At 55.3% G+C, this 57,359-nt stretch carries 54 protein-coding genes and 1 pseudogene (1 of these 55 running past the window's edge); 37 read left to right on the forward strand and 18 right to left on the reverse strand.

Translation table 11 applies throughout. The features are described 5' to 3' along the window. Together ACOVRA_RS09135 and ACOVRA_RS09140 are read right to left on the reverse strand one after the other, a co-directional pair. A pseudogene (locus ACOVRA_RS09135) lies at positions 1-224 on the reverse strand (succinate--CoA ligase subunit alpha); the annotation flags it as partial. 137 nt (positions 225-361) lie between these two features. Further along, complete coding sequence (locus ACOVRA_RS09140) at positions 362-1,348, reverse strand: NAD(P)H-quinone oxidoreductase (RefSeq protein ID WP_421720020.1); 987 nt, start codon at positions 1,346-1,348, stop codon at positions 362-364. 41 nt (positions 1,349-1,389) lie between these two features. Between ACOVRA_RS09140 and ACOVRA_RS09145 the strand changes: the two genes are divergently transcribed. Together ACOVRA_RS09145 and ACOVRA_RS09150 are read left to right on the forward strand one after the other, a co-directional pair. Then, the gene (locus tag ACOVRA_RS09145; RefSeq protein WP_290803605.1) at positions 1,390-1,572 is read left to right on the forward strand and encodes a DUF1192 domain-containing protein; all 183 of its coding nucleotides are present in this window, start codon (positions 1,390-1,392) and stop codon (positions 1,570-1,572) included. 216 nt (positions 1,573-1,788) lie between these two features. After that, a complete protein-coding gene (locus ACOVRA_RS09150) occupies positions 1,789-2,313 on the forward strand; it encodes a DUF1465 family protein (RefSeq protein WP_290803609.1) in 525 nt (174 codons plus the stop codon). Here ACOVRA_RS09150 and ACOVRA_RS09155 read toward each other — a convergent pair. Then, positions 2,286-4,616, reverse strand: a complete 2,331-nt coding sequence (locus ACOVRA_RS09155; RefSeq protein ID WP_421720021.1) for an ATP-binding protein — start codon at positions 4,614-4,616, stop codon at positions 2,286-2,288. The two genes, ACOVRA_RS09150 and ACOVRA_RS09155, sit on opposite strands and share 28 nt — an antisense overlap. Before the next feature lie 56 nt (positions 4,617-4,672). After that, entirely contained in the window at positions 4,673-4,897 is a 225-nt protein-coding gene (gene rpmE, locus ACOVRA_RS09160; protein ID WP_290803614.1) for a 50S ribosomal protein L31, read from the reverse strand. Between the two features lie 193 nt (positions 4,898-5,090). Here rpmE and ACOVRA_RS09165 point away from each other — a divergent pair, with 193 nt between their 5' ends. The 4 genes from ACOVRA_RS09165 to ACOVRA_RS09180 are packed head-to-tail and all read left to right on the forward strand — an operon-like array spanning position 5,091 to position 9,228. Further along, the gene (locus ACOVRA_RS09165; protein WP_421720022.1) at positions 5,091-6,941 is read left to right on the forward strand and encodes an ABC transporter transmembrane domain-containing protein; all 1,851 of its coding nucleotides are present in this window, start codon (positions 5,091-5,093) and stop codon (positions 6,939-6,941) included. Between the two features lie 11 nt (positions 6,942-6,952). Continuing rightward, on the forward strand, positions 6,953-8,164 hold the full coding sequence (locus ACOVRA_RS09170; protein ID WP_421720023.1) for an SMP-30/gluconolactonase/LRE family protein: 1,212 nt from the start codon (positions 6,953-6,955) through the stop codon (positions 8,162-8,164). A 6-nt stretch (positions 8,165-8,170) separates the two neighbouring features. Beyond that, positions 8,171-8,869 carry a ligase-associated DNA damage response endonuclease PdeM gene (gene pdeM / locus ACOVRA_RS09175; RefSeq protein WP_421720024.1) on the forward strand — a complete coding sequence of 233 codons (699 nt, stop codon included), beginning with the start codon at positions 8,171-8,173 and terminating at the stop codon, positions 8,867-8,869. A gap of 47 nt (positions 8,870-8,916) precedes the next feature. Continuing rightward, positions 8,917-9,228 (forward strand): hypothetical protein, encoded by a 312-nt coding sequence (locus tag ACOVRA_RS09180; protein WP_421720025.1) that lies wholly within the window; start codon positions 8,917-8,919, stop codon positions 9,226-9,228. On the opposite strand, the gene ACOVRA_RS09185 is transcribed toward ACOVRA_RS09180, so the two are convergent. The 4 genes from ACOVRA_RS09185 to sucC form a co-directional block, all read right to left on the reverse strand. Beyond that, positions 9,225-9,554: a helix-turn-helix domain-containing protein gene (locus ACOVRA_RS09185; protein ID WP_421720026.1), complete on the reverse strand. Its 330-nt coding sequence runs from the start codon at positions 9,552-9,554 to the stop codon at positions 9,225-9,227. The two genes, ACOVRA_RS09180 and ACOVRA_RS09185, sit on opposite strands and share 4 nt — an antisense overlap. A 5-nt stretch (positions 9,555-9,559) precedes the next feature. Next, positions 9,560-10,018, reverse strand: coding sequence for a hypothetical protein (locus tag ACOVRA_RS09190; RefSeq protein WP_290803630.1), 459 nt, complete (start codon positions 10,016-10,018; stop codon positions 9,560-9,562). Between the two features lie 52 nt (positions 10,019-10,070). After that, on the reverse strand, positions 10,071-10,829 hold the full coding sequence (locus ACOVRA_RS09195) for a glycosyltransferase family 2 protein (RefSeq protein WP_421720027.1): 759 nt from the start codon (positions 10,827-10,829) through the stop codon (positions 10,071-10,073). Between the two features lie 110 nt (positions 10,830-10,939). Continuing rightward, positions 10,940-12,142: an ADP-forming succinate--CoA ligase subunit beta gene (gene sucC, locus ACOVRA_RS09200; protein WP_298230405.1), complete on the reverse strand. Its 1,203-nt coding sequence runs from the start codon at positions 12,140-12,142 to the stop codon at positions 10,940-10,942. Between the two features lie 222 nt (positions 12,143-12,364). Here sucC and ACOVRA_RS09205 point away from each other — a divergent pair, with 222 nt between their 5' ends. The 13 genes from ACOVRA_RS09205 to astB all read left to right on the forward strand — a co-directional run bounded on the left by ACOVRA_RS09205 (position 12,365) and on the right by astB (position 27,418). Beyond that, positions 12,365-13,864 carry a glycosyltransferase family 2 protein gene (locus tag ACOVRA_RS09205; protein WP_421720028.1) on the forward strand — a complete coding sequence of 500 codons (1,500 nt, stop codon included), beginning with the start codon at positions 12,365-12,367 and terminating at the stop codon, positions 13,862-13,864. Further along, complete coding sequence (locus ACOVRA_RS09210; RefSeq protein WP_421720029.1) at positions 13,843-14,061, forward strand: hypothetical protein; 219 nt, start codon at positions 13,843-13,845, stop codon at positions 14,059-14,061. Before ACOVRA_RS09205 ends, ACOVRA_RS09210 begins: the two co-directional genes overlap by 22 nt. A gap of 111 nt (positions 14,062-14,172) precedes the next feature. Next, the gene (locus tag ACOVRA_RS09215; RefSeq protein WP_421720030.1) at positions 14,173-15,363 is read left to right on the forward strand and encodes an acyl-CoA dehydrogenase family protein; all 1,191 of its coding nucleotides are present in this window, start codon (positions 14,173-14,175) and stop codon (positions 15,361-15,363) included. A 9-nt stretch (positions 15,364-15,372) separates the two neighbouring features. Further along, positions 15,373-16,485: an acyl-CoA dehydrogenase family protein gene (locus ACOVRA_RS09220; RefSeq protein ID WP_421720031.1), complete on the forward strand. Its 1,113-nt coding sequence runs from the start codon at positions 15,373-15,375 to the stop codon at positions 16,483-16,485. Positions 16,486-16,582: 97 nt separating this feature from the next. Continuing rightward, positions 16,583-17,707, forward strand: a complete 1,125-nt coding sequence (locus ACOVRA_RS09225) for an FIST signal transduction protein (RefSeq protein WP_421720032.1) — start codon at positions 16,583-16,585, stop codon at positions 17,705-17,707. Beyond that, positions 17,707-19,410 (forward strand): ATP-binding protein, encoded by a 1,704-nt coding sequence (locus tag ACOVRA_RS09230; RefSeq protein WP_421720033.1) that lies wholly within the window; start codon positions 17,707-17,709, stop codon positions 19,408-19,410. Before ACOVRA_RS09225 ends, ACOVRA_RS09230 begins: the two co-directional genes overlap by 1 nt. A gap of 94 nt (positions 19,411-19,504) precedes the next feature. Further along, positions 19,505-22,264 carry a M14 family metallopeptidase gene (locus tag ACOVRA_RS09235; RefSeq protein ID WP_421720034.1) on the forward strand — a complete coding sequence of 920 codons (2,760 nt, stop codon included), beginning with the start codon at positions 19,505-19,507 and terminating at the stop codon, positions 22,262-22,264. 416 nt (positions 22,265-22,680) lie between these two features. Further along, entirely contained in the window at positions 22,681-23,046 is a 366-nt protein-coding gene (locus ACOVRA_RS09240; RefSeq protein WP_290803652.1) for a GntR family transcriptional regulator, read from the forward strand. Further along, positions 23,043-23,891, forward strand: coding sequence for an ABC transporter ATP-binding protein (locus tag ACOVRA_RS09245; protein WP_421720035.1), 849 nt, complete (start codon positions 23,043-23,045; stop codon positions 23,889-23,891). The genes ACOVRA_RS09240 and ACOVRA_RS09245 overlap by 4 nt, the downstream gene beginning before the upstream one ends. A gap of 6 nt (positions 23,892-23,897) precedes the next feature. Continuing rightward, positions 23,898-24,191, forward strand: coding sequence for a hypothetical protein (locus ACOVRA_RS09250; protein WP_421720036.1), 294 nt, complete (start codon positions 23,898-23,900; stop codon positions 24,189-24,191). Then, on the forward strand, positions 24,188-25,246 hold the full coding sequence (locus ACOVRA_RS09255) for a hypothetical protein (protein WP_421720037.1): 1,059 nt from the start codon (positions 24,188-24,190) through the stop codon (positions 25,244-25,246). Before ACOVRA_RS09250 ends, ACOVRA_RS09255 begins: the two co-directional genes overlap by 4 nt. Before the next feature lie 81 nt (positions 25,247-25,327). Beyond that, entirely contained in the window at positions 25,328-26,029 is a 702-nt protein-coding gene (locus ACOVRA_RS09260; protein WP_421720038.1) for a DUF4386 domain-containing protein, read from the forward strand. Positions 26,030-26,059: 30 nt separating this feature from the next. After that, entirely contained in the window at positions 26,060-27,418 is a 1,359-nt protein-coding gene (gene astB / locus ACOVRA_RS09265) for an N-succinylarginine dihydrolase (protein ID WP_421720039.1), read from the forward strand. 8 nt (positions 27,419-27,426) lie between these two features. Here astB and ACOVRA_RS09270 read toward each other — a convergent pair whose 3' ends face one another. Beyond that, the gene (locus ACOVRA_RS09270) at positions 27,427-29,040 is read right to left on the reverse strand and encodes an AbgT family transporter (protein WP_421720040.1); all 1,614 of its coding nucleotides are present in this window, start codon (positions 29,038-29,040) and stop codon (positions 27,427-27,429) included. Positions 29,041-29,163: 123 nt separating this feature from the next. Between ACOVRA_RS09270 and thiE the strand changes: the two genes are divergently transcribed. From thiE to ACOVRA_RS09300, 6 genes are all read left to right on the forward strand, one after another. Beyond that, a complete protein-coding gene (gene thiE, locus ACOVRA_RS09275) occupies positions 29,164-29,805 on the forward strand; it encodes a thiamine phosphate synthase (RefSeq protein ID WP_421720041.1) in 642 nt (213 codons plus the stop codon). Then, positions 29,796-30,725, forward strand: coding sequence for a tetratricopeptide repeat protein (locus ACOVRA_RS09280; RefSeq protein WP_421720042.1), 930 nt, complete (start codon positions 29,796-29,798; stop codon positions 30,723-30,725). The genes thiE and ACOVRA_RS09280 overlap by 10 nt, the downstream gene beginning before the upstream one ends. 65 nt (positions 30,726-30,790) lie before the next feature. Continuing rightward, a complete protein-coding gene (locus ACOVRA_RS09285; RefSeq protein ID WP_421720043.1) occupies positions 30,791-33,223 on the forward strand; it encodes a DUF4175 family protein in 2,433 nt (810 codons plus the stop codon). A 54-nt stretch (positions 33,224-33,277) separates the two neighbouring features. Next, positions 33,278-33,868, forward strand: coding sequence for a TetR/AcrR family transcriptional regulator (locus ACOVRA_RS09290; RefSeq protein ID WP_421720044.1), 591 nt, complete (start codon positions 33,278-33,280; stop codon positions 33,866-33,868). Positions 33,869-33,877: 9 nt separating this feature from the next. Further along, entirely contained in the window at positions 33,878-34,345 is a 468-nt protein-coding gene (locus ACOVRA_RS09295) for a hypothetical protein (RefSeq protein WP_421720045.1), read from the forward strand. A 15-nt stretch (positions 34,346-34,360) separates the two neighbouring features. Then, positions 34,361-35,107 (forward strand): hypothetical protein, encoded by a 747-nt coding sequence (locus ACOVRA_RS09300; protein ID WP_421720046.1) that lies wholly within the window; start codon positions 34,361-34,363, stop codon positions 35,105-35,107. Positions 35,108-35,167: 60 nt separating this feature from the next. On the opposite strand, the gene ACOVRA_RS09305 is transcribed toward ACOVRA_RS09300, so the two are convergent. From ACOVRA_RS09305 to gap, 4 genes are read right to left on the reverse strand one after another with little or no spacing between them, the layout of a single operon-like run. Continuing rightward, complete coding sequence (locus tag ACOVRA_RS09305) at positions 35,168-36,187, reverse strand: class I fructose-bisphosphate aldolase (protein WP_421720047.1); 1,020 nt, start codon at positions 36,185-36,187, stop codon at positions 35,168-35,170. 27 nt (positions 36,188-36,214) lie between these two features. Next, positions 36,215-37,411, reverse strand: coding sequence for a phosphoglycerate kinase (locus ACOVRA_RS09310; RefSeq protein ID WP_421720048.1), 1,197 nt, complete (start codon positions 37,409-37,411; stop codon positions 36,215-36,217). Between the two features lie 2 nt (positions 37,412-37,413). After that, a complete protein-coding gene (locus ACOVRA_RS09315; protein ID WP_421720049.1) occupies positions 37,414-37,719 on the reverse strand; it encodes a hypothetical protein in 306 nt (101 codons plus the stop codon). Continuing rightward, entirely contained in the window at positions 37,719-38,726 is a 1,008-nt protein-coding gene (gene gap, locus ACOVRA_RS09320; RefSeq protein WP_421720050.1) for a type I glyceraldehyde-3-phosphate dehydrogenase, read from the reverse strand. The genes ACOVRA_RS09315 and gap overlap by 1 nt, the downstream gene beginning before the upstream one ends. 189 nt (positions 38,727-38,915) lie before the next feature. Between gap and ACOVRA_RS09325 the strand changes: the two genes are divergently transcribed. The 4 genes from ACOVRA_RS09325 (at position 38,916) to ACOVRA_RS09340 (ending at position 42,895) form a co-directional block, all read left to right on the forward strand. Next, the gene (locus ACOVRA_RS09325) at positions 38,916-39,245 is read left to right on the forward strand and encodes a hypothetical protein (protein ID WP_421720051.1); all 330 of its coding nucleotides are present in this window, start codon (positions 38,916-38,918) and stop codon (positions 39,243-39,245) included. A gap of 25 nt (positions 39,246-39,270) precedes the next feature. Continuing rightward, positions 39,271-40,398, forward strand: coding sequence for a GDSL-type esterase/lipase family protein (locus ACOVRA_RS09330; protein WP_421720052.1), 1,128 nt, complete (start codon positions 39,271-39,273; stop codon positions 40,396-40,398). Positions 40,399-40,479: 81 nt separating this feature from the next. Continuing rightward, a complete protein-coding gene (gene galE, locus ACOVRA_RS09335; protein ID WP_421720053.1) occupies positions 40,480-41,466 on the forward strand; it encodes a UDP-glucose 4-epimerase GalE in 987 nt (328 codons plus the stop codon). 121 nt (positions 41,467-41,587) lie between these two features. After that, a complete protein-coding gene (locus ACOVRA_RS09340) occupies positions 41,588-42,895 on the forward strand; it encodes a DUF2793 domain-containing protein (RefSeq protein WP_421720054.1) in 1,308 nt (435 codons plus the stop codon). Positions 42,896-42,989: 94 nt separating this feature from the next. Here ACOVRA_RS09340 and ACOVRA_RS09345 read toward each other — a convergent pair whose 3' ends face one another. Beyond that, positions 42,990-43,580 carry an acyltransferase gene (locus ACOVRA_RS09345; protein WP_421720127.1) on the reverse strand — a complete coding sequence of 197 codons (591 nt, stop codon included), beginning with the start codon at positions 43,578-43,580 and terminating at the stop codon, positions 42,990-42,992. A 157-nt stretch (positions 43,581-43,737) separates the two neighbouring features. Between ACOVRA_RS09345 and ACOVRA_RS09350 the strand changes: the two genes are divergently transcribed. Beyond that, positions 43,738-44,958: a glycosyltransferase gene (locus ACOVRA_RS09350; RefSeq protein ID WP_421720128.1), complete on the forward strand. Its 1,221-nt coding sequence runs from the start codon at positions 43,738-43,740 to the stop codon at positions 44,956-44,958. On the opposite strand, the gene ACOVRA_RS09355 is transcribed toward ACOVRA_RS09350, so the two are convergent. Then, positions 44,908-45,963 (reverse strand): hypothetical protein, encoded by a 1,056-nt coding sequence (locus ACOVRA_RS09355; RefSeq protein ID WP_421720055.1) that lies wholly within the window; start codon positions 45,961-45,963, stop codon positions 44,908-44,910. The two genes, ACOVRA_RS09350 and ACOVRA_RS09355, sit on opposite strands and share 51 nt — an antisense overlap. Before the next feature lie 290 nt (positions 45,964-46,253). On the opposite strand from ACOVRA_RS09355, the gene ACOVRA_RS09360 reads away from it, so the two are divergent. The 4 genes from ACOVRA_RS09360 (at position 46,254) to ACOVRA_RS09375 (ending at position 50,973) form a co-directional block, all read left to right on the forward strand. Next, complete coding sequence (locus ACOVRA_RS09360; RefSeq protein ID WP_421720056.1) at positions 46,254-47,198, forward strand: Gfo/Idh/MocA family protein; 945 nt, start codon at positions 46,254-46,256, stop codon at positions 47,196-47,198. Positions 47,199-47,291: 93 nt separating this feature from the next. Further along, a complete protein-coding gene (locus ACOVRA_RS09365) occupies positions 47,292-48,476 on the forward strand; it encodes a DegT/DnrJ/EryC1/StrS family aminotransferase (RefSeq protein WP_421720057.1) in 1,185 nt (394 codons plus the stop codon). Further along, on the forward strand, positions 48,473-49,831 hold the full coding sequence (locus ACOVRA_RS09370) for a nucleotide sugar dehydrogenase (RefSeq protein ID WP_421720058.1): 1,359 nt from the start codon (positions 48,473-48,475) through the stop codon (positions 49,829-49,831). The genes ACOVRA_RS09365 and ACOVRA_RS09370 overlap by 4 nt, the downstream gene beginning before the upstream one ends. Positions 49,832-50,010: 179 nt before the next feature. Further along, entirely contained in the window at positions 50,011-50,973 is a 963-nt protein-coding gene (locus tag ACOVRA_RS09375) for a UDP-3-O-(3-hydroxymyristoyl)glucosamine N-acyltransferase (protein ID WP_421720059.1), read from the forward strand. A gap of 75 nt (positions 50,974-51,048) precedes the next feature. Here the strand turns inward: ACOVRA_RS09375 and ACOVRA_RS09380 are convergent, their stop codons facing one another. Next, on the reverse strand, positions 51,049-51,816 hold the full coding sequence (locus ACOVRA_RS09380; RefSeq protein ID WP_421720060.1) for a methyltransferase domain-containing protein: 768 nt from the start codon (positions 51,814-51,816) through the stop codon (positions 51,049-51,051). 103 nt (positions 51,817-51,919) lie between these two features. Here ACOVRA_RS09380 and ACOVRA_RS09385 point away from each other — a divergent pair, with 103 nt between their 5' ends. Together ACOVRA_RS09385 and ACOVRA_RS09390 are read left to right on the forward strand one after the other, a co-directional pair. Further along, entirely contained in the window at positions 51,920-52,972 is a 1,053-nt protein-coding gene (locus ACOVRA_RS09385) for a glycosyltransferase (protein WP_421720061.1), read from the forward strand. Then, the gene (locus ACOVRA_RS09390; RefSeq protein ID WP_421720062.1) at positions 52,969-53,769 is read left to right on the forward strand and encodes a hypothetical protein; all 801 of its coding nucleotides are present in this window, start codon (positions 52,969-52,971) and stop codon (positions 53,767-53,769) included. Before ACOVRA_RS09385 ends, ACOVRA_RS09390 begins: the two co-directional genes overlap by 4 nt. A 210-nt stretch (positions 53,770-53,979) precedes the next feature. Here the strand turns inward: ACOVRA_RS09390 and ACOVRA_RS09395 are convergent, their stop codons facing one another. Further along, positions 53,980-54,516, reverse strand: coding sequence for a DapH/DapD/GlmU-related protein (locus ACOVRA_RS09395; RefSeq protein WP_421720063.1), 537 nt, complete (start codon positions 54,514-54,516; stop codon positions 53,980-53,982). A 213-nt stretch (positions 54,517-54,729) separates the two neighbouring features. Between ACOVRA_RS09395 and asnB the strand changes: the two genes are divergently transcribed. Beyond that, positions 54,730-56,628, forward strand: coding sequence for an asparagine synthase (glutamine-hydrolyzing) (asnB, locus tag ACOVRA_RS09400; protein ID WP_421720064.1), 1,899 nt, complete (start codon positions 54,730-54,732; stop codon positions 56,626-56,628). A gap of 11 nt (positions 56,629-56,639) precedes the next feature. Here asnB and wecB read toward each other — a convergent pair whose 3' ends face one another. Further along, on the reverse strand, positions 56,640-57,359 hold the 3' portion of the coding sequence (wecB, locus tag ACOVRA_RS09405) for a non-hydrolyzing UDP-N-acetylglucosamine 2-epimerase (RefSeq protein WP_421720065.1). 345 nt of this gene lie beyond the right edge of the window; the window shows 720 of its 1,065 coding nt (coding positions 346-1,065); the start codon falls outside the window, past its right edge; its stop codon occupies positions 56,640-56,642.

Here is a 57,359-nt window from a genome sequence, read left to right on the forward strand (position 1 = left end):
GGCGGCACATAGATGACGGTGGCGTCTGCGCCGGCCACATCCTTGGCTTCTTGAACCGAATTGAAAACAGGAAGACCCAGATGGGATTGCCCACCTTTGCCTGGACTGACCCCACCCGTCATGCGCGTGCCATAGGCAATCGCTTGTTCGGAGTGGAAGGTACCATTCTTCCCGGTGAAGCCCTGGCAGATTACCTTGGTTTCTTTATTGATCAGGATCGACATGAGGCCCTCGGCTTACAGCTAATATGTTGGCCGCCGTGTTAGCGCAGCCCGCTCCACTTGCAAACCGAAAGAGGCGGTAATCGCCAAATGAATCTCACCTCGCCCCGGGGCAGCCGGGGTAATGTGATCTGAATAGGCTAATCTGAGACCTTCAGCATGATTTTCCCGGCATGTGTATTGGCCTGCATTTTGGCTTGCGCGGCTTCAGCCTCTTCCAGATCAAACACCGAATCCACCACGGGACGCACGAGACCTTTGGTCACCCAAGGCCAGACATGCGCCTCAACCGCGCGCGCTAGCCGCGCCTTCTCTGCGACTGGTCGTGCCCGCAGGGTTGAGCCAGTCAAGGTGAGGCGCTTGAGCATCATGGCCATCAGGTTTAGTTCAACCTGCGGCCCCTGCAGGAAGGCGATTTGGACGCAGCGCCCGTCCATTTTCAAGCAATCGAGGTTTTGCTGAACATAGGGTCCACCAACCATATCGAGGACCACATCCACCCCGCCATCGGCTTTGATGATTTCTGAAAAGCTCTGCGCGCGATAATCAATGGCAACATCGGCACCCAGCTTAGCGCAAAGACCCGCCTTTTCTGGTCCGCCTGCCGTGGCAAAGACTTTAGCGCCATGGGCCTTGGCCATTTGAATCGCAGTGGTGCCGATCCCTGACGCACCACCATGGACTAGAAAAGCTTCGCCCGGCTGAAGGGCTGCGCGCTCAAACACATTCGCCCAGACTGTCAGGACTGTTTCTGGCAGTGCTGCCGCCTCAAGCATGCTGAGGCCGTCGGGAATGGCCATGCAAGAGCCTTCATCGGCCCACGCATAATCGGCATAGCCACCACCGGGCAGAAGCGCACATACTTTGTCGCCCAGCTTCCAAAGCGAAACATCGGGGCCAATCGCCACAATCTCGCCCGAACATTCCAGCCCCATCGTGTCAGGCGCACCCTTTGGCGGCGGATAGGCCCCCATGCGTTGGATCAAATCAGGTCGGTTTATCCCCGCATAGGCGACTTTGATCAGGACTTGGCCGGGGCCAGCAATGGCGCGATCAATCTGCTCAACCCGCAACGGGGTGCCGGGGGATGCAACAATCGCACGCATTTTTTCAGGAAGGGCTGTCAAAATTGAGACTCCGGCGCCAAAATGGGATCAGGAGGCCACTCATGCTCGACGATGACCCATTCGCCAAGTCAAAACCCCAGTCGGTTCGCCTAGAAGATCTCTCCATTCGGGAGCTTCAAGAGCGCATTTCTGACCTCGAGGCGGAAATTCGGCAGATAAACGACCTAATTAAGGCGAAAGAAGGCAGCAAAAAGGCAGCGGATTCCTTTTTTAAGACAAGCTAACCGCAAAAGCGGCACGGCCCTTGCTGTAACACATTCGGGAAGCATGGTGCTTCTTCCACTCAAACGATGGCTCTGGGCTGGAGCTTTTGTTTGGTCGAGTGGGAATAATCGGGATTGAAATGGAAATTGCTCTAAAATGGAGCTCTCCAGATCAAGCACTTGGCCCGCAAGACTTTGCGGGTTAAAGACTGAGATTGAAGAAGGGCGGAATGCCGCATGTTGACGGAAGTTTCAAAACAGACCTTGGGTCAAAAATCAGCGTTTGATCGGATCGCAGAGTTTGCGAGCTCGGACATCTTTGAACGCATGTTCCGTGAAGGCATGGACCTGGTTGAGGAAACAGCGGCCTACCTGGACGGCGATGGCCGGCAAGAAGCTCGTGGGTTGGAACGGGCTGCAGCTTTGGCCTATGCCTCGGAAAGCATGCGCTTGACAACCCGTCTGATGCAATCGGCGTCTTGGCTGCTGGTACATCGTGCGGTCCGCGAGGGTGAAATGACCCCGCGTGATGCCCATGATCCAAAGTATCGTCTGGGCGCGCGGACGGTCTGCAGCGCAGAAAAACAACCATTGGCGGAACTGCCAATGCGCTTACTGGACCTTCTAGAACGCTCTAAGCGGCTTTATGAACGGGTTGACCGCATGGAAGTCAGCCTCTTTGAAGCCAGCGAAACCCCACCGGAAAATCCAGTCAACGCACAATTGATGCGTCTTCAAGCGGCGCTGGGCGCGTCGAACTGATAGAAGCCGGCCTCGCTTTGCAACTCGCAAAGCGAGATGGCCGCTTCAATCGCCCCTAACAAACTTGGCAAATGAATCGGCTTAGGGGCGTGGGCGTCGGCCCCCGCTTCGATTTGCGCATCAATCTGATGCTGCAAGGCGTTTGCGGTCAGCGCGACGATTGGTGTCCGCGGGCGGTGTTCGCGTATTTCTTGCGCCCGGATCGCCCGAATAGCCGAGGCACCATCCATCACCGGCATCTGCATATCCATCAGAATGGCGTCAAAGCGGTCGCTTTGCCAAGCCTCCAAGGCTTCTTGGCCATTTTGGGTAAAGACCAGTTCCATCTCAAAGCTCGACAACACAGCCTTCAAAACCAATTGATTGGTTTGATTGTCCTCGGCGACCAACAGCTTCAAGGCGGAGGCTGGCTGTAAGCCCTGCGGCGACGTACCATCGGCGTCCAGCTCTCGCCCACTTTCAACCAGATCCTCCGGCTCGTCCAAAGGCGCTGATACCGCTTGGAGTGGCAGGATACAGGTAAAGGTTGAGCCAACACCGACTTCGCTGTCGACCGACAATTCGCCACCCATGGCCTCTGTCATGGCTTTTGCGATGGACAGGCCGAGACCTGTGCCGCCGTAGAGGCGCGTGTGCGACGAGTCCGCTTGGGTGAACTTCTCAAACAATTGTGCCAGGCGATCGGGTGGAATGCCAATGCCGGTATCGGAGACCGAAATCGTCAATTCGCGCTTAGGACCCAAGTTTAATGAGATGGTGACAAGACCTTGGTCGGTAAATTTGATTGCGTTCGACACCAAGTTGAAAACAATCTGGCGCAATCGCGCGGGGTCCCCCAAGCGCCAGTCCGACGCATCGGCCGCCACTTCGACTTCCAATTGAATGTCCTTAGCCGACGCCCGCGCATCAAATAAATCTCGCGCTGAATAAACCAATCTCTGCGGCGAGAAGGGAATGGATTCGAGCTCAATCTTGCCTGCTTCAATCTTCGACATGTCGAGAATGTCGTTCAACAAGAGCAGGAGCATGTCGCTGGAATCGATCATGACAGACAGCATTTTGCGCTGCTCGTCCTTCATTTGGGTCTTCATCAGGGCTTGCGCCATCCCGATCACGCCATTCATCGGCGTGCGGATTTCGTGGCTCATCATCGCCAAGAATTCTGACTTGGCCTGCGCTGCGTGCTCGGCCCGGATGCGGGCCACGGCATTTTCCTTGAACACGCTCAAGGCCCGGGCCATGCCGCCAATCTCATCAGCCCGCTTTTGATAGGGCGGTTCGATACTGAAATCGCCTTGGGCGACTTTGCGCATGGCCTTGGTCAATTGCCCAAGCGGTTGGACCACGCCGTCGCGGATAACCGTCAACACACCCAAGAGCGCGACCAGAAAAAGCCCGATGGCGGCTACCAAGACATGCCTCTGCTGGGCTTCCAGCCGTGCGATCCGGACTTCGAGGCCATGGATCAGTTCTTGATTGGCAGCCAAAGACGTCCGGACGACAGCATTTCGCGCAATTTGCGCATTCGTCTGCGCAGCTTTGGGGTCTGGATCGTCGATCAGGCTGGCGATCTCTTGCAACATGGTGAGCTTGAGGTCTGCAAGCCCAAGCTCTCGCGTCCGGGCTTGGTCTGAAGCGCGCACAGCATCATCAATGGACACTTCAAAGGCAAATGTCTTGGCATCGAGGTTGCCTTGATGCTTGGCGACCAAACGCCAGAATGTATTCTCAGGGGTGAGGCCGGGCAGATTGATATAGCTCTTGGCAGAACCGAAATAGCCAATCTGTTCAATCAAAGGCGTCGCATGGATCGCCACCGCCTGCATCAGATAAAAAGTGGAAAGTTCGGTATCGAGAATGAGGTTTGAGGATTCTACCACGCGGGTGAAATGTTGCTGGCTTGACCCTAAAGCATCGCGCACGCGCGTCGGTTCATAGATCTTCATGCTCTGGAGATCACCGACAGCTGCCTTGAGCGCTGCAAAATCATCTTGAAATTGAAGGCCGTGGGGGGCCTGCGCTCGTGCTTCCAGGACCTTATTGAGCGCTGGCTGCAAGGTCTGAGGGATCGGCCTTTTATCAGCCAGTGCTGAGGCAGCATTGGCCATCGTAGCATGCAAAACCAACAAGGGCTCAAGATAACGCGCGCCGTTTAACTCTAACTTTGAGAAAGCAATTTCTTCATTTTGCTTATGGATCAATTGCCACGTTAGGAAAAACACGGGCAAAGCAAAAAGAATGAACGCGAGTGCAAGACGGCGAGCAATAGAACGAGATACAAACGAAAAAAGCGCTCGGAACATACCGAGCGCTTTAAACCATCTGCGTAACTATCCAGTTAAATCAACCGGACAAATACTTATTTCTTGATGAAACCAGCAAACTTATCTTTGAAGCGTGCAACGCGGCCGCCACGATCGAGAAGCGTGTTGGTCGAGCCGGTCCAAGCAGGGTGCACGGTTGGATCAATGTCCAGCGACAGGGACTTGCCCTCGCCACCGATGGTGGAGCGGGTCTTATAAGTGGTCCCATTGGTCATCACGATGGTGATGAAATCATAATTAGGATGTGTATCGGCTTTCATCTTCGTGTCCTGCGCGCAGGCCCCGGAAGGGCGCGCGATGTTGAGAGCGGCTTTGAACCAAATAGAGCGGCGCGGTTAGAGGAAAATCGCCGCAGAGTCTAGTGTTGCGCGCAGGTCGTGCGCAGAGACCGCGCCATCATTTTAACTGCTGACAATATTTCACGTGCGGCCTGCGCGTGCTAACTCCCTGCGCATGACCGATACCCCTGCCAGCCGCGTCGTTGAGGATCGCCCCAGTCGCGGAGCCGTACAAGCCGAATTAACTGCCGATGCCGCTGCGAAGCGTGGCCGTAGCTCTGATCTGCGCCCTCTGACGCGACTCATTCCCTACATTCAGCGGCGGCCAAAGGATGTGGCGGCGGCGGCCATATTCCTTATTCTGGCAGCGGCAGCGACCTTGGCCCTGCCTGTCGCCGCGCGTGCTCTGGTCGACCGTGGCTTTGCCACGGCAACGCCGCAAGCGGTCAATCAATGGTTTCTGTTGTTGGTGGCCGTCGCTTTGTGCATGGCCGTATTTTCTGCCTCACGCTTTTACTTCGTGACTAAACTGGGCGAGCGGGTCGTGGCTGACTTGCGTGCAGACGTTTATGATCGCCTGATCGGGCTTTCACCCTCGTACTTTGCGCGCGTCCGCACCGGTGAGGCTTTGTCACGCTTAACGGTTGACGCGACACTGATCGAATCGCTCGTTGGGTCTTCGGCATCGATTGCCATCCGCAATTTGGTCATGTTGGCGGGTGGCTTGTCCATGATGGTGGTGACCAGCCTGAAGCTAACCTTCATGGTTTTGCTGATTATCCCCTTGGTTTTGGTCCCCTTGTTCACCATTGGACGGCGGGTTCGCGCACTCTCAACATCTGCACAGGACCGCGTCGCAGAAGCGGCGGCGGAAGCCTCCGAAAGCCTCGACGCGGTTGAGACCGTGCAAGCCTTTGGCCGCGAAGATTATGCGCGCTCGCGCTTTCGCCAGGCGATTGAGACCAGCTTTGCCGCAGCCCGGCGTCGGATTGCCGCCCGCAGTCTGATGACAGCCGTGGCGATTGCGATCGTGTTTTGCGGGATTTCCTTCGTGCTGTGGGAAGGTACGCGCTCAGTATTGGCGAACTCCATGACGCCGGGTGCCTTGACCCAATTTGTCATTCTCTCTGTGCTGACAGGCTCTGGCGTCGGGGCCTTGGCAGAAGTTTGGGGCGACGTGCAAAAAGCGGCGGGGGCAACCCAGCGGCTATCTGAAATCTTGGATGAAGTGCCCGAAATCGCAGCCCCGGCCCAAGTGGTCAGCTTCCCTGCAGAAGCACCGGGCCATGTTTCCTTCAAGGACGTCGCCTTTGCCTATCCCAGCGATGGCGAGCGCAGCGCACTTAAAGGCATCAGCTTTGAGGTGAAACCCGGCCAGACGGTTGCCATAGTCGGCCCTTCAGGCGCGGGCAAGTCGACCTTGTTCAAGTTGTTGCTGCGTTATTACGACCCTGCGGCTGGCGCGATTGAGGTTGACGGCATCGACGCCCGCGACACCGACCCCATCGCGTGGCGGCACCGCTTTGCCTATGTCTCACAAAATCCGGACCTGTTCACCGGCACGGCTATGGACAATATTTTATTTGGCAATGAGGGTGCGACCTCAGACATGGCCCAAGATGCCGCGCGCCGGGCAGAGGCAGAGCCCTTCATCCTCGCGCGTTTGGGTGGCTATGACAAAGCCATTGGCGACCGGGGCCGCGCCCTCTCGGGTGGTGAGCGGCAACGCTTGGCCATTGCGCGGGCCTTGGTGCGCGATGCGCCCGTCTTGTTGTTGGATGAAGCAACCAGCGCGCTGGATGCCGAGAACGAACGCTTAGTCCAAAAGGCCTTTGATGAAGCCATGGCTAATCGCACGACCTTAGTGATTGCCCACCGTCTGGCCACCGTTCAGCGCGCGGACTGGATCATCGTGCTGGACGACGGAAAAGTCGCCGAACAAGGCACCCACAGCGAGTTGGTGGCGCAAGGCGGCCTTTATGCCCATCTCGCAAAGCTACAATTTGAAACCCAAACTCAGGCGTGAAAGTCAGGTTGATGAAACCCTCTCAGATCATTCTTCTAACCGGTGTCGCGATTGTCGGTATCCTGTCTTATACGTGGTTCCGGACTGCGGCGCGTGCAGGCGAATTCACCACTTTGGTCCCGGTATTTGATGGCACCTGCACAGACATCGCTGGCATGCCCGGCGCCGAAGATATGGCGATTGATCGGACAAATGGGCGCATCTTTGTATCCTCAGACGACCGTCGCGCGACGGCGCAAGGCAAACCAGTTCGTGGCGCGATCTACAGCTTGCCTGTCGACGGCCTCGCCAGCCCACCGCCTTTGAAAGATCTAACCGGTGGCCAGCCTGCTGCTTTCCACCCCCATGGCACCTCCTTGTTCCGGGCAGCCGACGGCAAAGTCACTTTAATGGTGGTGAACCACCCCAAGGGCGCCATGGACTATAGCGGCACCACGGTCGAGGTTTTTGACGCCCAAGCCGACGGCAGCCTGAAATTGCGCCGCACCGTCGCGGTGCCGGGCCTAACCCGTATCAATGATATCGTGGCAACGGGGGCCAATAGCTTTTACGCAACCAGCGAAAGCGACCTTGAACGCGGTTCCTTGGCTGAAAGCTTAAGCTTTGTTTCCGGCGATGATCGCACGGGTGCGATTTGGTATTTTGATGGCAATGCTGGCAAAAAGCTCGACAGCGGGCTCGGCTTTGCCAATTCTCTGGCGCTCTCCAACGATGGCAAGACGCTTTACGCCAGCGCGACCATGAGCCGCAGCATCTTCCTCTATGATCGTGATCCCACAAATGGGGCAATCAAACGGCGTGACGCAGCCTTGGTTGGCACTGGCATTGATAATCTCGACGTTGATCCTGACGGCATTGTGTGGATGGCAGCGCACCCCAAAATGCTCAGCTTCATTCAACATGCAGGCAATGCGGCCAAGCCTTCGCCCAGCCAGATCTTGATCCTGGAGCCGTCGCCCACGGGCAAGGGCGGCAAGATTGATCAGGTCTATCTGAGGGACGGTACAGACGGCTTCTCCGGCGCGTCTGTCGCCATCCGGTCTGGCACGAACATGGTGCTGGGCAGCGTGTTTGAGAAGTCCGTGCGGGTTTGCCAATTGCCCAAAGTCTGGCGTCAGTCTGAGAGCCATCCTGCCCAGCGCCTATTGGACACCGAGCGCGATGAGTTGCAAAAAGAGGCTGAGAAGGCTGCCAAAGCGGGCGCGACTGAACCAGCCAAATAGAGGCTGATGATGCGGGGGCACGCCTTTCAGCTTCACGAAACCCCCGTCGTGGCCTTGGCAGAGGCCGCGCTCTTTCTGCCGCGGACGCAGACTTTAATCGTCTCTGACCTGCACTTTGAAAAGGGCTCTGCCTTTGCTGTCAAAGGGGTGATGCTACCGCCTTTTGATACGGCAGAGACACTGCGTCGCCTTGAAGCCCTATTTGAGCAGCTTGCGCCAAAAGTCTTAATTGCCTTGGGCGACAGCTTCCATGATCTGGGTGCCGGGGGCCGACTGGCCGAGACGGACCGGGCTAAGCTGGAAACCTTGGTCGGCCAGACTGAGACCATCTGGATTGAAGGCAATCACGACCCAGAGCCACCCGCTTGGCTGGTCGGCAGGCGCGCCGCTGAACTAGCCCATGACGGTCTGTTGTTTCGCCATGAGCCGACTGGCCACGTACCGGGTGAAGTAGCGGGGCATTTACACCCTTGCGCGCGGGTGACCGGCAAGCGCGGCGGCAGCATCCGGCGGCGCTGTTTCGTGACGGATGGGCGCAGCCTGATCATGCCTGCTTTCGGCGCCTTCACAGGCGGGCTGAACCTGTTTGATCCTGCCTTTGACGGCCTGTTCCAAGGCCCTGTTCATGCGCTGATGCCCAGTGGCACGGGCACGACTGGTAAAGTCCATGCGATTGCGGCCAAGAATCTAACACCGTCGCACTAGGCGTTTTCGGCCCCTAGCCATGGCACATGATCTGCGACGGGCAGACCATGAACGCCCTCTCGCCTTATGCAGCTTTCGCTTCTGTGCCATATCGGCACAAAGTCACCGCTGTGCCCGCGATAGAGCCGATCCCCGACGACCTAAGAGGGTCAAGTCAGGACTATTCTAGCCGTGCGCGTTTTGACAAAACCGCCTCTGAGCGTGGCCGCTATGACGCCAATAGTGCCGCGGCTGGCTTTTCCATTCATGTTCTGGTTGAAGCTGGCCTGACAGGGGATGATCCATTCGCCGCTTTGCGCGGGGCAAAGGCCTATCAAGCCCGCATGCGTCAGACCCGCCGCGTGCAACTGGTCGTCTAGCGGCTTCTAAGCGCCACTTCCAAAGCTGCAACTTGGGCCTCAAGGGCTGCAACACGGTTTTGCAATTGATCTATCTGCGCTTCGGAGCTGACGGGCTTGGCCGCAACGGGCGTGGAGATGCCGCATCGGTTGGCAATCTCACCCGGCGAAGCATGGAGCAGGGCAGCTAAAGCGGCGACTTCGCGCGCGCTGACTTCCTTTTGATCCTTAAACACCCACGCGAGTTCTTCCTGCGTCCAACCGACAGCGCGCGCTAGGTCTTCTTTTTGCAGATTGAGCGCGGCCAAACGCTTACTGAACCAGCCTGCATCAAAAAATAGGGCCAAATTGCTTAGTCTCCATAGGGATCATATTTACTGGACCCGCGAGCGCCACTGGACGCGCTGGCAATATTGAAAATCACCCCGCCAATCATGTCGAGCCAGCACATCAGGGTCAAAAGAAAGAAGGTTGAGGTCGCAAAGGCTTCAAACAATAACAATGCCCCGGCGCAGGAGAGGGCGAGCAAAACTGCCAAGGTGTGATGGATGATGGCGAAACGGCTAACACCCACGCCGCGCGTCAATTCAAAGAACAGGATGATCAAACCCATCATCAACAGCAAATCGCCACCAGACAGCGCCCAAGGTGCGCCAGAAGGCATGGTGAGCACGAACACGCCTTTCTCAATCGATTGGGTGAAGACATCGGGTCCACGCGTTGAGGCCGTCACCCCACCGAATAGCGCATAGATCAGGACGGGGATCGTCAAGATCGGCACCATCTCAAAGATACGTCTCAACACCAGCATGGCTGCGAATCACCCAAATTTTTATGCCCTGCGGCGCAGAGTGAACCTACACTCAAGTTTCGTCCACATGGCCGAAGTCGCGGCGGCGGGTTCTGAGCCAAATCACACCGCCCAAATCCGTCAAAGCAGCCAGCAAACGGCCAATATTGGTGTATTTAGAAGCGCCGGTTGAGCGGTGGCGATGATTGACGACCGCAAACTCCGCTACCGCCCCTTCGCGCTGCACCAGAGCGGGCATATAGCGGTGCATGTGATCGAAATAAGGGAGACGCAGGAAAAGCTCGCGCCGAACCACTTTAATCCCGCACCCAGAATCATCGGCCCCATCGCGCAGCAAAGCTTGGCGGACATTATTAGCCAAGCGGGAGGCTATTTTCTTGGCTTGGCTATCTTGCCGCTTCACCCGCCGCCCGCCGACAAAGCTGAGACCTTGGGGTGCATCGGGCCGATTGAGTTGCTGGAGAAGGGCTGGAAGGTCCGCTGGATCATTCTGGCCGTCGCCATCAAGGGTGCCAATCACGGGGGCCCGCGCCGCTAAGACGCCATTCATAATCGCCCGGCTCTGCCCGGCATTCTGACGGTTAGCGAGGACGCGGAGCGCGGGATAGGTGGCCTTCAGCGCCACCAACTTTGCGTGGGTATCGTCCTTGGACGCATCATCAACGAAAATCATTTCATAGGCCCAGCCATCCAGAGCCGTCGCGATTTCCTGCACCAAACTGGCCACAGCCCCACTCTCATTATGGACCGGCACCACAACAGAAATGTCGAGCGGTTCTAGGCGGGGCATTGATGGATTCGGTGTGGACATGGCGACCCTTTAACCTGAGCCTCTAGAAAGTGCCAGTTGGCGCTGGCATAGAAAAAGGGCCCGCATCGACGATGGGGCCCTCAACTTCTCTTGTTTCGAATTTGGTGACCCTAAGCCGCCTTGCGAACCGCCGCGACGATCTTTTGGGCTGCATCGGCCAAATCGTCGGCTGGAACGACTGCTAGACCGCTGTCGCGTAGGATTTGCTTGCCCAATTCGACATTGGTGCCTTCCAGACGCACGACCAAAGGAACCTTCAGGCCCACGTCGGTAATGGCCGCAACCACACCTTCAGCGATCACGTCACAGCGCATGATACCGCCGAAGATATTGACCAAAATGCCTTTCACGGCAGGGTCTGCGGTGATGATTTTGAAGGCAGCCGTTACTTTTTCGCGTGTCGCACCGCCACCTACGTCGAGGAAGTTGGCAGGCTCTTCGCCATAGAGCTTGATGATGTCCATGGTTGCCATGGCGAGGCCTGCGCCATTGACCATGCAGCCAATCGTGCCGTCGAGCGCGATATAGGCGAGATCATATTTGGACGCCTCGATTTCCTTGTCATCTTCTTCCGACAGGTCGCGCATGCCGGCCCATTCGGGGTGACGGAATTCTGCGTTAGAATCAAAGCTCATTTTCGCGTCCAAGCAGACGAGCTTGCCGGTGCCTTCTTCGACGATCAGCGGGTTGATTTCGCACATTTCCATGTCGCCCTTGGTGAAGGCGGTATAGAGCTTCACGCACAGGTCGTGGCATTCGTCTGCTTGGCCAGCGTCCAAGTTCAAAGCCTTGGCAACCTTGGCGCTATCGGCAGGGGTGACGCCAATGGCTGGGTCGATGACGATGGTGGAGATTTTCTCTGGCGTGTCGTGGGCGACGGTTTCAATGTCCATGCCGCCGGCTTCAGACGCCACAAAAGCGACGCGACCGGTGCCGCGATCAACCAGAACCGAGAGATAAAGTTCGCGTGCAATATCGGCACCGCCTGCGATATAGAGGCGCTGAACTTGTTTGCCAGCAGGTCCGGTTTGCACGGTGACCAACGTATTGCCCAGCATGTCCTTGGCGTGAGACGCGACGTCATCGAGGTTAAAGGCAAGGCGCACGCCGCCTTTAGCTTCGGGTGGGAGTTCTTTGAACTTGCCCTTGCCGCGACCACCTGCGTGGATTTGCGACTTTACCACCCACATAGAGCCACCCAATTTCACGGCGGCAGCCTTGGCTTCTTCTACCGAGAAAGCGGCAATGCCTGGAGGAACGGGAAGACCATAGCTTGCGAGGACTTCTTTGGCCTGATGTTCATGAACGTTCATGGATGAAATGTCCCCTGTGCAGCACAAAATTTCGTTAGGCGCTTCTAGCCAGCCCTGCCGCCCCACGCAACCGCTTGATCCACCCGCTTGCAGGTTAAACTCAATGGCTTAGTTGGCTCAACCCTAAATGGCTAGACAATTTCAGATCGCTTCGGACACTTAGACCCTGAGGCGATTGTCAAACAAGGAGGTGCGTCTTTCGTCCGGGGAGAGTGAAAGACGATGCGCGAAAGTGCCCATGATTTAAAGCCTGCGGAAGTTGCACAGGGCCAAAAGAGCGCTGACCCGCCACCAGATGCCGTCGCAACGGCCATGGCGCAGGCGCTCTGCCGCCTCGCCCGCATAGACCCGGCCCTTTCAGCGGCCAAGCCAGCTGGGCGGGTTTTCGCCACTTTGATCCTAGCGTGCTGTATCTGGGCAGTGAGTGCCCTCGTCTTGCCCGTAGAGACAAACACCCTCACTTGGGCGGTCATGGCATTGGCGCTGTGCTTAAGCCTGTTTCGACTTTGGGCCTGCTGTTTGCCGCCCCCATCCAGCCCACTTCCGCCTGAAGATATGCCTGCCGGTTCAGAGCCGATCTGGACGATATTGGTCGCGCTATATCACGAAGTGGACTCGGTCGCGTCCTTACTGAACGCCTTTGACAAACTGGATTGGCCAAAGGACAAGCTCGACCTCGTGTTCGCGTGCGAGGCCGATGACGCGGAAACCCGAGCTGCTATGGAGCTTTGGCGACATCGCGCCCGTTTCCGAATTGTCGTGATCCCCAAAGGCGGGCCGCGCACCAAGCCGAAAGCTTTGCAAACAGCCCTACCCTTTTGTCAGGGGCGCTATCTGACCGTTTATGATGCCGAGGATATTCCCACTCCGGGTCAAATACGCGAGGCTTGGCAGGCCTTTCGATGCGGACCAGACACGCTGGCCGTCGTGCAGGCACCGCTTGTGATTTGGAACGAGCAGGAGAGTTGGATTAGCCGACAATTTGCACTCGATTATGCCATTTGGTTCCGCCTTATCCTACCCGCCTTGGTCCGCCTGTCACGTCTCTTGCCGCTTGGTGGAACCTCCAACCACTTTGATATCAGATATTTACGTGAGGCAGGTGGCTGGGATCCGTTCAATGTGACCGAAGATGCCGACCTAGGAATCAGGCTAGCGCGCCGCGGCTTGTCGGCTGCCTTGATCCAATCGCCGACGTTTGAGGAAGGGGCGCCGACTTTAACCGGCTGGGTGCGCCAACGCGGTCGCTGGCTTCAAGGCCACATCCAAACGTTAAGCCTCCATTTGCGCGCACCTTGGCTTTTAGCGCGGCAAGTGGGGAGCGCTGGCCTACTGGCCTTTTTCTTGGGCCTGACCGCAGGCCCGCTGAATGCGGCAATTCTCTGTGTGTCGGGCCTATTGGCGTTCGGCCAGGCGATCGCCGGGGCATGGGACCACGTGCTGATCTGGGCAAGCCTGATGGGGGTCAGCCAAGCCATCATCGGCATGATGGCAGTACTGCGAGATGGCAGGCCGACATTATGGATCGCCTGCCTTGCCTTCCCGCTGTATCAAGCCTGCCAGGTTCCAGCGCTGTTTCGCGCGTTTTGGCGCATCTATCTTTCCCCCTCAATCTGGGACAAAACCAAGCATGGTGCAGAGGCACGGCCGCGCAAGCCCGCTGCAGCTGAAGGTCAACACACAGTGAGCGAGCCGCAGACGTGGATTGGGCAGCAACTTTAACTCTTCTCGTCATCAGTCTGTGCGGGTTTGGCTTCGCCTCGTGGCGTGCCTCGCGACCCGCCGAGTTCGGCAAAGTTCGCCTGATCCCTTGGACGACAGTGTCGCTCATCTGCGGTGTCGCTGCTTTGTTCATGCTGGTCCATGCCGTCAATCTGATGGGAATCAAAACCGGTAATGCTTCCGGCCCAATGCGCTAAAATCCGCGACCATCATCAGCCCAGCTTGGGGGGCTAGTCAGCGCCTTCCGCCCGTTCTAATTAAAACGCAACGCCCATCAGAGGCGGCCCATCAAGGTGAGCGGAGGCATCATGACCGACATTGAGACTTTTCGACAAGAAACGCGGGCTTGGCTTGAAGCCAATTGCCCCGCCTCTATGCGCACCCCGATGCCGGAGGGCGAGACCGTCTGGGGTGGCCGCAACGCCACCTTCAAAAACCCAGACTCGAAAGCTTGGCTGGAAGCCATGGCCTCAAAAGGCTGGACCGCGCCTAAATGGCCCAAAGCCTATGGTGGCGGTGGCCTGACCGGGGAAGAGGACCGCGTGCTGCAAGATGAATTGCGCCGCATCAACGCGCGCCCCGCTCTTTTGTCTTTTGGCATTTGGATGTTTGGCCCCGTGATTTTGGAGTTTGGCACCGAAGAACAAAAGCAAACCTATCTGCCCGATATGGTGCATGGCCGTACCTGGTGGTGCCAAGGCTATTCAGAGCCGGGTGCTGGTTCTGACTTGGCAGGCCTGCAGACGCGCGCCGTCCTTGATGGCGATCATTATGTCGTCGATGGTCAAAAGGTCTGGACCTCTTATGCCAATCACGCCGACTGGATGTTGTGCTTGGTGCGAACTGAGCCGAATGCACCCAAGCATGAAGGTATCTCGGTTCTCTTGTTCGACATGAAGACCCCCGGTGTAGAAGCCCGCCCGATCAAATTGATCTCTGGTGCCTCGCCCTTCTGCGAGACCTTCCTGACCAATGTGCGCGTGCCTGCATCGCAGATGCTCGGCCCCAAAAACAAAGGCTGGGACGTCGCCAAGCGCATCCTGCAGTTTGAGCGCACCAATATCTCCGCTTCGGGCTTTGGCAGTGGCGCTGGCCTTGATCTGGTCGACGCCGCGAAGGAATCCATTGGCCTTGAAAATGGCAAGCTGGCCAATAGCGACCTGCGTTCGCGCATCACCAAACAGCGCATGTATGAGCGCGCCTTCCACTTGACCATGCGTCGTGGCCAAGAAGAAGCCAAAGCCGGGGCGGAAGTCTCGCATTATGCGTCAGTCCTGAAGATTGCGGCTGCTAAGCTTAATCAAGACAAGACCGAGCTCCTCGTAGAGGCCCTGGGTATGGAAGGTCTGGGCTGGGAAGGTGAAGGCTATCGCCCTGAAGCGTTGAAGGTCACACGCGATTGGCTACGCGCCAAAGCCAATTCGATCGAAGGCGGTACGTCGGAAGTCAATCTAAACATCGTAGCCAAGCGCGTGCTTGGCTTGCGCGACCATCAATAGGAGGGCCCGATGGCATTTTCACTCAATGAAGACCAAACCCTCCTAAAGGACGCCGCGGACGGGTTTTTCGCCGACAATGCGCCTGTGGCCAGCTTCCGTAAGCTCCGCGATTCCAAAGAAACCCTCGACCCTGCGCTTTGGGGTGAGATTGGGGCGATGGGATTTTCTGGTGCCTTGATTGGCGAAACACATGGCGGCTCGGACATGGGTCTGCGCGCCATGGGTCTGGTCCTAGAAGCTCAAGCGCGCACGTTGGGCGTTTCGCCCTTGTTCCAAACTGGTCTGATGGGCGCAACCATGTTGAAGCTGCAGGGCAGTGCGGCTCAACAGGACCACTATTTGCCAAAGATCGCAGATGGTAGCCTCAGCCTCGCCTTGGCACTGGATGAAGGGGCGCATCATGCCCCGCATAAGATCGACACCAAAGCCACCAAAACCGCCGATGGGTGGAGCCTTTCCGGCAAGAAGCGCTTTGTCCCCGACGGTGCCCATGCGCAAACCTTGATCGTCATCGCCCAAACCGATGCCGGCCTTGGAGCCTTTTTGGTGGCAGGCGATGCTTCAGGGGTAACGCGGCAGGCTTTGTCCGGGGTTGATTCTCGTGACGTGGCGGACGTGACCTTGGACTCAGTGGCAGTTGATGATGCGGCTTATTTGGGTGGTAAAGCGCTGGATGAGGCGACCCTCGACCTCATTCTGGATCATGGTCGGATTGGGCTGTGTTGCGAAATGATGGGCCTGATTGGTGCGACCTTTGACATGACGCATGACTACCTCAAGACGCGCACACAATTTGGTCAGCTCATTGGCTCGTTCCAATCCCTCCAGCACCGCGCAGCGGCCATGCTGGTTGAAATCGAGCTGACCAAGTCCTGCGTGGTGGCGGCCATTGACGCCATTGAACGCGGCAAGGGTATCGGCGAAGCCGTAAGCCTCGCAAAAGCCCGCGCAGGTGACACGTTGCAATTGGTCACCAATGAGACGATCCAGATGCATGGCGGCATTGGCATGACCGACGCGCATGATAGTGGATTTTACTTGAAACGCGCGCGTGTTTTAGAAACCGTCTACGGATCAAGTGGCTATCATCGCGATCGTTGGGCAAAGCTCCACGCTTATTAGGTTACGGTGCGGTTCCTTTGGAATAAGGACCCAGCCGAAACGAAATATCAATCACTTTAGCGTTAGATGGACCCCTATGTGTGTGAGGGGGGTCCAAATGCGCCACCATGTTTTGCATTTTCAACACGGCAGCTGGCAAGTTCCGGCGGACTTTAAACCCGACTCTTTTGAGGTCGTTTTTGCCTTTCTCGATCCAGAAGTGGCCCGCACCACCCAAGCCTTTGCTGAATTGAAGGCCTTGCTGCCAAATGCCCAAGTCGTTGGCTGCACGACCGGTGGCGAGATCGCCAATGGCCAAGCCTATGTGGGTGGCGGCTTTGCTGCCCTACTTGGCTTTGACAATGTGAGCGTCCAAGTGGTTGAGGCAGACATTGATGCTGCAAACGAGAGTTTTGGCATTGGCGAAGCTTTGGCCAGCCGCTTTGACGGCGCGGAATTGGCGGGCGTTTTCATCGTCTCCGATGGCGCACGCGTGAATGGCTCGGCCTTGGTTGAAGGCTTCCGCAAAGTTTTAGGGCCGCATGCTTCAATCAATGGCGGCCTAGCAGGCGACGGAGACCGGTTCGGCGAAACCTTGGTCGGCTGTTCGGGCGACATGAGCCCCGGCAAGGTTGTAGCAGTGGCCTTCTTTGGCACTGGCCTGCGCCTGCGCACCGGTTCATTCGGCGGCTGGGAAGTCTTCGGCCCGATGCGCAAAATCACCAAATCCGAAGGCAATACGCTCTATCAGCTCGACAATAAGTCCGCCCTCGAGCTCTATAAGCGCTACCTCGGCGATGAAGCCGAAAAGCTGCCGGGCTCTGCCCTCTTCTATCCGCTGCAAGTCAGCAACCCAGAAAATCCCGCCGAAACCGTCGTGCGCACAATCCTCGGCATTGACGACGCAACGGGGGCCATGACCTTTGCGGGCGATATGCCCGAAGGCTGGACCGCGCAATTGATGGTCGGCGAAACCAACGGCTTGATCGAAGGCGCAGGCAAAGCGGGCCTTGCAGCATCGGGTGGCGACAATCACGGCTTTGCCATGCTCGTCTCCTGCATTGGCCGTCGCCTGCTTCTGGGCCAACGGGCCACGGAAGAGGTTCGCGCCGTGGTCGATGCGCTCGGCGGCATCGCACATGCGGGCTTTTACTCCTACGGCGAGATATCGCCCAATGGCTTCCAAGGCACGTGCAATTTGCACAACCAAACCATGACCGTCACGGTGTTTGAGGCGGCCTAATGCACAGTTTGCTGGCGCGCCAGATCGAACAATGCACCGATCAAGATGGGAGACTGGACCAAGAGCGCTTCTACGCTCTGATCTCGTCTGCCTATGATGATGATGCCCGCGCGCGCCATCGCTTAGAGCGCTCCATTACCTTGATGTCCGAGGAAATGGCCGAGCTGAATACGCAAATCGCGATGGAAGCCCGCCAGACCATGACGCGCGCTATTCTTGAATCACGCGACGCCTTAATCACGTTAGATGCCGACAATCAGATTATTCTGATGAACCAGGCGGCCGCACAGGCCTTTGGCGTAGAAAATCCGCGCACCATCGCGGGCACCAAGATTGATCGATTCATTGACCCAACCCGCCTCAATGAGGGTCAAGTTAGCAATTTCAACGGACGCCATAGCGCTGGCCACGAGGTACCCATCTCAGCAACCTTCAGCGTTGGTATGGTTCAAGGCATGGCAATCCGCATCATTGCCTTGCGCGATGAAACCGAGCGGCGCGCCCGCGAAGAAGCCCTTGAGATCGCCAAGCAAACGGCTGAACATGCCAATGAAGCCAAATCGAGCTTTTTGGCGATGATGAGTCATGAGTTGCGCACGCCCTTGAATGCCTTGTTAGGCTCAGCCGAGCTGATGGCACGGACGCAGCTCGACGATACGCAGGCCAATTACGTGCGCATGTTCAATGAAGCTGGTCGCCTGATGATGGCGATGGTCAATGACGTCTTGGACTATGCCAAAATTGAAGCCGGTCAGCTGGAAATTGAAAAGCATCCAACCAGCCTCAAACAATTGGCGCGCGAACTCGACACCCTGTGGGGGCCACATGCGGCATCCAAGGGCATTTATCTGAAGATTGATACCGACCATCTCGACTGGGACATGGTGATTGGCGACCCGACACGTCTGCGCCAGATCGTGTTCAATCTGGTATCGAACGCGGTGAAATTCACCGTCTCAGGTGGCGTGACCATCCGCCTCAACAGCGTGACCAAAGGGCGGGAATGCCGCCTGGACATTGAGGTTGAGGATACGGGCGTCGGCATCCCGCTAGACCGACAAGCCTCCATCTTCAAAGCCTTCATCCAGGCCGACAGCTCAATCACGCGCCGCTTTGGCGGTACCGGCTTGGGCCTCGCCATTGCCAAATCCTTGGCCCAACAGATGCAAGGCGACCTGACCCTTTGGTCTACGCCCGGCAAGGGATCGACCTTCTTGTTCGAGGCGCGGTTCGAGGCCACGCTTGAACAGGAAAATGCCGACATTGAAACGGCATCCAACAGCGAAATCACCCGCCCGCTGCAAGTCTTGGCGGTCGATGATAACGCGCTCAATCGGCAGATTCTCGCCGCGATGCTGGACTTGTGGCCTGTCCACACCGTCTGGGCGACCAATGGCGTGGAAGCGCTAGAGGCGATGGAGGTGCAAGCCTTTGACGTCGTTTTGATGGACGTACAAATGCCCATCATGGATGGCATGACCGCGACGCGCCGTGTTCGCGAAGGTCAAGGCATGAATCGCCATACTCCGATCGTCGCCCTAACGGCAAATGCCCGCAAAGAAGATCGCGACCAGTGTATGGCTTCCGGCATGACCGACTTTGTGACCAAGCCAATCAGCGCAGAGGCGCTCGCCAATGCGCTGATGCGGGCAACGCAAATGAACGAAGTGTCTGACGATCCAGACCAGTCAGAAGTGGCCTAGGCACCTCAACAAAGCTCACCCCAACAACTTGAACCGCTGTTGCGGGCGCTTTAGACCTAATCCAGAAACGGGTTTTAGGAGCTGGGAGCGCAACATGTTTAAATCTCGCTTGATGATGGCGTTGATCGCCACGACAGCCTTGATGCCAACGGCTGGTTTCGCGCAAAGCCAGGCGATCCCGCATGAAGAACTGGGCGCTATTGGGACTGTGGCCGCTGTTCCTGCTGATTTTTATTGGCCCGGTGCCAATTATGACCCAGCGGTTCCCTCGCCCAAAAGCGTTTTGGGCTATCAGATTGGCGAAGCCATTACGCCGCACGCCCAAATCATCCGCTATTTTGAAGCTTTGGCCGCCTATGCCCCCGACCAGATGAAGATTTTCGACTATGGTCGGTCGTGGCAGGGCAAGCGCTTGATCTATGCCGCCATTGGCAGCCCGGAAAAGATCGCCAATCTGGATGCGATCCAAGCCGACGCGCAAAAGCTGGCCGATCCGCGTAAACTGGCAGCAGGGGAAGCCGAAGCCATTATCGCCCGCCACCCCGCCGTCGTTTGGCTGGCTTATTCGGTCCATGGCGACGAGATTGGACCAGCGGATTCTTCGCTGCAACTCGCCTATCACTTATTGGCCGCGCGCGGCGACCCACGCATGGCCGAGATCAAGCGTAACACGCTGGTGATAATCGTGCCGATCCAAAATCCTGATGGCCGTGATCGCTTTATCAGCACCAATCTCAACGGCACCGGCATGACACCGGACGGCGACCCCATGTCGGCAGAGCGGGATCAGCCTTGGCCCGGCGGGCGCGTCAACCACATGCAGTTTGACCTAAACCGCGACTGGTTTGCCCTCACCCAGCCTGAAACCCGCGGGCATACGGCAGCCGTGTTGAAATACTTCCCTGTCGTCGTGGTCGACAGCCATGAAATGGGCAGCGACCGCAGCTTCTTCTTTCCGCCAGAATCTCAGCCAATCAATCCCAATGTGACCAGTGAGCAGCTCGCGCTTAAAAACCTGCTTGGCCAGAATAATGGTCGCTGGTTTGATCAGTTTGGCCTCCCCTATTTCACGCGCGAGAGCTATGACCTGTTCTATCCCGGTTATGGCGACGGCTGGCCAACGGCCCAAGGCAGTATCGCCATGACGTTTGAGCAAGGCTCTGCCCGCGGCATGCTCGCCAAGCGCAGCGATGGGTCGAAGTTTGCCTTCCGCGACACCGTCAAGAGCCAGTTCGTCGCGGTCTTGTCGACAATCGAAGTAGCGGCCCGCGAACGTGGGCGCTTCGTCCGCTCCTTCTATGACTTCCGCCGCACGGCGATTGCCGAAGGCAAGAGCGAGGCCGTGAAGTCTTACATTCTGCCAACCCAGACCGATCAGTCCAACACGGACAAATTGGCTGCTTTGCTCAGTCGGCAAGGCATTGAGGTCAATCGCACCACCAGCAATTTCACCGCCTGCGGTCGTACCTTTGCGGCGGGTTCTTTTGTGGTGTCAGCTGCGCAGCCCGCTAAACGCCTAATTCGCAACCTGCTCGAACCCGACACAGCCATGGAAGCCAGTTTCGTGGCCGAGCAGCAACGCCGCAGGCGCGCCGGTCTTGGCGACCAGATTTATGACGTGACGGGTTGGTCCTTACCCCTCCTCTATAATGTTGAGGTCGTCCCTTGCGCGACCGACCCTGCTGTGACCAGCCAAAAGGCCAGCACGGCGATGATCCAACCCGGCCAAGTGATCAATCCAGACGCTAAGGTGGCCTTTGTCGCAGCCTCTGGCTCGACGGCCACCTCGCGCTTTATGGCGAAAGCTTTGCAGCAAGGCATTGCCTTGCGCACCATGGCGGAAGCTTTCACGTTGGAAGGCAAGACCTATCCAGCGGGCAGCTTGGTACTGGCGCGCGGCGAAAATGGCGCGGACCTCAATCAAAAGCTGGCGAGCCTTGTCGCTGAAACCGGCGCGGTCCTGACCGGATTTGACTCCTCTTGGGTCACCAATGGTCCAAGCTTAGGCTCTGACAAGGCGATCAAGTTACGCAATCCCCGCATTCTTTTGGCATGGGATAGCCCGACGGACCGCAATTCAGCGGGTGCCACGCGCTATGTCCTGGAGCGCAAGTTTGGCGTGCCTGTCACCCCGGTCCGGATGCGGCGTTTGGCTGGCCTTCCTTTGAGCGGCTATGACGTGGTGATCTTGCCCGATGGCGAAGGCAGCTATGGCGCGGCCTTGGGCGAAGCAGGGGCACGCAATTTGCGCACCTTTGTGCAAAATGGCGGTGTCCTGATCTCGCTGGGCACCGCAACAGGCTGGTTGGCAGACCCAGACGTCGATCTGATTGGCCTAAGACGCGAACAGGCGACTGTTACAGAGGCAGAAGCCAAGGGGCGCCTGCCAGAAGCCAAGACCAAAGCGGGTGCATCTGGCGTTGATGGCGTGAACTTCCCAGATGAAGCCACTTATAAGCAAGCTATAGTCGAGACCAGCCGCGATCCAACCGAACTGGATGGGGCAATCCTGCGTGGCGAAACTGCCAAGGATCATTGGCTCACAGCGGGCATCGCGCCCACTTTGCATATGATGGTGGCTGGCTCAGACATTTATCGTCCCTTGACCGCCGATGTGGGCGATAATGTCGTCCGCTTTGCCGGGCCAGACCAAGTAAAAGCCAGCGGGATTGTGTGGGATGATATTCGCAAGCAATTGGCCTTTAAGCCCGCTTTGGCGGTCCAGTCTCGCGGGCGCGGCTATGTCGTCGCCTTCACGATTGACCCCACCTATCGCGGCATGGCCGATGGCCTCGATTCGCTCGTCATGAACGCCATCTATTTCAGCGCCGCGAGGGCCCGTCCGGTACGGTGACAGGGTGTTTCAGAAACAACGTTGTCATCCCGGACGGCGCAGCCGATCGGGGACCTCCTGCCGCATAGTCCCTTGAGGTCCCCCCTCTTCGCTGACGCTTCGGCGGGGATGACATCGTGGGGGGAACGGAGCGCGCAACAGAAGCTGCGCTTGTCATCGCGTTTGCATGCGCAACTTCTGTTGCGCGGTCCTTTTGGTGATCCTGCTGTCTCACCAAAATCGGTCTAGAGGGAAACACTCCTTCAGTCTCTTCGGGACACATCGGCTTATACGCCGATGTCGGGCGAAGCCGGTGATAGGGTGTTTCAGCAATCGCAATCTATCCCTCAAAAAAGTCGCTTGACACGGGTGGTGTATTACTATACCAACACACCAGAACGCTAGAACAGCAAGTTCTAGGTATTTGGGAGTTGTCTATGACGCAAGCTTGGCGCGACGATCAACCCATCTGGAGGCAGATTAAGGACCGGGTCCTGTCTGCCATTCTCGATGGTGGCATAAAGGAAGGAGAGCCTTTGCCGTCTGTTCGGCAAGTGGCTTTAGACCTTCAGGTCAATCCTTTGACCGTTTCAAAAGCCTATCAAGAATTGGCAGATGACGGTCTGGTCGAACGTCGCCGTGGCCTGGGCATGTTCGTGATCGATGGCGCCCGCAAAGGCTTAAGCGCCAGTGAGCGGAACACCTTCCTGAAAGAAGAGTGGCCGGTCGTGGTGACACGTATCAAGCGCTTGGGCTTGAGCGTGCAGGAATTGCTAAAAGATGTTGAGGGGAATGGGCAATGACGGAAGTATTGATTTCGGCCAAGGGCTTGGCGAAAAATTATGGCAAGAAGCAAGCGCTGAAGCCGACCAACCTCGAAATCCCAGCTGGCCGGATTGTCGGTGTGATTGGGGCCAATGGGGCCGGTAAGTCCACCTTGCTCAACTGCCTGCTTGGCCTGTCTGACTATGAAGGCGATCTGCAGGTTATGGGCATGAACCCTTTGATGCAGCGCGCCGTCTTGATGGAGCAAGTCTGCTTCATCGCCGACGTTGCCACCCTGCCCCGCTGGGCAAAAGTGGCAGACCTTCTCGACTGGGTAGCGGGTCTACATCCTAAGTTTGACCAAGCCAAAGCGGTCGCCCGCCTTAAGACCACCACGGTGCAATTGGACTCCAAGATTAAGGCCCTCTCCAAAGGCATGATCGTACAAGTCCATTTGGCCATTGCTCTGGCAATTGATGCGCGCATTCTGGTGCTGGACGAGCCAACCTTGGGTCTCGACATCGTCAACCGCCGCGGCTTCTATGACGCCATCCTGTCCGACTTCTTTGATGAGACCCGCACCGTGATCATCACGACCCACCAGGTCGATGAAGTTGAGCCGATCTTGAGCCATGCGATCTTCATTCGCGATGGCGCCGTCACGCTCGACGCCTCAATGGATGTCGTCGCGGAACGCTTCTTGGCGGTGGATGTCCTCGACAATCAGAAAGCCGAAGCAGAAGCCTTGCGCCCACTTTATGGCCGCTCGCTTCTGGGCCGCACCACTTATGTATTCGATGGCGTGGCACCCGAGCAGCTAAAGACTTTTGGCGAACCGCGCCGGGTTGGCCTCGCCGATTTGTTTGTGGCTTTGGCGCAATAGGGGGAGATGATGATTACTGGCTTACTCTTTACCTTAGCCCAGCGTCAGGCACCGGCCGAAGGCCGTGCTTTTCCCGGCAAGGCTTTGACCCCAAAAGCGGGCGCTTCAAAGCTTGCCCTGATCCCCTCGAGCGGCGATATCGTCGTGAAATTGGCCCGGACGTCGGGCGTGGTTTTAGCGCTCGTTGGCTTGGCTCTTCTTGGCGTAGGCGGTGTGGAATGGTCGTTTGACCCCGCCATTGGCCTCAATATTCAAACTGCTGTTGTCAGCTTCACCCTTCCTGCGGGAGTGTTCTCATGAACAAATTTTTGACCCTAATTCGGCGGGATATGGCCGATAATCGCGGTGCTTTGGTCATCACCCCCATCGTGATCGCGGCCATTCTTTTGACCGTGACTTTGTTTGCAACCTTGACCGGCAATGCCCGCTTTGGCTTTGACCCCGAAGACTTTGCAGCCGCCAAACAAAATCCCGGCCTAAATAGTCAAGTCATCGTTGATACTCAAAAAGGTGCTGCAGTGGTCAAGCGTGGTCCAGATGGCAAGGTCACCATCATCACCAACGACGGCAAATCCAAGAGCCTAGATGATGCGATTGACCCGAAAACCAAGGCTGGCCTAGAAGCCATCCTGCCCGTCGGCACGGCAGCGGCTGCGGTGTTGCCCTTGGCGATCGCCCTGATCTCCATCCTGTTTGTCTTGGCGGGGGCTTTGCATGACGAGCGTAAGGATCGCACCATCCTGTTCTGGAAGTCGATGCCGGTCAGCGACCTTCAGACCACCAGTGCGAAGCTTGTCTCGATTGTCGGCGTCGGTCTGTTCTTTGCCTTGGCCGTGACGATTGTCTTGCACGTCGCGATCACGGGCCTGGCGGTTGCCACCCTCGGCAATGTGGGCATCACCGGCATCAGCGCTGCAACGGTCTTCCTCAATGCCACAAAATTGTGGAGCGTGTTGGCGGTCGGGCTTCTGATCTATGTTGGCTGGGCTTTGCCAGTTTACGGATGGGTGACCATGGTCAGCGCTTGGGCCCCTAAAATGCCCTTCGTCGCAGCCTTTGCCCCTCTGTTCGTTGTGCCCCTCGTCTATATGGCCATTGCCTATCGTGGTGATGACAATGACATGATCCTGAACGCCTTATGGGAACCTGCTGGCCGCTTGATTGGCGAACCTATGACCAACGGCATGAGCCGCATCATCGAGCCCAGCAACGACCATATCCCCGCGATCCCTGTCACTGAAATGCTGGGCCAATTGTCCAACAGCCTAGCCCAACCTGGCTTTTGGATTGGCTTGGCCGTAGCAGGTGGTTTCATCTATGCCGCCAGCGAGATCCGCCGCCGCCGGGCCCTCTAAGTCTCGGCAAGCCATCTCACCAAAGGGGCCATCGACGACCGTCGGTGGCCCTTTTTTAATCCCAACGACAAGGCGTAACCCATGACCGCAAGCACTCAATTTTGGACACACGCTCGGCTTACGGGCCTGCTTCTTTTCTTGGTGACACTCACCCATATGGCAGGCTTTCAGATCGCCAACAGCTTTGCGGTCCCGGGCAACTTTGCTGCAACTGGCCTCAAGATCGCGCAGAACGAAGGCCTCTATCGCCTCGCTCTGCTCAGTTATGGCGTCTCCAGCATTTTCAGCGTCGCGCTAGCGGTCACATTCGCACTGTGGCTAGCGCCCATTAGCCGATTGGGCGCAGGACTGGTTCTGGGCTGGCGCTTGTTTGAGGCCATAAGCTCGACCGTGGCTTGGGCAATCCGCTTTGCCTTGGTCGACAATCAGACCCAGCCCAATCTTCTGGGTACCCCGGGTGCAGAGGCGTTGCACCGGGTGCTGCGCGATGTCTCCAATGCGGCCTTTGATCTGGGTGCGATTGGGCTGGCCTTGGCAACATTGATCGGCTTCTTCATCCTGTTCCAAGCGCGCAGCTTGCCGCGCCTTTTATCCGCCATAGCCATTCTGGGTGCTATGCTCATTCTGGTGAGTTCGGTCGTGACTTTGGGCTGGCCCGCGACGGACATCCCCAGTTCTATTGCTTTCGCGGTGACCTTGCTCAGTAATTTGGTCATCGGGCTCTGGCTGCTCGTTCGGGGAGACCGCTCTTCGGAGGCCAAAGTGCTGGCACAACAGGCTTGACACCAAAGCCTATGTCTATAGCCCGTGCCAGTGACAACACAGGGGTTCGTCTTGGCGTTTGAAGCAAATTTCGATGGTTTGGTTGGCTTAACCCACAATTATGGCGGGCTCAGCGCTGGCAATTTAGCCTCTGCAGCCAATGCGACAGCTGTGTCCCGCCCGAAGGAAGGCGCGCTTCAGGGCCTAGCGAAAGCCAAAAGGCTGGCCGATGCGGGCTTGGTTCAAGGCCTGCTACCACCCCATGAGCGCCCGCACCTGCCCACGCTGAAGGCCATCGGATTTTCGGGCTCTGACGCAGAAATTCTAGCCCAAGCTTGGAAGGCGGACCCCGCACTTGTGCGCAATGTTTCGTCGTCGGCGCAAATGTGGGCGGCCAATGCGGCGACCGTGTCGCCTTCAGCAGATTGCGCTGACGGCCGTCTCCACTTCAGCCCGGCTAACCTTCTGACCATGCCGCATCGCGCGCTGGAAGCCAGCCAGACCGAGCGCAGCTTGCGGGCGATCTTTGCCGATACAAGCCATTTTGCGGTTCATAAGGCCCTGCCCTATCAGCCCTTATTTGCCGACGAGGGGGCCGCCAACCACATGCGGCTGTGCGCCAGCCATGGTGAAGCAGGGGTGGAGATTTTTGTCTGGGGCCGCAATGGCTTTGGCCAACAAGAAACGCGCTTCCCTGCCCGCCAGACGTTGCAAACCGGCGAAGCCATTGCGCGCCGCCATGGCCTCGCGCCAAATCGTGTCTTGCATCTCCAACAAAGCCGGAAGGCCATTGAAGCGGGGGCCTTCCATAATGACGTGGTGGCCGTCGCCAGCCTGCAAGTCCTGTTCTGCCACGAACATGCGTTTGAAGATCGGCTGGGCACCTATGAGGCGATCAAGCGCGCCTGCGATGGCATTATGGAAGTGGCCATCGTCGAAGTGCCAGAGGCGGACGTGCCCTTGGCGGACGCGATCAAATCCTATTTGTTCAACACCCAATTGCTGTCCATGCCGGGCGAAGACCGCTTGGTCTTGATCGCACCGGAAGAGTGCCGCGAGAATGCAGCCACCAATGCCTATCTGGAAAAACTGGTTGCCAGCAATGGCCCCATCGGTCGGGTCCAGTTCGTCGATGTCCGCCAATCCATGCGCAATGGCGGTGGGCCGGCCTGCTTGCGGCTGCGGGTTGTGATGGATGAAGCCAAGCTACAGGCCATCAGCGCGCGTGCTGTGCTCGATACGGCGCTCTATGACGATTTGGTCGCGTGGGTGAACCGCCATTATCGCGAGACTTTGGGGCCAGACGATTTGGCCGACCCCAGCCTGCTGCAAGAAGGGCGGACAGCCTTGGATGAGCTGACCCAGATCATGCACTTAGGATCAGACTTCTATCCATTCCAACGCGGCTGAACGGGGCCCTACTTCGCCCCCGGCAGGCTGTAATGCACCGTAGCGCCCGGGCCCAAAGGCCAGTCGAAATAGACCCAAGCCGCTGTCATCGCTATGCCGGCAACCATGAAGGCCAAAGCAAACGGCAGCATCATGGAGAGCAGCGTGCCGACGCCAACATTCTTGTCCCAACGCCGACAAAAGGCCAGCACAAGCGGGAAGTAAGACATCAAGGGCGTCGCGATATTGGTATAGCTATCGCCCATCCGGTAAGCCGCGGTCGTCATTTCCGGCGAGATACCGAGCAGCATGAACATCGGCACCACGACGGGGGCCATCGCACTCCATTTGGCCGAAGCCGAGCCAATGAAGAGGTCCAAGAAGGACGAGAAGGCTTGGACGCAGACGAGCAAGAAAGGTGCTGGCAGGCTGAGTTCCTTCAAGGCTGCCGCGCCATTGATCGCGGCAATCGGCCCTAAGTTCGACCAGCTGAACATGGCGATGAAATGGGCGGCGAAGAAGGCAAAGACGATATAGGGGGCTAACGAACGAATGCCCTCATTCATCATGGTAACCACATCCGACGAGGAGCGGATCGACTTCACCGAGACACCAAAGGCGATGCCACCCAGCAAGAAGATCAGCGTGAAGGCGGCAATCAGGCCTTGGTAAAAGGGTTGCAACTGGGCGGTGCCCTTCTGGCTTTCATCGATCAGTGGGGTGAAACCGGGCCAAAGGGCCAAGGCTGCAAAAACGGCGATCACGGCAAGCGCAGCGAAGCCAGCCCAAGCGAGGCCGCGCTTCTCTTCTGGCGTGACAACCGACTTGGTCAATTCTGCTTTCAAATCGTCATCTGGATTGCCTGTCCAAGGACCTAAACGAGGCTCTAGCACGCGGTCGGTGATGAACCAGATGATGGGCGTAAACAGCACGACAATGGCCAAAATGAACCACCAATTGCCCAAGGGGTTCATCGTCCAAGTCGGGTCAATGATGCGGGCGGCTTCTTGGGTGAAGCCGAACAAAAGCACGTCGAGTTGGCCTGGTGTGACATTGCCAGCAAAACCGCCGGAGACGGCGGCAAAGGCTGCGGCAATACCGACCAGCGGGTGACGACCTGCTGCGGCATAGACCAGCCCGCACAGAGGAATGAAAACCACATAGCCCGCGTCCGATGCATGGTGGCTCATCATACCGATCAAGCACACGACCGGGGTCAGAAAGGCGCGCGGCAAATCGCGCAGGCTATTGCGGATCAAAGCGCTGAACAGGCCAGCACGCTCTGCCACTGAGGCCCCCAACATCACAACCAACACAACACCCAGAGGCGCAAAGCTTGTTAAGGTGCGGGGCATATCGACAATCAGCTTTTTCAGATTGTCTTCGGTGAACAGGCTGGTGGCGTCAAAGATCAGGAGCCCATCTTTCACGACCCCACCACTGGGTGGCTTTTCGCCGGAGAAGGGGAGCGAGGCGGACCAGCCAAGGGCTGAGCCAATCACCGACAGCACCATCAAGAAGCCGATCAACCAGACAAAAATCATGACAGGGTCGGGCAGAAGGTTCCCCACCCGCTCAACCCAAGCTAAGAAACCGCGCTGGGTGTTGGGGACAGGCTTGGCGGGAGGCGTGGCTTGGGTCATAGACATCTCTGAAATCGTTGAAGGCGCGTCATGTGCCTGTTTCTCAGTGGTTGTGCATCTCACAATGTTGGCATCTGTCCGTCATCTGTTCTGCTCAATCGCCCTTTAAGGAGCCAATCATTCGTGTCGGACCGTCCAAAAACGCGGCTCTATCTCATCACGCCGCCGAAAATTGAAAATCTCGACTTGTTTGCCAAGTCCTTGCAGGCGGTTATTGAGGCTGGCGATGTGGCTTGCCTGCAATTGCGGCTAAAGGAAGCAACGGATGCTGAAGTCCTAGCCGCTGCTGCTGCAATCTTTCCCATGGCCCAAGACTTGGGTGTAGCTTGCCTCGTGAATGACCGCGCCGATCTGGCTAAGCTTGCCGCGGCGGACGGGGTGCACATTGGACAGTCAGACGGCACAGTGGACCAAGCGCGCAAACCGGTTGGCAAGAATGGAATTGTTGGTGTGACTTGTCACGACAGCCGCCACTTTGCGATGGAAGCTGCAGAGACCGGGGCCGATTATGTTGCTTTTGGCGCCTTTTTCGACACGGCCACAAAAGCGGCACCAACGCGCGCCAATCTCGACATACTTTCATGGTGGCAAGAGATTATGGAAATCCCGTGCGTCGCCATAGGTGGCATCACCCCAGACAATGGGGCAGAGCTTGTAAAGGCCGGAGCCGACTTCTTGGCTGTCTCGGCTGGTATCTGGTCGTGGCCCAAAGGCCCCGCTGCAGCAAGTGCTGCTTTCAAGGACATGTTTGACGCATGCGCCTGACACGCCTTCGCTTTGTCCTGTTCGCCGGTGTGCTCGCGCTGCCGCAGGTAACAATGGCGCAAACCCCCGCCCCTCCCAGCCCAATGGCCTTAGAGGCTGAGGCCGATCAACGCGCGTTGGAGAGCGCATTGCTGGCGCTCCGCACCGGCCAATATCGTGAAGCCCTCAGCCAAGCTGAAAACCTCGCCTCGCGCGGCAATCCAAAAGCTGCTGCTTTGGCAGGCTCCATCTACGAGCAAAATCTCATTGACACTGCGACCCCGGAAGCTGCGGTCCGTTGGTATCGCCGCGCAGTCACCGGCGGCAATAGTGATGCCATGTTGGGGTTGGCTCGGCTCGGCATGGCCCGAAAAGGCGGTTCGACGCCGGGAGAAGCCCTTTCCATGCTGCAGCGCGCTGCTGCGAATGGGCGGAAGGAAGCCTTGGCCCCCTTGGGTGACTTGTTTCTCTCCGGTGCCGCAGGGCCAAAGGATCGCACACGCGCCGCCAGCATTTATGCGCAAGCGGCCAGTTATGGTGATGCCGATGCTGCTTATGCGGCAGGTATCCTCTATGCCGACGGGGACCCTGACCCAATGGATGATCCTTTAAAGGCCATTGGCTACCTCCGCCAAGCTGCGCAGGCCGGCCGCGCGGATGCCGCAGCCGATTATGGCCTGATGCTGTATCAGGGACGCGGCGTTGCCCGCGATCTTAAAGGTGCGGCGCAATGGTTTAAGACGGCCGCTGAAGGCGGGGACATGGACGGCGCTTTCTACTGGGCCTTGGTCAATGCCAAGGGCGAAGGCACGCCGCAAAACCTAGAGCTTGCCGTTCAATGGGCGCGCGTCGCCAAAGGCTCATCCCCCGATGCCGACCGTCTCTTGGCGCAACTGGAAGCCATTGCCGCCAAGCCAAAGCCTGCCGCCAGCAAGCCCTAAATGAAGTTGGGCGCTGGCGTTCAAACCGATTCACAAACAAGCCGTCTGTGTGCTAGAGCAAACAGGTGTTAGCGCCAACCACCCCTCCCCCCTCGACACGTCGCGCGATTGCGCGAACCATCCGTGCCGATGCGCTGGTCAAAGGGTTGCGGACGCTTTGGCCACCCCTCTGCCTCTTGGCATTTGTTGGGGCCGCGGGCAGCCTAACCGAAGGTCTACCCGCCGCACTGGTATCGGCTGGGGCAGGCCTTACGTGGCTCATCACTGCCTATCTATTCTGGCGCGGGTGGCAGCTCTTCCACCCGATGAGCGAGCATGAAGCCGGGCGCGCGCTTGAAGAAGCCGCAGGCTTGCACGAATTACGCCCCCTCACCGGGGGCGAAGATCGGCGGATCAGCGGCGATGACGCCCTTTGGTCTTGGCACCAACGACGACTGATCGAAGCTGCCGCGGCTTTATCCACCCCTGTGAAACCCAAGTTAGACTGGCAAGACGCAGCTAAAGCCTTGGCCTTGGTTGCGGCAATGGGACTTTGCGGGTTGAACCCGATGGCGACTGCACGCGGACTGACGTTTGATTTGTCGCCCTTAATGGGTGACAGCGATCTGGTCGTCGAAGTATGGGCCGAGCCGCCCAGCTATACCGGCCTGCCCTTAATCCGGCTGGACCGCAGCCAAAGCAATATTGCCTTGCCAGTTGGCTCTAAGGTGACAGCGCGCGTCGATGGCGCACGCGGTGCCCCTGTGTTGCGCGGTCCTTCCCGCACCACCCGCTTGGAGCCAGCCCAAGGGGCTGCTTGGCAGGGGCAGATTGAAATCACTCGTTCGGGGACACTTAAGCTGGATCGCCTCGGCACGCGGGCACAGTGGCATATTGAAGCTACACCAGATCAAAAGCCACAACTTGCTTTGCCAAAGCCCATCCAAATCGACCCCAAAGGCCGGCTCGATATCGCGTTCCAAGCCAGTGATGATTATGGGCTTGCGGCGGCCTTTGTCCGCATCCGACCAGTGAAGGTGCCTGAAGGACTTGCCGGTCACTCGGTGTTCGACACCCCCATTCCGCTTGAAGGGGCAGCGGGCGAAAATGGTGCCAGACGTGTCTTTGTGGAAGTGGCCGATCACGCGCTAACAGGCCTGCAAGTTGAAGCCCAGATCGTGGTACGTGACGGCTTGGGGCAAGAAACCGCGTCCGACGTAACCAAGCTCACGATGCCAGAGCAGAATTGGCAATCCAGCCTTGCGGCCGCCCTCCAAGAGGTCCGCTTGATGATCCTACGCGAGGCGCGCCCCTATCAACGGACTCTGCCGCGTTTTGCCACTCTTTTTGAGCCCTTGGATGTTGTGGGGACAGCATCGGACTCCCTAAATCTTGGACCCATAAAGCTTGACCTAACCGACCCCCAACCCGGTGCCCCGCCGGGAATTGCAAAGGCTACCGGACATCTGCGCGCCATTGCCGAAACCATGGTTCAATTCGGCTTAAGCGATCTGGGTCAACTAAGCCTGCATTATGCGCTGGAGCGTTTGAGCATTGCGCGAGATGTTTCAGACGCCCACAGCGTCGCGCCCCTCTTGTGGCAAATGGCGCTGCAGATTGAGGCCAGCAATCAGACCCCGGCCCAACAAAAGGTCGCACAAGCTCGCGAGGCCCTCAAACAAGCCCTCGAACAAGGTGCTCCACCTGACCAAATCCAACAATTGACGCAGGAGCTGCGGGAAGCCGTTGGCGAACGGCTGCAGGAATTGGCCCAGCAAGGTGCCTCTGGTGAAGGCGGCGAACAAGGCCAATCCGGCCCGCAGATCAGTGCTGGCGATCTGGAAGACCGGCTGCGGGAATTAGAGGAGTCCGGCAGTTCAGGTTCGCGCGAGGATGCCTTAGCCCAATTAGATCAGTTGGACGAATTGCTCGAAAACCTTCAACCCGGTGCGCCCGGTGCCTCTGGCCAAGCAAATGGTCAAGGCCAGGGCGGGCCGCTCGATGATGCCATGCAGCAACAACGGGCTCTGTCGGATCAGACGGAGCAATTGGGCGAAACACCGCCCTCCGATCAATCGCGCCGCTCGGCAGAGGATCTCGCCAACCAACAGGAGGGCTTGGCAGATGCTTTAGGCGGCAGTCGCCAGAGCGATCCAGCTCAAGAACAAAGCGCGGAAGAACAGAATAAGCGCCAAGCCGCCGAGGCCATGCGCGAGGCCGCTCAGGCCCTCAGAGAAGGCGATCTTAATCGTGCCCAAGATGCCCAGTCGCGTGCCTTACAAGCCCTGCGACAGGCAGCAGAATCGAGCCCGCAAGGCCAAGCTGGCAATGATGGCGAGACAGACCCTTTAGGCCGCGCTTTGCCTAAACAAGATGATGGCAAGGCGACAAAAGTGCCTGACGGGGTGGAGAAGCGGCGCGCCCGGGATGTGCGCGATGAATTACGTCGCCGCCAAGCGGACCCGCAGCGCGACAAGAATGAGCGAGACTATATCGATCGGCTTTTACAAGATCGTTAGAAGCTAAGAATAATTTCTTGACAGTATGACTGTCATCATGACAGTATAACTGTCATGAATGAAACTTTGACCAAAACCCATCGCGACCGCCAACGCGACGCCACCGCCGAGATCATTCTCGACGCGGTCGGTCGATGCCTTGAAGACGTTGAGTTGGCGGAGCTGACCTTCACCCAAGTTGCCCGCATGGCCGGTTTGGGCGAACGCACGATTTATCGCCACTTCCCCAACAAAGAGGCTTTGCTGGATGGCTGGTGGCGGGCGCATAAAGCGCGGCTTGGCCAAGAAGCTTTCCCAGATACGCTGGCGGCGTTGTTGGACTTTCCCGTCAAGGCCTTCCCATCCTTTGACGAAGAGGCCGAGATCATGCGCGGCGCGGTCCTGTCACCACAGGGTCGGGCCATGACCTTATCGCGCAATGAGGAGCGGCAAGCCGCCATCCGACGTGCGGTGCAGGCAGAGCTTGGCCCTGAAGCCTCTGACGAGATTGTGCTGACCGTGTGCGCCAGCGTGCAACTTATCCAATCCGCCACCGCTTGGCTTACCATGCGCGACTATTGGGACCTTAAAGGCGACCAATCCGGGCAGATCGCGCGCCGCGCCATCCAAGCCATCTTTACTGCCGCGCGTAACGGCACTTTGTAGGAGTATCCCATGATTTTGCACGCCTCTATTTCCGCTACCGATCCAAAGCACGTGGCCCATGTGCTCGCTGAACTCTGGGAAGGTGAGGCTTTACCTTTTGCGCCGGTTTCCGGGGCCTGGATTGCCATGGCAGGCGATGTGCGCGGCTCTGGCATTGAGGTTTATCCCAATGGCCGCGCCCTGATCCCCGGGGCGGACGACGCCATGTTTGACACCACCGAGATTGAACATCCGTCTCGCTATGGCGCAACCCATCTCGCGATCCAATGCCACCGACGTCAGGACGAGATTGAAGCCATCGCCCAGCGCGAAGGCTGGCGGTCGGTGCGCTGTTCTCGTGGTGGGATGTTTGATGTCATCGAGTTTTGGATCGAAAATTCCACCATGATTGAGGTCCTGACCTCTGAGATGCAACGCGATTATCAAGCCACATCCTCGATTGAGGCGTGGCGGGAGGCAATTGGCCACATGGCCTGAACTAGGGGGATGGACATGACGACGATTGAAACTTTTGAGAAGCCACGGCGCTTCTATCAGACCATGGCATGGGTCTTTGTGGCCATTGCTTTTTGCGGCTTTATCCCGACCTATTGGCTGAAGCTGATGGACGGCAGTTTCGCTGGCAAACCCATCCTCCACATCCATGGCTTTATGCTTTTTGCCTGGGTGTTGTTCTATGCCCTACAGACCAATTTCGTGGCCAATCGTAAGATGACCGACCATAGAAGCTGGGGGATTGCTGGCGTTTCGCTGTTTACGGCTCTCGCTATCTCGATCCTTTTGGCAGCGATCAATACGATCAAGCAGGGCGAGCTCACGGGCTTTGCGAACCAAGCGGCGTCCTTCTCCATCGTGACCTTCTCGGGCATCGCCTTGATCGCGGCCTTCATCGTGCTGGCGATCATGAATGTGCATCGCGCTGACTGGCACAGCCGCTTGATGACTTTATCTTTCGTGCCCTTATTGCAGGCCCCAATGGCACGGCCATTTGCGGTTATGATGACTCCACCGGGGGCCGTTGGGCCACCACCGGTTTTTGTCACTTTGCCGCCAGCGATCGTCATTGACCTCATCTTGGTCGCCATGCTGATCTATGATCGCAAAGTCACGGGCCGTTTCCATCCCGTCACTCTATGGGGCTCGATTGCCATTATTGCGGTGCAAATTCTGTGCGTGCCCATCTCAACCAGCCCAGCTTGGATCGCAACAGCCAAGGCAATTGCGGGCTTGGCAGGCTAAACAAAAAGGGCACCAGACCGACGATCTGGTGCCCCATTCTTTTTGTTCTAAGTAAGCGGCTTACTTGTCTTCCAGTTCACGCGACCATTGGCCAAGTGACGCCAAGCCATTCATATGGGCCCGCTTGTAGAAGGCCGCTTGGGCAGCCTCGATATTTTCTTCCTTGCCAGACCAAGCCTTTTGCGGGGCGGCTTGCAGCGCGCGACCGTAAGAGAAAGTCAGGTTCCAAGGCAAAGCATGCATCGCATTCATTGCGTTCAAATGCGCGGTCGCATCGATGTCGGACTGGCCGCCCGACAAGAAGGCAATCCCGGTCACGGTCGAAGGAACCGTGTTCTTCAAGCACTGAACCGTCTTTTCAGCCACTTCGTCGACGCCGGCTTGGACCTTCGCCTTGCGACCCGCGATCACCATATTTGGCTTCAACACGATGCCTTCCAACTGCACCCGCATTTCATACAAGGCTTGGAACGTGCTTTTCAGCACATATTCGGTCACTTCAAAGCAGCGATTGATATCGTGATCGAGATCCATCAGGACTTCGGGTTCCACGATTGGCACGATGTTTTCTTCTTGGCACATGGCGGCATAGCGCGCTAAAGCATGCGCATTGGCCTTGACCGAGCCAGCACTTGGGCGACGCGCGTCAATATCAATCACCGCGCGCCACTTCGCGAAGCGTGCACCATGGACATAATAGTCGCGCAGACGGTCACGCAGATTGTCGAGGCCATCGGTTACGCGCTCACCCGGAAAGAAGGGCATTTCGCGAGGACCCATATCGACCTTAATGCCGGGGATGGCACCATGCGACTTGATGATATCGACCAACCGCGACTCATCACGCGCGAACTGACGAATGGTCTCATCATACAGGATGACGCCCGAGATGTGGTCCTTCATCGCCTTTTCCGACCGGAACAACAATTCCCGATAATCGCGACGGGTATTTGGGGTGGACTCAACACCGATGGCATCAAAACGCGAGCGAATGGTGGCGGTGCTTTCGTCCGCTGCCAAAATACCCTTGCCGGGGGCGACCATGGCTTTGGCGGTCGCGACGAGTTGATCGAGATTCATAGCTGTCCTCTTAGATACACAGTTGGATTAGGATGGATGTTTAAGGGCTTCGACGCCGGGCAGTGCTTTGCCTTCCATCCATTCGAGGAAGGCGCCGCCAGCGGTGGAAACAAAAGTGAAGTCGCCTGCAACCTTGGCTTGATTGAGGGCCGAGACGGTATCGCCGCCGCCTGCGACTGCGACGAGGCGTCCCGAATGCGCCAAGGCTGCCGCGGTGCGGGCTGCTTCCATGGTGCCAATGTCAAAAGGCGGTAACTCGAACGCGCCCAAGGGACCATTCCAGACCAAGGTCTTGGCGGTCTCCAAAGCAGCGGCCAAAGCAGCAACCGATTTTGGCCCGGCATCCAAGATCATCTCTTGATCCTTCACATCATCGATCTCACAGGTCCGATGAGGGGCATGGGCGGCAAAGGCCTCGGCGACCACTACATCGGTGGGCAGCAGGATTTGGCACTTGTTCGCCGCAGCTTGCGCCTCAATGGCGCGGGCGGTCTCCAAAAGGTCATGCTCGCACAAGGACTTGCCGACATGGGCCCCGCGCGCTGCCAGAAATGTATTCGCCATACCCCCGCCAACGGCTAAGATATCCACGCGTGAAACAAGGTTCTGAAGAAGGTCAATCTTGCTGGAGACCTTGGCCCCACCCACAACGGCCATCACTGGATGGGTTGGGTTGCCGAGAGCCTTATCCAGATAATCAAGCTCATGGGCCATCGATAGGCCGGGATAGGCTGGCAGCAAATGGGCAATTGCTTCGGTTGAAGCATGGGCACGATGCGCCGCCGAGAAGGCGTCATTCACGTAAACATCAGCCAGACGCGCAAAGCCCTTGGCAAGCTCTGGGTCGTTCTTCTCTTCGCCGGGTTGAAAACGGGTATTCTCTAGCAAGAGCACATCACCTGTTTTCATCTCGGCCACCGCGGCTTCGGCAACAGGGCCAACGCAATCAGCAGCAAATGCAATCGGTTTATCCAACAAAGCGGCCAATGCCGGTATAATCGGCTCGAGTGACATGGCTGGAACGACTTTGCCCTTTGGCCGATCAAAATGGGCCGCGAGAATGACCTTCGCGCCTTTCTCAATCAGAAGCTTTATCGTCGGCAAAGCGGCGCGGAGGCGTGTATCATCTGTAATCACACCGTCCTGCATTGGGACATTGAAATCAACGCGGACAAAGGCACGCTTGCCCTGAAGATCTGCAGTCTTAAGCGATAGAAAAGTCATTTTCACCCTATCAGCGCGTGAAGTGCCGCGCCAAAACCAAATCCGACGCCATGTGCGAGCACGATCAGCACCAAAGCCAGAGCCAAAGTGCCAATCGTTTGTGGCAAGCTCGCACGAACCATGCCAGCAACCCGCCGCCTATGCACGAAGCACCACCAAGTCGTTGCCACCACCATCATCACCGGGGCTGCCCACCAGGACACGCCAAACATGGCCAATAGGATGGTGGTTGAGACAAGCACTGCCTCAACCAGAGCATTGACGAAGCGCGAGGGTACAAAGTCAGACTTAGCTTCAGTCACGTCCATCAGATCAATTTAGCCATAGCGATGGCAGTGTCGCTCATGCGGGTCGAGAAGCCCCACTCATTATCGTACCAAGACAGGATGCGCACCAGCGTGCCGTCCATCACTTTGGTTTGATCCAAAGCAAAGGTCGAAGAATGGCTGTCATGGTTGAAATCAATCGAGACATTGGGGTCAGCCGTGTAACCCAAGACGCCCTTTAAAGGACCATCCGCTGCGGCCTTAATGGCAGCATTGATTTCATCCACGGTCGTGGTGCGCTTGGCAACAAACTTCAGATCTACGCAGGAGACGTTTGGCGTTGGTACGCGGATCGCCACCCCATCCAAACGACCCGCTAGCTCTGGCAAAACCAAGCCCACTGCCTTGGCCGCGCCAGTTGACGTTGGGATCATGGAAAGAGCTGCAGCGCGGGCGCGGTACAAATCCTTGTGCATTGTATCCAACGTTGGCTGGTCACCCGTATAAGAGTGGATCGTCGTCATGAAGCCCTTGTCGATACCAATGGCGTCGTTCAGGACCTTTACAACCGGTGCCAAGCAATTGGTGGTGCACGAAGCATTGGAGACAATCAGATCATCCTTGGTGAGAGACTGATGGTTCACGCCGTACACAATCGTCTTATCCGATTGCTCGCCGGGCGCGGAAATCAAAACGCGCTTCGCACCAGCCGTCAAATGTGCAGCAGCCTTCTCACGAGCTGTAAACAAGCCCGTGCATTCCATCGCGATATCGACCTGATTTTCACCCCAAGGCAAAGTCGCAGGATCACGAAGTGCGGTCACTTTGATGGGCTTGCCATTGACGACAATCGTGTCGCCTTCAACGCTGACGGTGGCGGGGAAACGGCCATGCACGGAATCGTATTTCAACAGGTGCGCATTGGTCGCGGCAGGGCCCAAATCATTGATGGCCACAACTTCAATATCATCTCGTCCATTCTCGATGATGGACCGTAAAACCAGACGGCCGATACGGCCAAAACCATTGATCGCGACGCGCACGCTCATACTAATCTCCGTAGTAAAACTACAAAATCAAGGCACTTTCGCCTTATTTTGCTGGATCATGGCATGTGGGGGAGGCCCATGCCAATTGTATGTTGGCTATAGCCATCATCTGCCGAATCGTCCACCCAATGGCGTCACTTGCTTGCACATGATTTGGGGTTTTGGCAGGACTCAGCTAGGAGAGATGTCATGAGCATTGGAAAGCCTCCCCCGCTGGATCAAACTCTTGTCCGTTTCGACAGTGCGTTGTCACGACTTGAAACGGCTCTCGCAGCGTCCATGTTGCGGGTAACAGAAGCTGCGCGCCGTGCGGGATATGAAGATGGTCGCCAAGCTGGCGCTCGCGAAGTTCAAGAAGCGCGTGGCTATCCCTCCACACCCGATGTAAATCCCCTGTTGCAAGAAGAACTCGACGCCGCGAAAGCGCGGGAAGTGCAGTTGCAACGGGCAGTCGATGAAGCCCGTGCTGCCCTCAAGGATGCCATGAGCGATCTTCGCGCAGCCCTGACGCCGCTCTAAGCTTACTGGCGGACCACAGAAAGTCATGACTATGAAGTCCGTCGCGTTAGATCATCCCGCTTTGTCCATTCGCGGGGCCATGCATGTAGTTCGAACGCCTTCGAGCCTCAAGGCTTGGCGCCTGCCTGCTTGGACATGGGCCCAATCACCAGATCCTTCTGTGGACCTGATGGTCGGCATGACCAGTGGTGTGCGCCTCTGCTTTACCACCGATGCAGAAGCTCTTTGCCTAAACGTCCTCGAAACGGGCATTCAATTGGCAGGCACACCACGCCGCCCTGTGACCTTCGACCTCTATTTGGATGGGGTGCAGTGCGGATCAGCCGCGGCCAGTTCAGGCCACACGATTGTGGTGAATCCCAAGGGTCCATCATTCGTGCCGGGCACAGCCTCGGAAATCTCATTTGATGCACTGGGAACTGGGCTAAAGGCCATCGAGCTGTGGTTACCGCAATCGGCCCAGTTAGAGGTGCTCGGCCTATCTGTTTCGAGCGAAGCAGAGATCCACCCCAGCCCTGAGCCGACAGGTCTCCGCTGGGCTCATTATGGCAGCTCGATCAGTCATGGCATGGAAGCCAAAGGCCCATCTTGGACTTGGCCTGCAGTTGCTGCCCGAGCGTTGGGACATGAGCTTATGAATATCGGGCTGGCGGGACAATGCCATTTGGATGGCTTTGTAGCCCGCAGCCTGCGTGACGGGCCATATGATGCGATCAGCCTAGAGGTTGGCATTAACATCATCGGCGCGGACACCATGCGCAGACGCGTCTTTGCGAGCGCCTTGCACAGCTTCTTAGACACCATCCGAGAGGGCAAGCCCGACGTGCCCCTCCTCGTTATCTCGCCGATCTTCTGCCCCCTGCTTGAGACCCGCACTGGGCCACTGATGCGGGACAGCTTGGCAAGCTATGGTTCAACCGAACGGCCTCATAGTGCTATGGATGGGGCGCTCACACTCCAAGAGTCGCGCGCCATTATCGCCGATGTCGTCGCTCGCCGACGAAATGCAGGCGATGCAAACCTGTCTTATCTCGATGGCCTCGCCCTTTTTGGTGCGGCGGACGAAAGCGATTTACCAGACCACTTGCACCCTAATGCTGCTGGCCAAGAGCGCATGGGACATCGCTTTGCTGCGCTAGGCTGGACTGGTTGATCCGATTAAGGGCGTAATTTCGATTTTACTCCCAGCCACCTAAAGCCTATAGGGCCATGCATTATTCTAGGAGCGTAAGATTTGACCAAGATTTTGATCACAGGCGGTGCAGGTTATATTGGCAGCCATGCGGCTTGGGCGTGCGTTGATGCAGGCTATGAAATCGTGGTTCTCGACAATCTATCCACGGGTGTTGCGCGCAATGTGCCCCCCACAGCGACCTTGATCGAAATGGACATTGGTGATCGGGCGGCCGTTGCAAAGGTCCTAAGCAGCCACGAGATCGACGCCATCATGCATTTTGCGGGCTCCATCGTGGTGCCTGAATCAGCGGTCAATCCTGGGCTCTACTACGAGAATAATACGGCCAAGAGCTTGGGGCTCATCCAAGAGGCGGTAAAGGCTGGCGTAAAGGCGTTCATCTTCTCCTCCACCGCCGCCGTCTATGCACCAGGCAGCGCGGCACCATTGGACGAAACTGCGCCCAAAGCCCCCTTGAGCCCGTATGGCCAGTCCAAGTTGATGACCGAATTGATGCTGGCCGATATGTCGACGGCCCACGGCCTGTCAGTCGGCGTGTTGCGCTATTTCAATGTGGCCGGTGCAGACCCCCAAGGCCGCACGGGACAGAGCACGCCAAACGCAACCCACTTAATCAAGGTCGCCTGCCAAGTGGCCACGGGCCAACGGCCGCAGATGGAAGTGTTTGGCACCGATTACGACACGCCAGACGGCACCTGCGTCCGTGACTATATTCATGTCAGCGACCTCGCCGACGCCCATGTGCTCTTGGCTCAACACCTTCTGGCGGGTGGGGCCAATGTCACGGCGAATTGCGGCTATGGGAAAGGGGCTTCGGTCCTCGAAGTTCTTGCCTCAATGGAACAGCAGCTGAACCACCCCATCGCCGCGAAAATGTCGCCACGTAGGGCCGGCGATGCGCCGTCTTTGGTCGCCAACTCGGCCCATCTGAAATCTCTGGTGCCTTGGAAGCCTCGATTTGAAAACCTCGATGACATTGTGGCAGCAGCCTTGGCGTGGGAACGCCATCTGACCCAAACAGGTTGAGGCTTATACAGGCATCTAATGAATCTATCCGACTGACTACGCGCAAATCCTAAGCTGGTGTGGCCTTTAACCAACCAGATGAATTGCCGATGTCACGCACCAACCGACTAAATCTCCCCTTTTGCTTGCCTCCCAAGCCGACAAGCACGTCACCTATAATGAAGCCATGCTCGCTTTGGATGCTTGCATCCAATTGACGTTGGTGAGCCGGGCCTTAAGTGCCCCACCGGCAGAACCGACTGAGGGTGATTGCTATATTCCCAAAACACCAGCGACCGGCGCTTGGGGCGGTTTGCAAGATCAGTTGATCGCCTTTCAAAATGGCGGCTGGCAGCCAGTACCAGCGAAAGCAGGTTGGCTCGGCTGGGTGGTGGATGAGGGAATTAACATCCGCTTCGACGGCTCAACTTGGCATGCGGTTCCAATGGTCTCAAGCGTCAATCCAATTGACCAGATAGGGGTCAATACGACAGCCGATATCACCAACCGCCTGGCGGTAAAAAGCGAAGGGGTTTTGTTCTCTCACCCCAATGAAGCTATCGGCAATCTGCAGGTAAAGCTGAATAAGTCGCAACCCAACGCGACGGGCTCACTCTTGTTCCAAACTGGTTGGTCTGGTCGCGCAGAAATTGGTCTCATTGGCTCAGAGGACTTAACAATTAAGGTCAGCCAAGACGGCAGCACCTTCAAGACCGCACTCAGCATTGATCGCCTTAGCGGCGGGCTCAAAACACATGGTGGCTTGATTGATTCCAATACAGGGCTGCGGGCCCTCACCTTGGTACCGGCGGTCGTAAGAGATATTTGGCGATCTGATATGGATTCTCTTGCCACGCTTCGAACCTATGTCGTTGCCAGTGTAACGGGGGACTCGGTTACGATTACGACCAATGAAGTCGAGCAGATTTTTAGCCAATCGCTGCGCGGAGTCTCAAGAGTTCGGATTTGGAACGTCTCCAAAACACCGGCCAGGTCTGCTTGGGTTAATTGGAACAGTGCCGCAAACGTCTTCAACGTCCATCAAGCTTCCGATGTTGCAGGCTGGGCAGCTGGTGAGATTCTGCGCTTGGGCGACCCCAATCCGACGGGCACAAATATGCTTGGTATGATCGCGCTAGATATCAGCGATTATCTTTTCAACAATTTTGGCGTTGTATTCCCGCAGCGTGGTTTGAAACTCTCAATGGCGGCGCAAGGCGTGGGTGGACGCGTTGGCATGGATTGCTCGGGCAACGGGGCGGCCGGCACAGCACTTGGCAATTCGTCGAATAGCGATGGCTCCCGTCAAGGCGCTTTCGCCGACATTTTCACCAATGTCCTCTCGCCGATCTCGAACTCAAACCTGTTGTTCGTCCGAGAATCCCTTGTCCCCCCAGCAACCGCCCTGGCTGCGACACGGCTCATTCGCCTTGTTGGGACTTGGGTTTAGGGGGGGGGGTAAGTGTAAGGCAATTGCTGCAACACCTCAGCAATTCAATTATCTTCACATTAAAGTTGGAGAAAAGTCTTGGGGCTGTCTCGGTTCAGCTTGAGGTCTTTGGCACCAAGCCATTTGCTGTTTCCTCATAGGTCTCGTTCGTCCTGGGGCACACGAGGTCAGGCCCCAAGACTTCACCCTCGCGAGACACCCAGCCGATTCTGCGCGCCGGAACACCAGCCATTAGGGCGAAGTCAGGAACATCTCTTGTCACCACCGCGCCGGCCGCGATAAGCGCGAAAGCGCCTATATTGTGGCCGCACACAATCGTTGCGTTCGCACCGATACTCGCCCCGCGTTTCACAAGCGTTTGAGCAAATTCGTCCTTGCGACTCACGAAAGCTCGCGGCGTTGTGACATTTGTGAAGACGCAGGAAGGCCCACAAAACACATCCTCTTCCAGTGTTACACCCTTGTATATGGAAACATTATTTTGAATTTTGCACCCAGACCCAATCGAAACGTCCGGTCCTACGACAACGTTTTGACCGATCGACACGCGCTCGCCGATGTTGGTATGTGGCAATATGTGGCTGAAATGCCAAACAGTGCTGCCTGCGCCAATGCTAACATGGTCGTCAACAAAGCTGGATTCATGAACAAATGCAGGCTTTGGCGAATTAGTTTGACTTGACATGAGGTGCACCGTGTAAAACAAAATGATAACGTGCCACTATTAGCCGCCGAGACAACCCTGGGTCAACTGATTTGGTTTCAGGGAGACCCACCAGAAGTCACGGCAGGGAGTTGCATTCTTGCGCATCTTGTTGATTGTTAGACATTTTCCACCTGAAGTGTCCGGCGGGGCACGCAGGCCATTTGCGCTTGCTACAATGTTGCGAGAATTGGGCCATAGCGTAGACTTGGCGGGCCCTATTGGCCTCGATGACCATCAAGCCATCACTGTGAAGCATCCAACCTTTCCTAGCCGGCCCGATGTTGCCCAGCCTGCGAAAAGCGTTCAGATAGATCCGCCTTTAGCAAAATTGGCGCGTTGGGCTAGGATTTGGCTTTTGTTACCTGATCCTGAGATTCGCTTCGCGGTTCGGTTAATGAGAGCAATTAAGCGAAGCGCGAAGGGTGGTGCCACTTGGGATTGGATAATCACAACCAGCCCGCCTGAATCGTTGCATCTTATGGGTGCCTTGTTAAAGCGCGCTCTGGGATGCAACTGGCTGGTAGAAGCGCGTGACAATTGGATTGAGCCGCCCCAGCGAGCGGTTTTAAAGGCTAGTCAAATGCGTCGCTGGATTGAAACATTTATCGCGCGAAAATCCTTACGGTCTGCCGACGCATTGGTAGCTGTCGATTCCACTGTGATGAATGAATATGCGCCATTTTGTAGCCCTGCCGTTCGCAAGGAAATCATTGGCCATTTTGCGTTGCCGTTTGACGGCGAGATTGAAATACTACCGTCTCAGACTTTTAACATTGTGCATACTGGTTCGTTTAGCCTATCGAACCCCCTTAGTCAGTTCACCCCGTTGTTGGAGAGTTTTGAAAGCGCGGCAGCTAGAGTCCCTGTTTTGCGGCTTTGGTTGGCGGGAAACCTGTCAGAAGACGAGACGGCCAGCATAGCGCGATCAGCACATCGCGACAAAATTATTTGTTTGGGTGCCGTTAGCGCCCATCGTGCCCGTGCTTTACAATTAGGTGCTGATGCTTTGGCGCTTGTCTCTGGGACCGAGAGTACAGCAGTCCCGGGCAAAGTGTCAGAATACGCGTTGGCCGGTCGCCCGATTTTACTGGCAGCAATAGGGCCTTGGGTCGATCGGCTTGATCCTAGTTTGCCGCTGATTTCTTGGATGGATATTGGCGATCATGTTGTCAAAGATCTCAACATGTCATCGCCGAACCGCGACAAAACCGCTCTCTATTCCGACTTCAGAAAAGCCAAGGATGCTTACAGTCAGATATTGACGGAGGCAAACCTACCCGCTGCCACTAGTGAATATGACAGATTTTCATTGCGCGCGGGCAGCCAACGCAGTCGACCGAACGGTCCGATCAATTGATTGAACCTCAAACCAGAGTGTGTCCGCGTTAACGATTTGACCAAGGACATCCAAGAGCGGCTCTTGGTCTGGCCAAAAACCAAGTATGGTCTCAGGCTGCACCCCTCCCTCGCGAATTTCTTCCACACTCGCGACAGCCAACGCTCCAGCAAAAGCATCAATTACAAGCGACGTCTCAGCAATAAAACACTCTACGACGGCATGCTGGCTTTCTAATGGTCCGTCTATCTCGACAACACGAACCGAAAACCCGGAAGCTTCTAGCACTTGGCCCAGCATGTAACTGAAAGTTCCACAGTGTGCTGTTGTGGCATGAAGTGACCTTACATGAGCAGTATTGACTTCTGCATGTCTATAACCCTCCGCAATTGTGAGAATTATCCAAGCAAGAAGTTGCAAACGCTTATTGCCAATGGCAGGCCTCGCCATTGCAGCAATCAAACGATCCGAAAACTCAAAGTAGTGCTCGAATGCACTTAGCTCAAAGCTAACGGCTGAACAAACAAAGAAGCGACCGTCTTTCACTCTATTAGACGACACCTCACGACCTTCGCGCAAACTAATGAGTGCTATGCTAACCTCGGCTAGCTCATTGGCAATGTATTTGACCTCATCGCAAATGCTCAGCGGGGTGCTCCAAACAGGGATCATCAACAATCGCATTAATGATAACTTATTGCTGGATAATCGCTCCACAATTGTCAGATTCCCCAGCCAAATAGCTTTCTCAGGCACATCGTCAATGCCAAGCGACAGATCAATCTGGAATGCGGTATTGCCGACATATCTACTTTTTTGCGGCTCCGGAGGAAATGGTCGCCAATCTTGAACAACCTTCCATTCCGGTGGCATTTGGCTAGAATCAAGCTGCCAAAGGCGGCACCGAAGTCGATCAATGTCTTTTGTTAGGACTTCGGCCAATCTGAACGTGAAAACTGTGTTCTTGTCAGCGACGTCGGTCCAAGGGTCCAAAAAGACAGTGGTCACAAATTCCGTGTTGCGCATTTTTGGGCCTCATTTCGGACTAGGAGAAGGTCGAAAACATTAGGCTTCTTTAGACGAAAATTTCGATCAGTCACGCCCGAGAATCTCAGCTACTTTCATCGCGCCTGATCTCTCAACGGTTCACTTCAGTTGAACGGACCGTATCTGCCAATTACAAATTTGAATTGCGAGGATGGTCACGGCATTATATTTACTTAGGTCGAAAACAAACGTAGGGAAAGCGCGTATCGGCGCAATCTCGTTGCATTGGCGATGCAACGTAGATCACAGAATACAGGAAAATTCCAAACATGAGCACTATTGCAGTCGTCGGCTGCGGCTATTGGGGCCGCAACCTCGTGAGGAACTTTGCGGAAATTGGTGTGTTAGGCGGGATCATTGATCCTTCTGCTGATACTGCAAAGTCGCTAGCGGATCAGTACAATGTCAACGCGATGAGTTTTTCTGAAGCTCTAGCCAATGATGCAATTACCGGCATCGCAATCGCTGCTCCTGCGGAGTTACATGCTGAACTGTCGATTGCTGCGTCAAATGCGGGCAAGCATGTTTATGTTGAAAAGCCGATCGCATTGAACATGGTTGACGGCGAAGCGATGAAGAAAGCCGCTGAGTTAGCAAATCGCACCCTGATGGTTGGCCATTTGCTGCGTTATCATCCTGCATTTGAAACACTGCTTTGGATGGTCCAAAGTGGCAAACTTGGCCGCGTAATCCACGCTTATTCTCATCGCTTAAGTCTTGGCAAATTTCGAACCAATGAAGATGCTTTGTGGAGTTTTGCGCCCCATGATGTCTCCATGTTATTGGCCCTATTTGGTCGCGAACCGCTCAAAGTTTCTGCGTCAGGTGGAGGCTATATTACGGACAAAATTAATGATATTTCGCGATTAGAAATGGACTTTGGCGACGGCGCGACTGCTCACATTTTTGCGTCTTGGCTTCACCCTTTCAAAGAGCACCGCTTGGTTGTTATCGGGACCGAGGCCATGGCGGTTTTTGAAGACAGTGCGCCTGCGGCAAACAAGCTCCGGCTCTATAGCCATTCGGTGAAAATGACCGCAGCAGGCCCAGAACCGATCAAAGCAGAGCCGGTTTCCATTGACTACCCATCGCACGAGCCGCTCCGCGCAGAGTGTGAGCATTTTATTGAATGCGTGCGAGGCACAATCTCAACACCAAGAACCGATGCGGACGAGGGATTGCGTGTGTTACGTGTTTTGAGTAGTGGCAAGTAGGCAAATATGGCCCGAAAGAATCGCTAAAAATTAAGCAAGATTTTCTTAATTGCCCTTTTCCGGGCAAAAAATCACAAAAAAAAGGGTTGTGATATGACTATACAAAGCGCCCCCGCGAATATTGCATTTATCGACCTTCAAGCACAGCGCCAGCGCTTAGGCGACCGAATTGATCAGGCTGTGATGGGGGCTGTAAATGCTGGCCAGTGGATTATGGGCCCGCAGGTTCGCGAATTTGAAGCAAAGTTGGCAGCGTTTAGCAATGCACCGTACGCCTTGTCTAATGCAAACGGCACAGAAGCATTGGTCCTGCCACTTATGGCTTGGGGATTGACGCCACGGCATGCGGTTTTTGTGCCAAGCTTTACGTTTTGTGCGACGGCGGAAGTTGTGCCATGGATGGGAGCAACTCCGATTTTCGTTGATGTACTGCCTGATACATACAACATGGATCCAGTGCATCTTGAGGCGGCGATAAAGATGGTGTTGGCGGAAGGAAAGTTAATTCCTAAAGTCATCATCGGGGTTTGTTTGTTTGGTCAAGCCGCAAATTATCCTGCGTTGCGCGAAATTGCTGATACATACGGTCTGAAGCTGATCGCTGATAGCGCCCAAGGATTTGGTACCACGATCAACGGCGAACATCCCATCAAATGGGCCGATGCGGTGACCACCAGTTTTTTCCCAGCTAAGCCTTTAGGTTGCTATGGCGACGGTGGAGCAACTCTCGTGACTGATAAGGAGTTGTTTGACATCATGGACAGCTTGCGTGTCCACGGCAAGGCGATTGCGTCCGATCTCGAAGGCCGTACCTTTGACCACGATCCAAAGTATCTTAACATGCGTATCGGAATGAATTCACGCCTTGATACAATCCAAGCCGCGATCCTATTAGAGAAACTCAGCATTTTCCAAGAGGAAATTGACCTCCGCAACAAGGTTGCCGCCCGCTACAATTCGCGCCTTAGCAACGTGGCTGTTGTGCCGCATGTGTCGGATGGGGTTGTATCCACTTGGGCACAATACACTTTGCAAGTCGAAAATCGTGATGAGCTGGTCAAGTTTCTGAAAGAAAAGGGAGTTCCGACAGCGGTTTACTATCCTATTCCACTGCACAAACAAACAGCCTATGAAAAGTTTCCAGTCGGCCCTGGCGGATTGCCCGTGACCGAAGCATTGGCAGAGAAAGTCATGAGTTTGCCAATGCATCCCTATCTTGATGAAGAAACCCAAGACTACATCATTGGTGCTATTCACTCCTTCTATGGGGCGGCATGATGAGCCAGAATTCAGAGCTGCGGGCAGTGGCTTCAGATTGGCAGGCGCGGGCAAGAACAGGTGCCTTGAAAGTCTGTGTGATAGGTATGGGTTATGTTGGTCTGCCATTGGCCCGTGCGTTTGTTGATGCTGGGCTAACGGTGGTCGGCTTTGACATTGATCAACGTCGGGTCGATCAGTTGAATTCTGGCGAGTCCTATTTTCATCATATCGACAATGAGGTTGTAGCCGCCATGGTGGCCACTGGCCGCTTCTCAGCAACCACAATTGCATCAAAAATGACGGAAACAGATGCACTTCTCCTTTGTGTGCCTACCCCATTAAATATTCACCGGGAGCCAGATTTGACTTTTGTTGAGAGAACAACAGAAGTGGTGGCACAGCACCTTCGTGCTGGACAGCTGGTTGTGCTTGAGTCGACAACTTATCCCGGTACAAGTGAAGATGTGATGCGCCCAATTTTGGAAAGCATTAGTGGATTAAAAGCACATAAGGATTTCGCAATTGCCTATAGCCCTGAGCGTGAAGATCCAGGCAATCCCGATTTTTCGACGGGGACAATTCCAAAAGTAGTCGGGGCGAATACTGATGCGGAGCGCGATATGGCTGTTGCGCTCTACGGCACAATCACCACCCCCGTCCCAGTGTCTGACTTGAAGACGGCTGAAGCCGTGAAACTAACCGAGAACATCTATCGCCTAGTTAACATTGCCCTCGTCAATGAGTTGAACCAAGTGTTTGGTGAGATGGGTATTGATGTTTGGGAAGTTGTAGATGCCGCAAAGACAAAACCATTTGGCTTCCATGCTTTCTATCCAGGCCCAGGCCTTGGGGGGCATTGCATCCCTATTGACCCTTTCTACCTGACTTGGAAAGCGCGCGCGCATGGCGTTTCAACTCGCTTCATTGAATTGGCAGGTGATGTTACCGCTCAACTGCCACGCTTGACTATCGAAAAGCTCTCTTTGGCGTTGAATGATAAGTTGCAGAAGTCCGTCAATGGGTCCCGCGTTTTGGTAATGGGCTTGTCCTATAAGAAAAATGTTGACGACATGCGCGAAAGCCCTTCCCTGCATCTTGTTGAGTTGTTGAAGCAAAGAGGTGCTGAGGTTGAATATTATGACCCCTATTTGCCGATTGTTCCATTCATTCGCGAGCATCCGGAAATGGAGGGCTGGAAGGGCGTAGATTTTAATGCTGCAACGCTTTCAGGTTTTGACTGCGCTTTGATTTCAACGGATCATGACAATGTTGATTATGAATTATTGCTGCAATCGGTGCCATTGGTCGTAGACTCAAGAAATGCTTGTGCGAAGTTTACTGGCCAGTTCCGCGACAAGATCGTCAAAGTATAATTCTTATGAATTTGGTTTAAGCTGACACCTGAAGTCCGAATAACGTAAGCGCTTATAAAAGTGCAATGTGGTTCGGACGATTTGCTCCAGTTCTTGAGGAGTGCCTTGAAGTGGTGTCAGAATTTTCGATTTATACGTGATGATAGTCCCGAAAAGGTTGCTCTATAGGAGGAACGCTTATGTCTGTGAGTGTGAATGCTGTCTTGAATTCTCTTGGAGAATTGGTGCTTGAGTTCATTGGCGATATGACTGCTACAATTAGCGCACCTTGCCCGTTGCACATGCCGATTGAGCACGGTCTTTCATTTTTGAACGACCCAACAAACAAGGATCTGTTGTTGTCGTTAAGGCAACCGACAACAATGATAGTACCAAAGGCTTTAATTGGCTCAGAATTGCCGCCAAATCTCAACGCAATCTATGTACAGACCCCAAGGCTTGTGTTTGCCAAAGTAGTCTCGTCTTTCTTTGTGCCGGCGATAGAAAGAGGTATCGTACATTCGACCGCAATCATTAGCGAGCAAGCAACCATCGACAAAAGTGCCAATATCGGGGCCTATTGTGTTATTGGTCCGAATTGTAACATTGGTGCCAACACAATTTTGCATCCCAATGTAACGATCTACTCGTCGGTCACAATAGGCGAGAATGCAACCATTCATGCGGGGACAGTTATTGGTGCAGATGGCTTCGGTTACGAGCGTGACGTTGATGGCGCAATGTACAAATTTCCCCATCTCGGGGGCGTTGTAATTGGAGATAACGTTGAGATTGGCTCCAATAGCAGTATAGATCGGGGCACCCTTGGAAATACGATCATTCGCGATGGCGCGAAGATTGATAACCAAGTTCACATCTCACACAACGTAGATGTCGGACGTGATGCTGTCATAATTGCGAACTCCATGGTCGGTGGCAGCGTCAAAATTGGTGATCGCGCGTGGCTGGCACCATCTGTGTGTATAATGAACCAACGAAAGATTGGTGAGGATGCGACAGTTGGACTACAGGCACTCGTCGTCAAGGATGTTCAAAAGCTTGAGACTGTCATGGGCGCACCTGCAACGAACCAGCAAGACTTCCAGCGATCACGGCTTGTGTTGCAACAATTGGTCAAAGCATCGACGCCAGATAGTCGCTAAGCTGCTCTTGTGGCCGAGATGATTGGTAGAGCCAGATGGAAAAATGTGCAGGTTGCATCCTTTGAAATTCAAGGCCTACGGCTTAGCGATTGTCACAAATCGCTTCTTGATAGCGTCGATGCTGCGCTGTTCGATCACTTTAAATCCGACACTCTCGCACAGCTCCTTAATCTCCTCTGCAGAAAACAGTACAGGTCTCACGCAGTTGTTTAGATCTTGTGGATCAGACGGGGCTAACGCTGCGCCTGGTATTGGCTTGTCGTCAAAATGAAAGTCCGCGCCAAATTGACCACCTTTTTTCAAGAGTTGATATGCGAGCCCTAATAGTAAAGCGACATTCTCCCGGTTGAGAAAGGGAAAGACAAGGCTTGCAAATCCAGAGTCAAATGTTCCCCTGATATCTCGGAGCAAAATGGTTTCTGATGTGTGAGCGAAACGGGACCGCTCTGTTTGCACACCTTTCGCCAGCCGAATGGCAAGTTCTGAACAATCAATACCAAGGCTTCTTTTCACCAAAGGACCGAGCTTGTTGATTGTAAACCCAGCGCCACACCCCAGCTCGAAAACTGACTTTTGCACAATTGACTTGCCATCCAGCCAAATGAGGCTTGGGAGCCTCTCTCCTGAAGCACGGTGCCTTGAAATTGCATTGGAGTAGATGTCTGACGCTGATTTCATCAAAACGCTTTTTGACGATAAATCTGGATTTTCCTCATAATCCTCTGCTGACGTCAAGAACTGTAAAGTATTCGTAGAACTTGCTCCAATTTGGACTGCCCACCATTGCGTCCAAATTTGCCCCAAACGAGAAATCTCTGGGGTTTCCAAAGAAACGTGCTTCATTTTCGATCTCGAACTTTCCAAGCTATTAGAGCTACTTGTGCTCTTGGTCATGCTCTGATACCCCGCACCGCACGATTAATAAAGCAGGAAAGAGACCCCAAAAATGGCTTTGAATGAAGCATTGCTCCCTCGAGAAGGTGCCGTCTCTATACCGAAGGTTGGCCGGATATTTCATGGCATGTTTAACATTGCCGGCATACCTGGCATGCTAGCCAGTCAAGAACGAAAATTTGGTTTAAATTCAAAATCTTATACCTTCCCTTCGGGTGCTTATAGCAGAGAAACGGACACCATCATTGACCGTCTGGATGCTAATTTTGCTAGTTGGGCCGTACTCAATCATGATGTTTTTCATTTCCATTTCGGAACTTCTCTTAGCGGACAGGAGTTATGGGATCTTAGATGGCTGCGGCGTTTGGGAAAGAAAGTTTATATGCATTTCCACGGCTGCGATATTCGCGATAGCAAGTCGGTACAGGAGAAATACGGAATCAATATGTGTTCAGTTTGTTGGCCTATGGCGTGCAACCAAAATAGGAACAAGGCGCGCATTTTAGCGGCGCGTTACGCAAACAAAGTTTTTATGTCTACGCCCGATCTGTTGGAATTCATTCCAGGCTCAGTTCATTTGCCCCAGGCCGTTAACATTGGCGCATTAGAAATTGAAGCGCTTGGGCGTCCATATCAACCGAGGGCTCGGAATTCGACTGGGCCGATCAAGATTCTTCATGCTCCGTCTGCTGCCGACCTGAAAGGTAGCGCTTACATTGAAGCGGCACTTAGCCGTCTGATCAGCGAAGGACTACCGATTGAGGTTGAGTATATGACGGGATTTACACATCAAGAAGTTGTGCAGAGAATGGCAGAATCGGACCTATTGATCGATCAATTGCTGGCCGGTGCGCATGGCGTTGTTGGGATTGAAGCAATGGCCCTAGGTGTGCCAGTGATCAATTACATTCGCCCTGATATTAGACATCTTTATCCGTCAACGCTGCCAATCATACAAGCTGAACCATCGAATATTGGAGAAGTTGTTGCCGACTTTGTTAAAAGTCGGCACACACATTCGATCCTGTCAACGCGTTCGCGAGCTTATGCCTTGGCGGTCCATAGTGTTGAGGCTGTCACCGCAAGAATGATCAGACACTATTGAAAAATCAAAGGGTACCTCCGAAAGGCTGCGAGCTTTGTAGTTTTTCACAACCCGCTTACCGTGACTTGATCACTTTAGCTTTGGCAGAAGGCTATTGTTGTGTTCCGTTTCGTGACGCGCTGGAGACTGCGCCGAAAACAATGATTTTGCGTCATGATATCGATTTTTCCATTGCTGCAGCATTGACAATGGCAGAGTGCGAAGCTGACTTAGGCGTCAGATCAACATATTTCGTTATGGCTGCGAACGATTATTACAATCCATTCGCGAAATCCAATCGTAAGCGCCTAAAGCAGATAGTTTCATTCGGACACGAAGTTGGGTTGCATTGGGACAGTTCCATCTACCCTGCCGACCAGACCAAAATGGCCCTTCAGTTTCGCCATGAAGTAGACGCGCTTTCGGACGTGGTAGAAACAAGCATCATTTCTGCTTCGCAGCACATACCGACAGATAGTCCGTTGTTTGACGTGGAGGGCCATATCACACACGAAGCATATTCGGAGAAATGGCGGGCCCGGTTTTCTTACGTCTCGGACAGCTCAATGAGTTGGCGGGTAAAGACTCCTTGGGACTTGATACGCAAAGGGGTAGACATTCATTTCTTGAGCCATCCGCTTTGGTGGTTTGTAGAAGGTGAGTGTCGAAACGAAAAATTGCGCAATGCGATCATTAGCGAGACAAATCAATCGACGGCTGAGTCGGAACGCTTCATTGTCTATATGAATGAAATTTTGGCCAAGCGCGAGCAAGTCGATGCTAACTTTAGAGCACAAAAAGGATGGGTGTCGACATAGATTACCCTGCCTGTTTTCAGGCATTTTAAGCTTAATTCATCGTTTGAGCTCCTGGTCTCATAGTTCCGCTTTGTTCCAGCAAAATCAAAGAAGCGGCATTATTCGACTTTGAAGTTAACGGGGCGAAGCCGAAAGCTTATCTCAAATACGTCAGTTTAATTGAAAATTGCCGAAAATCGTACTCTGCAAACTGGATTTCACTAGATTGAACTAAGCATCACTTGGCCGATGCCAGTCGGCCAATCTCTCACCATTTTCGTCAACATAAGCAATGACACGCGCGGGATTTCCGACAACCATCGCAAAAGCATCAACATCCTTAGTTACCACGGCGCCGGAGCCGACCAAGGCCCATTTGCCAATTGTTACGCCTGGCAATAAGACCGCGCCTCCGCCAATGGCAGCACCCTCGCCAATTGTGACGCCAGAAACGTCCCAGTCGCTAGCGGTTTTTAGAGTGCCATTCTTGTTGATCGCGCGTGGAGTCTTATCATTAAGGACGATGACAGCAGGGCCGATGAAGACCCCGTCGGCCAATACGGCACCATGATAAATGCAGGCATTATTCTGGATCTTACACCGCGCGCCCACTTGTACATTTGTGTCCACAAATGCGGCGGTCCCAACAATGGTTTCACTTCCTAATGTCGCGCCTTCACGAACCACTGCGCGCGCCCAAACTTTTACGCCGTCTCCGAGCTTAGCCGTCCCATGAACTTCGGCTTGGGGATGAACAAATGCCGCCACTTAAGACCTCGATATGTTTAACAAATTAGCCTCTCTTGGCACTACACATGCTCGTTGTCCAGAAGCGCCAATTTGCTAATGGCGCCCCCAGCTGCGAAGTTACCGGTGACATGCTTATTGAATGGAATTATCAGTGGCGACGTGCGTGTGCAAGTCGATCAGCCACCAAATGAGGCCGTCCGCGCACTTGATTAAACCGAAGGATTTTGAACTGTGTGCGGAATTGCTGGTGCTGCAACACTGAATAGTGAGCCCATCCCATTGTTATCCCGTCGTCTTGAACGGATGGGCGAATTGATCGCGCACCGCGGGCCTGATGGAGCTGGGCAATGGCGCGAGCCCAGCGACAAGGTTGGACTGGCCCACCGCCGATTGTCGATCATTGATCTGAGTAATGCTGCCAGTCAGCCTATGATCGGCGATGGGGACATCGTCATTTGTTTTAATGGTGAGATTTACAATTTCATTGAACTTCGTGCTGAGTTGCTTGCTAGTTATCCATTCAAAACTCAATCAGACACGGAAACCATTTTGGCGGCCTACAACCGCTGGGGCATTGATTGCGTCAACCACTTGCGAGGAATGTTCGCCTTTGTGATTTGGGATGCTAAACTCCAGCGACTCTTCTGCGCCCGCGACCAGGGCGGCATTAAACCATTTTACTATGCGATCCACGACAATGTGTTTTACTTTGCTTCTGAGGCGAAGGCGCTGCTGCCATTTTTGCCAAGTGTCGAAGTGGATCCGGAGGGGCTATCTGAGTACTTTGCGTTTCAGTTTTCAGTTACAGACAAGACGCTGTTTAAGGGCATTTCTCAATTACGGGCGGGCCACCTGGCAATTGTCTCGAATGGTAATGTGAGCGTCCGCCAATACTGGGATATGAAGTTTGAGCCAGATTTTGACCGCACGGCTTCAAGCTTTCATGAAGAGATTGAAGCGACAATTTCTGATTCAGTTAGACTTCACTTACGGGCTGACGTGCCTGTTGGAGCTTATGTTTCAGGGGGCGTCGACTCCTCGCTTATTGCTGGGTTGGCTCAACAGCACGAGATGGGCGGCGGTCTAGCGTTTCATGGCAAGTTCTTAGAGTATCCGGGGTACGATGAGAGTCCTTACGCACGTGCCGCCGGCCGGCACTATGGGTTGGATGTGCGTGAAGTTGCGCTGACCTATAAGGACTTCGAAAGCACGATAGAAGATGTCATTTATCACCTTGATTTTCCAACAGCAGGGCCCGGGTCGTTTCCCCAATACCACGTATCCAAGTTGGCAGCCCAATCTGTAAAGGTGGTCTTGGGTGGCCAAGGCGGTGATGAGATTTTTGGTGGCTATTCCCGCTATCTGGTTGGCTATTTTGAGGAGGCCTTTAAAGCCGAAGTGGAGGGCCGAGGCGGTTCCCTGCGGCCATCTCTGCAAGATATTGCGCCAAACCTCAACCAGCTAGCCAGCTACAAGCCCATGTTGAAAAAGCAAATGGCTTCTGGTCTTTTTGATCCGCTAAGCGAAAGATACTTTAGGATCGTAAACCGAACCGGTGAGGCAGGCAAAGCGGTCTACTCGAGTGCATGGGATATGGACTATGTTCAACAAGTGTATCGCGATGCGTTTGTTGAGCGCCAAGGTAATGTCGACCTTCACCCAATGGATGCCATGACGAGGTTTGACTTCAAGTTCTTGCTCCCAGCACTGTTACAGGTTGAAGACCGGATGAGTATGGCGCACGGAATTGAGTCTCGCGTACCGTTCGTGGATGTGCCTGTCATTGAGTTAGCCGCGAAAATTCCGGGTCACATCAAATATCCCGGAGGTGAGCTTAAAGCGATGCTACGCGGTAGCTTCCTGAACGGACTTCCGCCGGAAATTCTAGCTCGGACGGATAAGCAAGGCTTCCCAACGCCATTCCCAGAATGGATGTCTGGAGAGTTGGCTGCCTGGGTCAACGACGTCTTTAGTACCCAAGCGGCTAGATCGCGGCCTTACTACGATGCCAAGCAAATCCTAAACGACATAGGCGCAGAGCAAAGTTTTGCGCGGCGGCTTTGGGGCTTGTTATGCTTGGAACTTTGGCAGCGTCGATTCATTGACCGTGTCTGGCGCTTCGAGGGTTAGTAGGCCTCTTGTCAAGATCTACAATTACCTAAGAAATCAACTATGTGATTGACTATTTTGTTGGCTGCCTTGCCATCTCCATAGTCGTGGATAGTGCGGCGTGGTGCCGACCAATCGTCTTCTGTCCAAAGTCGGTTCCAACCTGCCTGAATCGTCTCGACCCATTCAGTCTCGTCGCGCAGGGTAATGCACGGCCTGGCATGGAAGTAGGCTTCTTTTTGCATACCACCAGAATCAGTGATCACGATGTCGCAACCGGCCATAAGTGCGTGAATGTCAAAATAACCGAGAGGATCAATCACCCGAACACCTTTGGGCACGATATGATTTGCTTTGAAAACAGCGCGTGTACGGGGATGAAGAGGCAGAATGACATTCAGCTCTTTAGCTTGATGCTCAATGAATTGAACGATTTTGTTTAACCGATCCAGATCATCTGTGTTTTCGGCACGGTGAAGTGTGCACAATGCGAAACGCTTTCCTGATAATTCAAGTGTTTCGACAATTTCGGAACGAGATCGACTTTGCTGCATCGCAAACAGGGTCGCATCAAAGTTGATGTCGCCAACTGTCTCAATCTGCGCACCATTACCTTCATTCCTGAGGTTCGTTACAGAGGCCTCTGTTGGGCAGAACAAAAGGCTAGATAGTTGATCAGCGATAAGACGGTTGATCTCTTCTGGCATGGCTCGATTGAACGAACGAAGCCCAGCCTCGACATGAATCAATGG

The organism is Aquidulcibacter sp. (assembly GCF_049239865.1).
GTDB lineage: Bacteria > Pseudomonadota > Alphaproteobacteria > Caulobacterales > Aquidulcibacteraceae > Aquidulcibacter.

Coding starts and splice junctions, on each gene's coding strand:
- ACOVRA_RS09145 (WP_290803605.1), top strand. CDS start 1,390: ATGCTCGACGATGACCCATTCGCCAAGTCAAAACCCCAGTCGGTTCGC.
- ACOVRA_RS09150 (WP_290803609.1), top strand. CDS start 1,789: ATGTTGACGGAAGTTTCAAAACAGACCTTGGGTCAAAAATCAGCGTTT.
- ACOVRA_RS09155 (WP_421720021.1), bottom strand. CDS start 4,616: ATGTTCCGAGCGCTTTTTTCGTTTGTATCTCGTTCTATTGCTCGCCGT.
- rpmE (WP_290803614.1), bottom strand. CDS start 4,897: ATGAAAGCCGATACACATCCTAATTATGATTTCATCACCATCGTGATG.
- ACOVRA_RS09165 (WP_421720022.1), top strand. CDS start 5,091: ATGACCGATACCCCTGCCAGCCGCGTCGTTGAGGATCGCCCCAGTCGC.
- ACOVRA_RS09170 (WP_421720023.1), top strand. CDS start 6,953: ATGAAACCCTCTCAGATCATTCTTCTAACCGGTGTCGCGATTGTCGGT.
- pdeM (WP_421720024.1), top strand. CDS start 8,171: ATGATGCGGGGGCACGCCTTTCAGCTTCACGAAACCCCCGTCGTGGCC.
- ACOVRA_RS09180 (WP_421720025.1), top strand. CDS start 8,917: ATGAACGCCCTCTCGCCTTATGCAGCTTTCGCTTCTGTGCCATATCGG.
- ACOVRA_RS09190 (WP_290803630.1), bottom strand. CDS start 10,018: ATGCTGGTGTTGAGACGTATCTTTGAGATGGTGCCGATCTTGACGATC.
- ACOVRA_RS09195 (WP_421720027.1), bottom strand. CDS start 10,829: ATGTCCACACCGAATCCATCAATGCCCCGCCTAGAACCGCTCGACATT.
- sucC (WP_298230405.1), bottom strand. CDS start 12,142: ATGAACGTTCATGAACATCAGGCCAAAGAAGTCCTCGCAAGCTATGGT.
- ACOVRA_RS09205 (WP_421720028.1), top strand. CDS start 12,365: ATGCGCGAAAGTGCCCATGATTTAAAGCCTGCGGAAGTTGCACAGGGC.
- ACOVRA_RS09215 (WP_421720030.1), top strand. CDS start 14,173: ATGACCGACATTGAGACTTTTCGACAAGAAACGCGGGCTTGGCTTGAA.
- ACOVRA_RS09220 (WP_421720031.1), top strand. CDS start 15,373: ATGGCATTTTCACTCAATGAAGACCAAACCCTCCTAAAGGACGCCGCG.
- ACOVRA_RS09225 (WP_421720032.1), top strand. CDS start 16,583: ATGCGCCACCATGTTTTGCATTTTCAACACGGCAGCTGGCAAGTTCCG.
- ACOVRA_RS09230 (WP_421720033.1), top strand. CDS start 17,707: ATGCACAGTTTGCTGGCGCGCCAGATCGAACAATGCACCGATCAAGAT.
- ACOVRA_RS09235 (WP_421720034.1), top strand. CDS start 19,505: ATGTTTAAATCTCGCTTGATGATGGCGTTGATCGCCACGACAGCCTTG.
- ACOVRA_RS09240 (WP_290803652.1), top strand. CDS start 22,681: ATGACGCAAGCTTGGCGCGACGATCAACCCATCTGGAGGCAGATTAAG.
- ACOVRA_RS09245 (WP_421720035.1), top strand. CDS start 23,043: ATGACGGAAGTATTGATTTCGGCCAAGGGCTTGGCGAAAAATTATGGC.
- ACOVRA_RS09250 (WP_421720036.1), top strand. CDS start 23,898: ATGATGATTACTGGCTTACTCTTTACCTTAGCCCAGCGTCAGGCACCG.
- ACOVRA_RS09255 (WP_421720037.1), top strand. CDS start 24,188: ATGAACAAATTTTTGACCCTAATTCGGCGGGATATGGCCGATAATCGC.
- ACOVRA_RS09260 (WP_421720038.1), top strand. CDS start 25,328: ATGACCGCAAGCACTCAATTTTGGACACACGCTCGGCTTACGGGCCTG.
- ACOVRA_RS09270 (WP_421720040.1), bottom strand. CDS start 29,040: ATGACCCAAGCCACGCCTCCCGCCAAGCCTGTCCCCAACACCCAGCGC.
- ACOVRA_RS09280 (WP_421720042.1), top strand. CDS start 29,796: ATGCGCCTGACACGCCTTCGCTTTGTCCTGTTCGCCGGTGTGCTCGCG.
- ACOVRA_RS09290 (WP_421720044.1), top strand. CDS start 33,278: ATGAATGAAACTTTGACCAAAACCCATCGCGACCGCCAACGCGACGCC.
- ACOVRA_RS09295 (WP_421720045.1), top strand. CDS start 33,878: ATGATTTTGCACGCCTCTATTTCCGCTACCGATCCAAAGCACGTGGCC.
- ACOVRA_RS09300 (WP_421720046.1), top strand. CDS start 34,361: ATGACGACGATTGAAACTTTTGAGAAGCCACGGCGCTTCTATCAGACC.
- ACOVRA_RS09305 (WP_421720047.1), bottom strand. CDS start 36,187: ATGAATCTCGATCAACTCGTCGCGACCGCCAAAGCCATGGTCGCCCCC.
- ACOVRA_RS09310 (WP_421720048.1), bottom strand. CDS start 37,411: ATGACTTTTCTATCGCTTAAGACTGCAGATCTTCAGGGCAAGCGTGCC.
- ACOVRA_RS09315 (WP_421720049.1), bottom strand. CDS start 37,719: ATGGACGTGACTGAAGCTAAGTCTGACTTTGTACCCTCGCGCTTCGTC.
- gap (WP_421720050.1), bottom strand. CDS start 38,726: ATGAGCGTGCGCGTCGCGATCAATGGTTTTGGCCGTATCGGCCGTCTG.
- ACOVRA_RS09325 (WP_421720051.1), top strand. CDS start 38,916: ATGAGCATTGGAAAGCCTCCCCCGCTGGATCAAACTCTTGTCCGTTTC.
- ACOVRA_RS09330 (WP_421720052.1), top strand. CDS start 39,271: ATGACTATGAAGTCCGTCGCGTTAGATCATCCCGCTTTGTCCATTCGC.
- ACOVRA_RS09345 (WP_421720127.1), bottom strand. CDS start 43,580: ATGTCAAGTCAAACTAATTCGCCAAAGCCTGCATTTGTTCATGAATCC.
- ACOVRA_RS09355 (WP_421720055.1), bottom strand. CDS start 45,963: ATGCGCAACACGGAATTTGTGACCACTGTCTTTTTGGACCCTTGGACC.
- ACOVRA_RS09360 (WP_421720056.1), top strand. CDS start 46,254: ATGAGCACTATTGCAGTCGTCGGCTGCGGCTATTGGGGCCGCAACCTC.
- ACOVRA_RS09365 (WP_421720057.1), top strand. CDS start 47,292: ATGACTATACAAAGCGCCCCCGCGAATATTGCATTTATCGACCTTCAA.
- ACOVRA_RS09370 (WP_421720058.1), top strand. CDS start 48,473: ATGATGAGCCAGAATTCAGAGCTGCGGGCAGTGGCTTCAGATTGGCAG.
- ACOVRA_RS09375 (WP_421720059.1), top strand. CDS start 50,011: ATGTCTGTGAGTGTGAATGCTGTCTTGAATTCTCTTGGAGAATTGGTG.
- ACOVRA_RS09380 (WP_421720060.1), bottom strand. CDS start 51,816: ATGAAGCACGTTTCTTTGGAAACCCCAGAGATTTCTCGTTTGGGGCAA.
- ACOVRA_RS09385 (WP_421720061.1), top strand. CDS start 51,920: ATGGCTTTGAATGAAGCATTGCTCCCTCGAGAAGGTGCCGTCTCTATA.